Source organism: Streptomyces amritsarensis, assembly GCF_001953875.1.
Lineage (GTDB): Bacteria > Actinomycetota > Actinomycetes > Streptomycetales > Streptomycetaceae > Streptomyces > Streptomyces amritsarensis.
Window position 1 is genome coordinate 1 of the sequence record NZ_MQUR01000029.1, and the last position, 56639, is coordinate 56639.

The following is a 56639-nucleotide window of genomic DNA, read 5'->3' on the forward strand; positions in this document are numbered from 1 at the left end:
GCGGGCCGCCGCTTCCCGGGGGCGGCGGTCCGTACGGCGAACCGCCCGACGGAGGCGTCGGTTCCTGGGGCTTCTTGCGGAACGGGTCTTCCTCGGGCGGCTGGCCCGGCGGCGGCTGGTCGGTACTCATGGCCCGAGTCGAACCCGGGTCCGCCGTCCCCGCAACGGGACCGCGTCCATTCGGGGGGAGCGGCACCCGGGACGAACCTTGCCGGTCACCGCACTAGCGGGCCACGTACGTCTTGGCGGCCTTGTCGTGCCAGCCCTGGCGGCGGGGTCGGTTCACCAGGCACCACAGGCTGCCGGGCAGGCCCAGGAAGGCGTACACGAGCCAGCGGACCAGGGCCGCGCCGAAGGACGGCGGGCGCAGGGTGGCGGTGGCCAGCACCCGGACCCCCAGCAGCTTCTTGCCCGGGGTGCGGCCCCAGCGGGCGGTGGGCAGCACCTCGTAGAGCACGCCGAAGAGGAGGACGGCCCCGAGGACCAGGCCGAGGCTGCCGGCGATGGTCGAGTCGAACAGCCAGACGGTGGTGGTGCGGCCGCTCGCCCGGGCGGCGTCCACCTTCGCCTGGACGTGGGCGGCGGCCCCGGGCACGAGGGGCCGGGCCACGGCGGCGGCGACGGCGCCGAACACGAGGGAGTCCAGGACCCGGGCGAGCGTACGGCGCACCAGCCCGGCGGGGCGCACGGCCCGGTCGGCCATCCGCTCGAACACCGCCCGCGGCGTCGCGGCGGGGCGGCCGGTACGGGCGCCCGCGCGGGCCTCCTGCGATCCGCGGGGCTCCCAGCCCCCGGGCTTCGACTCCGGCTCCGGCTGCGCCGGGGCGGCGTCCGCGACGGGCTGCGGAACCTTCGGGCGGACCCCGGCGGGCCGGGGTTCCCACACCTCGGGGCGGGCGGGCGCGGGCGCGGCCGGACGTTCGGGGGCGGGGGCGCCGGTGGCGGCGGCGGGGGCGGGAGTGCGGGCGGGGGCGGTGGAGGGTGCGGGGGCGGGAGTACGGGAGGGTGCGGGGGCCGGGGTCGCCTCGGGCCAGGCGGAGGTGACCCCGGTGGGGCCCGGGCCACCCGTTCCGGGGGCGTCGGGCCACGCCGGGGCCGCGGGGGCCGCCTGGACCGCTCGGGCCGCCGGGGCCTGCGCGGCCGGGGAGCGGGCCGAGAGGATGCCCGCGGAGGACTGCGCCGGGAGTCTGGCGGGCTCCGGTGCGGCGGACGGCGTACGGGCCAGGGAGATGCCCGCGGACCGGCCCGACGGCCGGCCCGGCTCCGGCGCGGCCGCCGGCGCGGGGGCCGGTGCCGGTTCCGATGAAGGGGCGGGGGCCGGGGCGTGTGCGTGTGCGGGTGCCGGGGCCGGGGCGTGTACCGGATCGGCCTCGGGTTCCTGCGGGCTGCCCCACGACACCCGGCGGTCGCGCGGCCCGCCGAAGCCGGCCTGGTGCACGGGGTCGGCCTGCCACACGGGCGCCTGTGCGGCCGCGGGCTCCGCAGCCGGAGCGGGCCCGGGGGCGCGTGCGGGAGCCGGCGCGGGCGCGGGTTCCGGGAGCGCCTCGGTCATGGAGGTCTCGTCCAGGAACACCGGCCCCGTCTCGTCGGCGCGGACGGCGGGCGCGGCGACGGGAGCCGGGGCGGGGAGCGGGCGGACCGGGGCGGGAGCGGGCAGGGGCGTGGGGACGGGTGCGGGCGCCGCCGGGGCAGGGCGGCTCGTACCCGGGACCCAGGCCGCGCCGTTCCAGTACCGGATGTACCCCGGGATGGACGGATCCGGGTAGTAGCCCTCGCGGGCCGCGTGCTCGCCGTCACCAGGGGAGGCCGTCATGTCCCCAACTCCGATCGTGGCTTGAGGCTTGTGCAAGGGGAGGACCATAGCCAAGAACCGCCCCCCGACAGGTCCGGTAACGGGAGAATCCAAGCCATTGAGCGAACGTCACTCCCCACGGCGGTTTTCGGTCAGCCGACAGGATCCGGCCAATCTCGCGTTCGTCGCCGGAAGTCGCGTCATACCCGGGCACATCGGAGCTCTCTGCGGGTGTGGGGTGCCATCCGGCCCCCCGCACCGACCGAAGTGAGGCCGTCATGCACCACCCCGTCATCGAGCGCGAGCTGGAACTGAAGCTGGTCCTTTCACCGGAGCGCAGCATCCCCGTCCCGGCGCGCCTGCTCTACCTCACGGAAGACCCGTACGCCGTCCACGTCACCTTCCACACGGGCTCCAGCGCCCCGGTCTACTGGACCTTCGCCCGCGAACTGCTCGTCGAGGGGGTGTTCCGTCCCTGCGGGCACGGCGACGTCCGGATCTGGCCCACGAAGGTCGACAACGAGACGGTGCTCTGCATGGCGCTCAGCTCCCCCGACGGCGACGCCCTCCTGGAGGCTCCGGCCCTCGCCGTGTCGGCCTGGCTGGAGCGGACCCTGCGGGTCGTGCCGCCCGGCAGCGAGTCGGAGCGGCTCGGCCTGGACGCGGCGCTGGCCGAGCTGCTCACCCCGACCCCGGCGGACGACCTGTGGCTGCGCGATCCGTGGCCGTCGGACGAGTCGGCGGACGGGGACCTGTGATGACGCACGGTCCCCGGACCCCCGGCGGCGGCCGCAGACCGGGCGGCCGCCGCGGGCGGGGCGGCCACCTCCGCCTCATACGCTCAGAAGAGCTTGCCCGGGTTGAGGAGTCCCAGTGGATCGAAGGCCTGCTTGACGGCGCGCTGCATCTCCACTCCGACCGGGCCGAGTTCACGCGCCAGCCATTCCTTCTTCAGGACGCCGACCCCGTGTTCGCCGGTGATGGTGCCGCCGAGGGAGAGGCCGAGGTCCATGATTTCGCCGAAGGACCGGCGGGCCCGGCGCGTCTCGTCCTCGTCGGCCGGGTCGAAGCAGACGATCGGGTGGGTGTTGCCGTCGCCGGCGTGCGCGCAGACGCCGATGACCAGGCCCTGGGCGCGGGCGATGGCGGCGGTCCCGTCGAGCATCTCCCCGAGCCGCGAGCGCGGCACGCACACGTCGTCGATCATCGTGGCGGGCCGGAGCGCCTCCAGGGCGGGGAAGGCCATCCGGCGCGCCTGGAGCAGCAGTTCCGACTCCGCCTGGTCCTCGGCGGGCACGACGGCGGTGGCGCCGGCGGCGGCGCACAGCTCCCCCACGGCGGCGAGGTCCTCGGGGGCGTGCGGGGTGTCGAAGGCGGCGAGCAGCAGCGCCTCGGTGGCCTCGGGCAGGCCCATCTTCCCGAGGGTGTTGACGGCGTGGACGGTCGTACGGTCCATCAGTTCCAGCAGGGAGGGCGTCAGTCCGGCCTCCATGACGGCGCAGACGGCGTCGCAGGCGGCGGCCACGGAGGGGAACTCGGCGGCCAGGGCCAGCTGCCGGGGCGGCGCCGGCTTGAGGGCGAGGACGGCCTGGACGACGATGCCGAGGCTGCCTTCGGAGCCGACGAAGAGCCGGGTGAGGTCGTATCCGGCGACGCCCTTGGCGGTGCGCCGGCCGGTGCGCAGCAGCCGCCCGTCCGCCAGCACGACGTCGAGGCCGAGCACGTACTCGGCGGTGACCCCGTACTTGACGCAGCACAGGCCGCCCGAGGCGGTGCCGATGTTGCCGCCGATGGTGCACTGCTCCCAGCTGGAGGGGTCGGGCGGGTAGCACAGCCCCTGTTCGGCGACGGCCCGTGAGAGGACGGCGTTGACCACGCCCGGCTCGACGACGGCGATCCGGTCGACGGCGCTGATCTCGAGGATCCGGTCCATCTTCACCAGGGACAGCACGATGCAGCCGTCGGAGGCGTTGGCTCCGCCCGACAGGCCCGTACGGGCGCCCTGCGGGACCACGGGGACCCGCAGGGCGGTAGCGGTGCGCATGACGTGCTGCACCTGTTCGACGGTCCGGGGCAGGACGACGACCGCCGGGGTGCCGGCGGCGCAGAAGCTGGCCATGTCGGTGGCGTAGGAGGCGGTCACCTGCGGGTCGGTGAGCAGGGCGTCGGCGGGGAGCCCTTCGAGGAGGCTCGCTCGCAGGCGTGCGGAGAGGTCATCATCCATGGGGCCAGCGTGGCAGCCGGGGCCATCGGTGTGAACACGCCCGCGCACGTCTTCGGACATCTCGGCGCGCTCTTCATATTGACGCACAGTGACCCCATGGACCGTTTCGACGAGGATTCGCAGACGCCGGCGCCGCCCGTGACCTTCACCGGCCGCAAGACGCTCGTGGCCGCCGGGGTGGCGGTGGTCCTGATCGCCGGGGCCCTGTTGATCCGGCCGGCCCGGACCGGTGACGACGCCCGTCCGCCGGGGCCGAGCGAACGCGCCGCCACGGCGGTGGGCATGGGCGCGCCCGCCGCGGCCGCGGACGTGGTGGCGCTCGTGGCGGACCGGGAGAAATGGGTGGCCTCGCACGCCGACGACGACGCGTCGTGGGCGGTCCTCGGCTCCGCCTACCTGGAGCAGGCGCGGCGGACCGCGGACTCGGCCTGGTACCCGAAGGCGGAGAAGGCACTGAAGCGGTCGCTTGAGGTGCGCCCCGCGGAGAAGGGCAACTTCGACGCGATGACGGCGATGGGCTCGCTGGCCAATGCGCGGCGGGACTTCGGGACCGGCAGGAAGTGGGGCGAGCTGGTACGGGCGCAGGCGCCGCGGCGGTGGACGGCGTACCCGGTGCTGGTGGACGCGTACACGGGGCTCGGCGACTACAAGGGCGCCCAGAAGGCGATGGAGGTGCTGCTGGAGCTGCGGCCGGGGCTGGCGGCGCACGTCAGGGCCTCGCAGGTGTACCGGGACCGGGGCTGGCGCGAGGACGCGGTGGTGTCGATGGAGTCGGCGGCGGCCGCGGCGAAGGCTCCTGCGGAGAAGGCGTACGCGCTGTTCCGGCTCGGTGAGCTGTCGTGGGAGCGGGGCGACCCGGTGGAGGCGCTGCGCCAGTACGAGGGGGCGCTGCGGACGGATCCGGCGCAGGCGGAGGCGCTGGCGGGCCGGGCGCGGGCGCTGGCGGCGCTGGGGCGCGGCGGGGAGGCGGTGCGGGACTACCGGATGGCGTTGGGCCGGACGCCGGTGCCGCAGCTGGCGCGGGAGCTGGGCGAGCTGTTGGAGTCGCTGGGCCGGGAGGAGGAGGCGCGTGCGCAGTACGAGGCGGTGGAGACGATGGCGGTCCGGGACGGCGCGAACGGGGTGGACGACGACGTGGTCCTGGGCCTGTACGAGGCGGATCACGGGGATCCGGCGGCCGCGGTGCGGCGTCTGTCGCAGGAGTGGGAGCGGCACAAGAGCATGCAGGCCGCGGACGCGCTGGGGTGGGCGCTGCACCGGGCGGGTGATCACACGGCGGCGCTGGAGTACGCGAAGAAGGCGACGGAGCCGGGGCTGCGCAGTGCCGACTTCGCCTACCACCGGGCGATGATCGAGCGGGCCCTCGGCGACGAGGCGGGGGCGCGGCGGCACCTGCAGGAGGCGCTGCGGACGAACCCGTACTTCTCACCGGTGCGCGGGCCGCTGGCGAAGGAGGCGCTGGCGGCGATCGGGCAGCCGCCGCCGGGCGGCCCGGAGCACCTTCAGCCGGTCACGCCGTGGGTCGAACCGGAGCTCCCGAAGCCCAACCCCCAGCCGTCGCCGAAGCCGTCGGCGAAGCCGTCCCCGTCAGCCACTCGCTGACGCGCCGCACCCGGCGCGGTCGAGGTGCCTGCGGGGCCCGCCGGGCCGCAGGGCCGACGACGGCGCGGCCCGCGACGCGCCGCAGGCGGCCAGGGCCTGCTCCGCGGCGGGGCCTCCCCGTCACCCCGGCGCGGCCCGGCGCAGCCGTGCGGCCCGGACGCATGGCTCGGCACGGCCGGGTGGGGCGGCCCGGCGCAGCCGTGCGGCACCGGCTCGGCGCAGCCGGGTGACACGCGCGGCGCAGCCGGGTGACACCGCTCGGCGCCGCCGTAGGCACGCTCCGGCACGGCCGGGTGGCACGGCCCGGCGCAGCCGGGTGACACGCCCCGGCACGGCCGGCGTGGGCGGCGGGGGTGGGGCCGCGCGTGCGGCCCGGGGCGCGGGCGGGCGCCGCGCCGGCCCACTCCCCTCCGGAGGGCACCACGCGGCGGCGTGTCGCCACGCGCACCGGGCCGACGGCAGCCCGAGGCCCCCGGCCGGAGCCGGGGGCCTGAAGGCATGCGTGCAGCCTCAGAGGTTGCCGCGCTTCTCCTGCTCGCGCTCGATGGCCTCGAACAGCGCCTTGAAGTTGCCCTTGCCGAAGCCCATGGAGCCGTGGCGCTCGATGATCTCGAAGAAGACCGTCGGGCGGTCCTGCACCGGCTTGGTGAAGATCTGCAGCAGGTAGCCGTCCTCGTCGCGGTCGGCGAGGATCTTCAGCTCGCGCAGCTCGTCGATCGGCACCCGGGTGTCGCCGACCCACTCGCCGAGCGTGTCGTAGTAGGTGTCCGGGACGGACAGGAACTGGACGCCCGCGGCGCGCATCGAGCGGACCGTGGAGACGATGTCGTTCGAGGCCAGCGCGATGTGCTGGACACCGGGGCCGTTGTAGAACTCCAGGTACTCGTCGATCTGCGACTTCTTCTTCGCGATCGCCGGCTCGTTGATCGGGAACTTGACCTTCTTGGTGCCGTCCGCGACCACCTTGGACATCAGCGCCGAGTACTCGGTCGCGATGTCGTCGCCCACGAACTCCTTCATGTTCGTGAAGCCCATGACCTTGTTGTAGAAGGCGACCCACTCGTTCATGCGGCCGAGTTCCACGTTGCCGACGCAGTGGTCGATGGCCTGGAAGGTGCGCTTGGCGGGGCCTTCGACCATCGGCTCGACGGCCACGTAGCCCGGCAGGTAGGGGCCGGTGTAGTCGCCGCGCTCCACCAGCGTGTGGCGGGTCTGGCCGTACGTCGCGATCGCGGCCAGCACGACCGTGCCGTGCTCGTCCTTGACCTCGTACGGCTCGTCCAGGCCGCGGGCGCCCTGCTCGACGGCGTAGGCGTAGGCGGCGCGGACGTCGGGGACCTCGATGGCGAGGTCGATGACGCCGTCGCCGTGCTCGGCGACGTGCTCGGCGAGGAAGCGGCCGTGGTCGGTCGTCGCCTTGATGACCGAGGTCAGCACGAAGCGGGCGGAGCCGTTCGTCAGGACGTAGCTGGCCGTCTCGCGGCTGCCGTTCTCCGGACCGGAGTAGGCGACGAGCTTCATGCCGAACGCGGTCGAGTAGTAGTGCGCGGCCTGCTTGGCGTTGCCGACGGCGAAGACGACCGCGTCCATGCCCTTCACCGGGAACGGGTCCGCCTCACGCGCGGTGTGCGGGGTGGTTTCGAGGTTCGCCAGAGACTCAGTCATGAGCGCAGATTCCCGCCGATCCACAAGCTGCGCAATAGTTCCCTGAATGACTGTACAAAGTGCACAGCCTGGCCGGAGGATGGCTGAAACATCTGTGCACTATGACCACCCACGGGCACGTGTGGGGCACCCGGAGGCATCCATGGGCATCGACGATCTCGACGGCCGGCTCATCGTCCTGCTGGCCCGTGAGCCCCGGATCGGGGTGCTGGAGGCCTCGCGCCGGCTGGGCGTGGCCCGCGGGACGGTGCAGGCGCGCCTGGACCGGCTCCAGTCCACCGGGGTGATCCGCGGGTTCGGCCCGCAGGTCGACCCGACGGCCCTCGGCTATCCGGTGACCGCCTTCGCGACGCTGGAGATCAAGCAGGGGCAGGGGGCCGACGTACGGGCACACCTGGACGGCGTCCCGGAGGTACTGGAGCTGCACACCACCACCGGGCACGGGGACATGCTGTGCCGGCTGGTGGCGCGCTCGAACGCCGATCTCCAGCGCGTGATCGACCGCGTCGTGGGCTTCGACGGGATCGTCCGGGCCTCGACGGCGATCGTGATGGAGAACCCGGTGCCCTTCCGGATCATCCCGCTGGTGCAGCAGGCCGCGGAGGACGACGCCCGGCCCCAGTGACGCGACGGGGCGCGAAGGCCTCCGCACAACAGCCCCATGCGGATGCGGCTGCTGGCCGCGCTGCGCCGGGAAGGCCCGGCCACCGCCTCGCAACTCGCCGAGCGCTTCGGGGAGTCCAGCGGATCCACCAGCTACCACCTGCGCCAGCTCGCCGCACACGGCTTCGTCGAGGACGCGCCCGGGCACGGCAAGGGCCGGGAGCGCTGGTGGCAGGCCGTGCACGAGGGCACCGGCTTCGACGGGTCGCTGATCCACGACGCCGACCCGGCCACGAGCGGCGCGGCAGCGGTCTTCCTCCAGACCGTCGCCGCGAACCACGCCCAGGAGGTCTCCGCCTGGATCTCCGAGGCCCAGGAGCGGCTGGGCCGCTGGGAACGGGGCGCCGATCTCAGCGACTTCACCCTGCGGCTGACGCCCGGGCAGAGCGAGGAGCTGGTCGGCCGCCTGCACGACCTGGTCAACACCTACAGGGGCTTTCCCGAGACCGAGGGCACCCGGACCGTCCGTATCCACACGCACGTCCTCCCGGGCCCCGCGTCCGAGTAGCGGCCCCCCGTCCGGCTCCGCCCGCCCCACCCGCTGCCGCACCGCGCAACCAGCCGCCGCACCGAAGGAGTTCGCCGTGCCCGCCGTCGCCCCTGCCCGCAGCCGGCCGTTACGCTCCGCGAGCCGGCGTCCGCTGGCCGCCGTACTGGCCGCCAACGCCGTGTCCACAGCCGGCAGTTCACTCACCCTCATCGGCGTCCCGTGGTTCGTCCTCCAGACCACCGGCAGCGCCGGCCGGGCCGGGGTCGTCGCCTTCTGCGCCACCCTGCCGGTCATCGTGGCAGCCCTGGTCGGCGGACCGGTCATCGACCGGATCGGCCGCCGCCGGGTCTCCGCCGCCTCCGACCTGGTCTGCGGCCTGTCGGTCGGCACGATCCCGCTGCTGCACCACCTGGGCCTGCTGGAGTTCTGGATGCTGTGCGCGCTGATGGCCGTCGGCGGCCTCGTGCACACCCCCGGACTGACCGCCCGGGGCGTGCTCCTGCCGAACCTCGCCGAGCACGCCGGCACCCCCCTCGCCCGGGCCGCGGGCCTCTACGACGCGGTCTCGCGCGGTGCGCGGATGGTCGGGGCCGCGGTGGCCGGCGTACTGATCGCGGCGTTCGGCGCCGAGACCGTGCTGCTGCTGGACGCGGTCACCTTCGGGGTGTCGGCGCTGCTCGTGTGCGCCTTCCTGCGCGGCGTCCCGGCCGCCGAGCCGCAACGGGCCGCGGGCAAGGTCTCGTTCGCCGCCTATCGGGCCGAACTCGCCGAGGGCTGGGCGTTCCTGACCCGCTCCCGGCTGCTGCTGGGCATCACGGTGATGGTCATGATGACCAACGGCCTCGACCAGGGCTGGTCCTCGGTCCTGCTGCCCGTGCACGGCCGGGACGTCCTCGGCGGCGCCACCACGATCGGCCTGATGATCTCCCTCTTCGGCGGCTTCGCCCTGCTGGGCGCCCTGCTCTACGGGGCGTGGGGCGAGCGGTTCCCGCGCCGGGCGGTGTTCGCGGCGGCCTTTCTGGTGTCCGGCGCGACCCGGTACGCGGTCGCCGCGCTCACCGACACAGCACTGCCGCTCGCCGTGACGATGGCGCTGGCCGGGCTGGGCGTGGGCATGCTGAACCCGATCCTGTCCACGGTCATGTACGAGCGGGTCCCGGAGGAGCTGCGCAGCCGTGTCGCGGGGGTGACCACGGCGGGCTGCGAGCTGACCATGCCGGTGGGCGGACTGGCCGCGGGCCTGCTCGTCGACGGCTTCGGGGTGGGCACCGCGCTGCTGCTGTTCGGCGGCACGTACCTGCTCACGACGCTCGCGCCGCTGGTCTTCCCGGCCTGGCGCGGGATGGAGTGGCCGCAGGTCAGCAGGACGGGGCCGGCTCTCCCCGGTTCAGTGCGCGAAGAGCGTTCACCGCATCCGTCAGCGAAGTGACGGGCACCAGCTGCAGCCCCTCGGGCAGCTCCGCCTGCGCGTCCGCGCACTCGTCCCTCGGTACGAGGAACACGCTGGCCCCGTCGCGCCGTGCGGCCTGGGTCTTCAGGGCCACACCGCCGACGGCGCCGACCTTGCCGTCGGCGGTGATGGTGCCCGTGCCGGCGATGTTGCGGCCGCCGGTGAGGTCGCCGCCGCTGCCGTCGCCGTCGAGCTTGTCGATGATGCCGAGGGAGAAGAGGAGCCCGGCGCTCGGGCCGCCGACGTCGGCGAGGTTGAGCTCGACCTTCACGTCCTGGGGGTCCTTGTGGAGGAAGCCGAGGGCAGCGGCGGCGGCGGCCGACTGCGACGTGGCCATTTCCTCCAGATTGTGCTTCTCGATCTCCTCGTCGCTGCCGCCGGAGGAGTACACGGCCTCCCGGGGCAGGACCGCCTGGTCGGTCTTGAACCAGTGGCCGGCGAGCTCGGGCAGCGTCATCGTCGAGGACGGCCCGGTGGCGCGGATGGTGGTCATCCGCAGCTGGCCCTTGGTGTCCCGGACGGGTGCCCCGGAGACGGTGATGACGGGCTTGCCCTGGTCGGACCCCAGTACGTCGGCCGTCAGCCCGGGCACGGCGACCACGAAGGGCAGCGGCGCGAAGGCCGCTGCGGCGAACAGCCCGAGCACGGGCACGGCGCAGACGGCCAGGGCGGCGGGACGCGGCAGACGTGTGAGGCGAGAGAGCACCCGCCCAATCTATCCGCCCCACCAGCCCCGCAGACGCCCGCAGCCCCCGCCGCGCGTTCCGGCCCGGCCGCACTGTTCGGCGCCGCCGGCGTGTGAGGCGCCGGGCCCGGGGCGGGCAGAGCCCCCGCGACGGCGCCGCACCCGGCACCACACAGGAACCCGGGGAATCCGCCGGGCCCTCGGCCTAGCGAAGGGCGTCGGCGACCTCACGCGCCGCGTCGACCACCCGCGGCCCGACCCGCTCCGGCACGGCGTCGGCCAGCATGACGACGCCGACGCTGCCTTCCAGCCCGCTGATGCCCACCAGCGGCGCCGCGGCCCCGCTGGCGCCCGCTTCGAGCTCGCCGTGGGTCAGCGTGTACCCCGGCTCGATGAGGGAGCCCTGACGGGCGGCCAGGATGGCCCGCCCGGCGGCGCCCCGGTCCAGCGGGTGGCGGAAACCGGCCCGGTAGGCCACGTGGTAGTCCGTCCAGGTCGGCTCCACGACGGCGACGGCGAGCGCCTCGGTGCCGTCGACGAGGGTCAGGTGCGCGGTCGCGCCTATGTCCTCGGCGAGGGACCGCAGCGCGGGCAGGGCCGCCTCGCGCACGAGCGGGTGCACCTGCCGGCCCAGTCTCAGGACCCCGAGTCCGACCCTGGCCCGGCCGCCGAGGTCGCGGCGGACCAGGGCGTGCTGTTCGAGGGTGGCGAGGAGCCGGTAGACGACCGTGCGGTTGACGCCGAGGCGGTTGGAGAGCTCGGTGACGGTCAGACCGTGGTCGGTGTCGGCGAGCAGTTTGAGGACTCTGAGCCCTCTGTCGAGAGTCTGGGAGGTTTCCGCGGTCACGACGCCTCTCCCTCTTTCGGTGAGCGGCGGTGACTCTCGGGGTGGCACGCCGCCGGTCCCACGGCGGCGCACAGGAGAGGCCGCCGGTAGCGGCCATTGCACCGGCTGCGCTCCCGCGGCGGCGCTGCCACGGTGCGTTCGATGCGGGGAATGTAGCGAGCAGGTCCGCTCAGCGGAAGGGCTCGTCCAGAATCCGGGCGCGAGCTACCTGTTTGTGCCGTTTCCTGATCGCCTCAAGTGTCGTTTCGTGACAACGATTCGTACAGGCGCGCAGATGACGGGACGAGCACGGGGTCCGTGCGAACCTCCGCACGGACCCCGTCCCACGTTCTGGGCGAACCCACCGAATCCACTGAACCCACCGAATCCGCCGAACTCACCGCGCTCCCCGCAACTCACCGCATACGGGTCGCCCACTCCTGCACCTTCTTGATGCGCTCGCGGATCTGCCCCGCCGTCGCCTCCGCGCTCGGCGGTCCGCCGCAGACCCGGCGCAGCTCCGTGTGGATCACTCCGTGCGGCTTCCCGCTCTGGTGGACGTACGCGCCCACCATCGTGTTGAGCGACTTGCGCAGCTCCAGCAGTTCCTTGTGGGAAACGACCGGCCGCCGGTCGGCCGGCAGCTCCAGGAGGTCCGCCTCGGAGTCGGGCCTGCGCCGGCTGTGCGCGATCTGCCGGGACTGGCGCTTCTGCAGCAGCATCTGGACCTGGTCCGGCTCCAGCAGCCCGGGGATGCCGAGGTAGTCCTGCTCCTCCTCGCTGCCCGGGTGGGCCTGCATGCCGAACTCGGCCCCGTCGTAGAGGACCCGGTCGAAGACGGCGTCGGACTCCAACGCCTCGAAGGACATCTGCTCGTCCTCGCCGGTGTCCTCGTCCTCCTGCCGGTTCGCCTCGTCCATCTCCTTCTCGGACTCGGCGTACGGGTCTTCCTCGCCCTGCTTCTTCGGCCTGTCGAGCACGTGGTCGCGCTCGACCTCCATCTCGTTGGCGAAGCCGAGGAGGTAGGGGATGGTCGGAAGGAACACGGACGCCGTCTCGCCGCGCCTGCGCGAGCGCACGAAGCGTCCGACGGCCTGGGCGAAGAACAGCGGGGTGGAGATCGTGGTCGCGTACACGCCGACCGCGAGGCGCGGTACGTCGACGCCCTCGGACACCATGCGGACCGCGACCATCCAGCGGTCGTCGTTCGCGCTGAAGGTGTCGATGTTCTTCGACGCCCCGGTGTCGTCGGAGAGCACCAGCGTCGGCTTCGTCCCGGTGATCTCCCGGATGAGCTTGGCGTACGCGCGCGCCGAGTCCTGGTCGGAGGCGATGACGAGGCCGCCCGCGTCCGGGATGCCCTTGCGGACCTCGGTGAGCCGCTGGTCGGCGGCCCGCAGCACGTTGGGCATCCAGTCGCCGCGCGGGTCCAGGGCCGTGCGCCAGGCCTGCGAGATGGCGTCCTTGGTCATCGGCTCGCCGAGCCGGGCGGCGATCTCGTCGCCGGCCTTGGTGCGCCAGCGCATGTTGCCGCTGTAGGAGAGGAAGATGACCGGCCGGACGACGCCGTCGCCGAGCGCGTTTCCGTAGCCGTAGGTGTAGTCGGCGGAGGACCGCCGGATCCCGTCGTTGCCCTCCTCGTAGGTGACGAACGGGATGGGGTTGGTGTCGGACCGGAAGGGCGTGCCGGTCAGCGCGAGCCGCCGGGTCGCCGGGTCGAAGGCCTCCAGGCAGGCCTCGCCCCAGGACTTCGAGTCGCCGGCGTGGTGGATCTCGTCGAGGATCACCAGGGTCTTGCGCTGCTCGCAGCGGTTGCGGTGGAGCATGGGGCGCACGCCGACACCGGCGTAGGTGACGGCGACCCCGTGGTAGTCCTTGCTGAGCGGACCCGCCGAGTACTCGGGGTCCAGCCGGATGCCTATCCGGGCGGCGGCCTCCGCCCACTGCTTCTTCAGGTGCTCGGTGGGCGCGACGACGGTCACCTGCTGCACCACGTGGTGGTGGAGCAGCCAGGAGGCGAGGGTCAGGGCGAAGGTGGTCTTACCTGCGCCGGGCGTGGCGACGGCGAGGAAGTCGCGGGGCTGGTTCTGAATATAGCGGTCCAGCGCTCCCTGCTGCCAGGCGCGCAGCTTGCTGGCGGTGCCCCACGGGGCACGGCCGGGGAAGGCGGGTGAGAGGTGGTGGGAGGCGGTAGTAGTCACGGTCTCCGGTTCGTGCTCTCGGCGTACTCGGTACGGGGCAGGCGGTCGTACGTAGGACAACCGGGCCACCTTACCGGGGCGGGCCCGCCCCTCGCGGAGGGACAGGCCCGTGACCTCGGGCGGTGCGGCGAGCGTCACATGGAGCGCAGCCGGTCGGCGATCCGGGCGGTCTGCGTCTCGTGCCCGGCCGCCACGTCGATGACCAGGTCGTAGGCGAGTTCCTGGTCCGCGTCGGCGAGGTCGACCCCGTTGACCGCCAGGAAGGTCGCGGCCGCAAGCCATGCGGTGCGCTTGTTCCCGTCGACGAGGGGGTGGTTGGTGGCGATGCCGTGGAGCAGGGCGGCGGCCTGCTCGTAGACGTCCTCGTAGGCCGCCGTCCCCAACATGCGGGCCCGCGGCCGGTGCACCGCGGACTCCAGCAGGCCGGGGGCGCGCAGCTCGACGGGCTGGTCCTGGGCCAGGCAGGCGTGGCGGGCGAGGTCCAGGACTTCGGCGAGCGTGAGGTGGCGGCGGGGCCCCGTGGTGTTCACCGGCCGAGCCTGCGCAGGAGGGGGGCATGCTGTTCGGCGAGCCGTCCGGCCGCTTCCGCGATCTTCTCCCGCTCGGCCCGCAGGTGGGCCCGTACGGCCTCCTGTACGACGTCTTCGGGCGTGCGCCCGGTGGCGTCGGCGAGGTCGCCGAGCTCCGCCCGGTCGGCGCCCGGCAGCCTGATGGTGATCTCGTTCATGGACGGAAACGTAGCCGCCGGGCCGTGCCGGGGCACCGGGGTTTTCGGGGGCTCAGTCCTTGGCGGGCTCCAGCCGGGTCGCGACCCACGCCCCGACCAGTGCCACGCACGCCATCGGCAGGAACACGACCGTGAACGCGGCGGGGTGCGAGGCCCCCGCCCCGCCCGCGGTCACCGCGTGCGCGGCCCCGACCGCTCCCCCGCCGAGCGCGGCGAAGGCGGCGCCGCCGGCGGCGAGCAGCACGACGTTCGCGAGGGCGTCGGAGATCTGCAGGGCGGCGGAGTTGGCGCCGACCTCCTGCGGCGCGGACAGCTTCAGCAGGAGCACGCTCGTGGAGCCGATCACCAGGCCCATCCCGAGGCATCCCACCGCCCAGGCCAGCGCCAGCGTCCACACGGGGACGGACTCGACGAGCACGGCGGGCGCGGCGGCGATGGCCAGTGCCACCAGCACCATGCCGATCACCATCAGCCGCTGCCGGTAGGGGGCCGTCCGCCCCTGCGACTGCACCCACGAACCGCCCGCCCAGGTCACCCCGCCGAGCGCGAGGGAGAAGCCGGCCATCGTCGGGCTGAGCCCCCGCTGGGTGACGAGCATCAGCGGTACGAAGCTCTCGGCGGCGATGAACGCCCCCGCCGCGACCCCGCGCAGCAGCACCACGGACGGCAGCCCGCGCCGGGCCAGGTACGTCCCGCGCGGCAGCAGCCCGAGCACGGCCGGGACGAGCAGGGCCGCGCCGGCGATGCCCGGCAGCAGCGAGAGCCACCGCAGGTCCTGGGCGGCGTACTGCAGCAGACCCGCCCCGACGGAGATCCCGAGCGCGAGCCGGATCCGCCGCCGGTCGAAGACCGCGGGCCCGCCGCCGACGGGACCGGAGGCGGAGCGCCGTATCGCGGGCAGCGCGACGACGAGGGGGACGGCCACGAGGGCGGGGATGCCGAGGAACACCCACCGCCAGCCGAGGTGCTCGGTGACCGTGCCGGAGGCGAGCGGCCCGACGATGGAGGGGACGACCCAGCTGGCGGCGAAGGCGGCCATGATCGCGGGCCGCAGCCGCTCCTCGTAGGCCCGGCTGACGACGACGTACAGCGCGACGATGACCAGCCCGCCGCCGAAGCCCTGCACGGCGCGGCCGAGGACGAACACCCACATGGCGCCGGCGGTCCCCGAGACCACCAGCCCCGAGGCGAACGCGGCGATCCCGACGGTCAGCGGCCTGAGCGGCCCCTGCCGGTCGGCCCACTGCCCGGACAGGACCATGCCGAAGAGGCTGGTGGTGAAGTAGGCGGAGAAGGCGAAGGCGTACAGCCCGATCCCGTCGAGCTCGCGGGCGGCGACGGGCATGGCCGTACCGACGGCGGTCGCCTCGAAGGCGATGAGGAAGACGACCGAGATGATCCCGATGCTGAGCGTCCGGTACGCGGGCCCCATGACCCCGCCCTGCGGTGGGGTGGGGAGGGGTGCGGTTCTCGGGGGCACGCGGGGTTCGAGGGCGCTCATCGCCCCAGAGTAAGGTGCACAGCCCCGTTTCGACCCTGTCCGTTCGACCGATCCCGGCCTCGGCCCCGGGTCCTAGGACCACGCCCCGTCCGTGAACGCGGCATGGCAGCCCTGTTGCAGCCCGGGCCGTCTCCTTCCCCGGCCGGCGGCCGCCCGCGTACGGTCGAGGACATCACCACAGCCGTGCGCGCCGGCCCTCCGGACCACGGCACGGGCGGAGCCCGCCCGGGGCCAGGCGCACCCCCGGGCGGGCTCGGTCTCTTTTCCGGCTCACACCCCGCACTGGGTCTGCTGCTTGGCGGACTCGAGGTACTTGGTCATGAGCGAGGTGAACAGGGCACGGGACGTACCCGGCTTCATGTGCTCCACGGAGCCGCTCAGCGACAATTCCAGCTCGAAGGAGTCCTCGGCCCCCTTGCAGGTGAGGGCGACGCGGGCACCCGTGTCCCACAGGAGCCCCTTGTCGCCGAGAGCGAGCGGCTCGGGCGCGGGTTCACTCTGGTCGGTCGGGGGCCAGAAGAAGCTCTGCCCCTGAGGCTGGCGAGTCGCCGCGACCAGGACACGGCCCCTGCCGTCCACATCGACGGTGCAGGTGGCCGCGCGGCGCTGCGGGGTCAGCCGGGCGTCGGCGGGACCGGACACGGTCACCGTCTCCCCATCGCCCATCAGAGGTTCCAGGTCGGAGCGGGTGAAGACGCCGAAGCAGGTGCGCTCCGGCAGCTGCGGCGCCGCCGCCTTCTTCTCCTCGGCGCACCCCGCCAGCGCGGTCGTCACAGCCAGCGTCCCGGCGAGCAGGAGTGCGGTACGGGCGCGGGGGGCGCGGCCCATCAGGAGCCGCCGTTCGACGTGACGACCTGACCGCGGCCGACCGCGTGCGCGTTGGCCGTCTGCGCCGCGGCCGTGCCGGCGAGGGCGTCGATGCTCCGCTGGTTCATGCCCGTCCCCTCCGCGGCCTTGCGGACCGATTGCGCGGCGGATTCGCCGGCTTCCACCTGGGCCTGCGTGTAACTGAGTACGGCTTCGTGGTCGGCATCGCCCGCCTTGCTCGCCTGGTCCTTCTTGGCCCGTTCGACCACACTCTCCGCGATGTCCTCCTGGAGCCATTCCACGACGTCTCCGGCGAGCGGCACCATCTCCAGGTACTTGCCGCCCGCGGCGCTGATGACGCGGTTGACCCACTTGGCGTTGTCCTCGACGCCCTTGACGTACTCCTCCGCCGTGTGGCCGTTCTGGGCGAACGTCCCCTCGGCCCTGGCCTCGGAGAGGATGCCCGCGATCTGGCCGCCCGGGTGGACGGCGACCGTGATCGCCGCGTCGATCTCCTCGTACTCGGCACGGTGCGCGATGACGTCGTTGATGAGCGTCGTGGTGAACGCCCGCTGGGCGTTGGTGATGGCTCCGTACGCGTCCGGGTCCTGCGCCACCGCGCCGACGAACGCCGCCATGTCGGCCTTGTTGAACTCGGCCATCACACCGTTGGCCTTGATCAGCCGACTGGTGTTGTCCGCCGCGGCCTGGATGTCCGGCATGTACTCCGCGGCCATCTGCCCGAAGTGCCCGGACAGGCCGTTCAGCGGGCCCGCAGGGTCTCCCGGCTTCGCGTCGACCAGATCCGGATCGTCGCCGATCTTCTCGACGATCCGCTCCATGACGGCCGTCATCGCCCCGGTGTGCGGTACGGGCTTCGCCGTCTCGTCGTCCGGTACGCGCCCCGAAACGGCTGCCATCAGGGCGTCGCCGAGGGCCTGCTGGGCCGGGCGCAGGTCGCCGCGTGGGGTGATGTCGAAGCCGTCCATGTACGGCTTCTTGTCGAGCATGTAGTCGACCATGCCCCGGTCCTTGCCGTGCTGGCCACCCACCGGCTTGTCGTCCTTCGTGACGATGCCGTCCTTGTTGCTGTCCTCGCGGACCGGCTCGTTGAAGAAGGCCGTCGCCGCGTCCGGGTTGTTGCCCAGCGCCTCCATGAGCCCGGTCAGGGGGTAGAAGCCGCGGCCGCCCTCCGGCCCCTGGTTGAGTACGGTCTCCAGCCCGATCGGCGTGTGGAACTCCCAGGCCTGCGGGTCCTTGCGGTCCATCGCGACCATGTCGCGGCCGACCGAGGTCAGGAACTCCGTGTCGTACTTCCCCTCACGCAGCAGCGCACCGAGGGCCTGGTAGCCGTAGATCTGCCGGACGCCGCCGAAGACGTCCATCTCCTTGCGCCCGGCCTTCATCAGCTGGGTCGTCCAGGCCGCGTCGAGGTGGCCCGGCACGTCCTTGTGCGTGGCGAGGCCGAGCATCGCGCCCAGGTCGCTCTGGATGTTCGAGACCATGAGCGCCCGGTCCTTGCCGGCGGCGCCCAGGCTGGTCGCGTCCAGGGACATCGCGGAGTACATCTGCAGGGTGCCTTCGGCGCCGATGGTCCGGAACAGGCCCGTCGAGAACTCGGGGTCGTCGCGGTTGTCGTCGAGGAGCTCCTCCAGCTCGCGCAGCGCCTCGACGTTGCGGGCCGTGCCGCCGGGGCCGGTGACCTTCTTCATCAGGTCGGCTGCGCGGGACGCTTGTTCGGCGTCGAGGGTGGTGAACTTCGGTCCGCCGAAGTCGTGTTCGCCGGTCGTATTCGCCTGGAGAACGCGGACCAGGGAGTCGTCGGCGTCCTGCGCGTTCTCGACGGCCCGGTTGACCTGGGACTGCCAGGCGTTGCGGTTGGCGTTGAGGGTCTGCTGGTAGTCGGGGTCGTGGCGGGCCGCGTTCCGCTCGGCCTCGGTGGGCAGCGGGATGGCGCTGACCCGTCCGCTGTCATCGATCCGGAAGCCGGCCGCCGGGGCCTCCGCGGCGAGCCTCTTCAGTTCGTCCTGGGCGGCCTTGAAGGTGGCGTGCGCGTCGGCGAGGACCTGGTGCATCCCCTTGGCCGCCTTGGCGGCGTCCTCGAACTCCTTGGCGGTCTTGTCGACGAACCCGCGTGCCACCCCGGCGGTGATCCCACTCCACTCGGCCTTGTCGGACTTCGCCTTCATGCCGTTGCGGGCGGCCTCGGCCATCTCGTCCAGCTTGCCGGCCATGGCCGTCCAGTCGGTGACCGCGGTCCGGAGCTTGTCCAGGGGGGCGTTCATCACGTTCTCGTACGTCAGCATGCGGGCCGCCTACGTGAGGTACTTGTCGATCGCGGACGCCGTGAAGTCGGCGTGGAGCTGCTGCTCGTCCTTGGCGTGGGAGGAGAGCGAGTAGTTCAGGCCGTTGGAGATGTTGGCGCAGGCGGCCACGAGGGTCTTCACCTGGGTCTCCCAGAGGTTGCCGGCCTTGAGCAGGGCGGCCCCGCTCGCGAACCCTTCCCTGGTGAGGGCCCCGGCGGCCTCGGTGGTGGCGGTGGCGGCGTGCTTGCCGTCGGTCTGCAGGCGGGTGTGCAGCTTGTACGCCTCCGAGCCGACGGCTCCGATCTGGTCCTGGTGGAACGCGAGGTCGGCGCCGCCGGTTCCGCCCCCGGGGTCGGCGGGGGCCTGGTTGAGCCGCATGGCGGCGTTGGAGGAGGCCGTGGCGCGGGCCGCCGACCACTCTTCGTCGAACGACATCGCGTGAACCTCCGGGTCGGGACGGGTCGGATCAGGTCAGCGGTTGCGGCGCACGACGACCGCGGTCACGGCCCCGCCGATGAGCACACACGCCCCGAGCCCGAGCCCCACCCAGAGCAGGGAGCTGCCGCTCTTCTTCTCGGCGGCGGCCTGGGGGGCGGGCGAGGAGGGCGTGGCTGCACCGTCGGGGGACGCAGAAGGCTTACTTCCGCCGGCCGCCGCGGCCAGGTCGGGCAGCGGATAGACATCGGCAGGACCGGGGTCCCCGGGCGTCTGCACCGCGATCCGGGGCCGGACGATGCCGTAGCCGACGTAGTCGTTGCGCTGAGACCCGTCGACGGGCTTCCCCGCGGTGTTCAGGAGCACGCGCAGGACCTGGTTGTTGGTCCACTCGGGATGGGTGGACCACAGGAGCGCGGCGGAGGCGGAGGCGAGGGCGGAGGCATCACTGGTTCCGTGCGTCTTACAGAGCCCCGTCTTGCCCTTGCAAGCCGAGACAATATCGATGCCGGGTGCCGCCAGATCGATCTGTGGTCCGTGCTGCGATTCCTTGGTCGGCTCGCCGTTGCGGTCCACTGCAGCAACCCCAACCACGCCGGGCGTCGCAGCCGGGTATTCGATCAAATTGGTGGCGTCACCCGTGTTACCAGCAGCTGCAAAAATCAGCTTTCCTTTGGAAAGGGCATACTCCACCGCGTCGGCACGAGCCCGATCATCCTCCGGCTTTCCGGCTAGCCCTTGGGAGATATTAATGACCTTGGCTTCCGAGTCAGCAGCGAATCTGATCGCGGCAACCAGATTGGGAGTCGTCGCTTCCTCGAACTGGTCCGGCACTCGGATAGGCAAAATCTTGACGCCAGGGGCCAGGCCATATGAGCCATCTCCACTTGGGTGCTTCCCGGTAGCCCCAATCATCGCGGCCATGCTGGTTCCGTGACCCAAATAGTCGTTGTCTCGACCAACCTCCGCGTCCGCAACAGGGAACGCTTTACCTGGGAGTACTTGACCTTCGAGCTCGGGGATCTGGTTGACACCGGTGTCGATCACCGCAACGGTGACCCCCTTGCCATTTGTCATCTTCCAGATTTCGTCAGCCTTCATGGCGTCGAGATGCCACTGCTGCGATCGGATGGTCTCCGCGTGGGCCGGGGTCGTGGCGACCCCGGCCAGCAGAAGGCCCAACAGGGCCGCGGTCGCCTTGCGCATGTGCATCCCGTACAACGTCCGTTCTGCTCAGTCGATCACGGGCGGGGCGACACGACGGGTGCCCTGCCAGGTCTCTTCGTCCTCGGTCAGGTAGTCGGGACGTGCGCTCCCCTGGTTGTCCCGAGGCCTGCCGGAAGGCTGCGCGCCTGCGTGGCCCATGGCTGCGGCGCCGTTACGCACAAGACCGGAGCCGCCTTGGGTGAACGGCTGGCCTGTTGTAATCGGGCGGCCGACCGTCCCGGCCTGACGCCCCCCGACGACACCACCCTGCTCCGACGCCAGTCGGCGGCCGGCCGTGACGCCACCCTGGCCCCCGCCGTAGGGGCCGCCAGCGCCGTATCCCATGCCGCCGCCCATGGGACGGCCCGCCTGAGTGCCTTCGCCGATGACTGTGCCGCGAGGAATGCCGGAGGTCGGTCCGGTGGACGTCACCGGACGACCGCCCGTGATACCGGCGTCACGCGGGGGCAACCCCGGGGTGCCGATGACCTTGCCGCCCGGAAGGCCCGGACCACCGGTACCCGGGTAGGGGCCGAGGCCCGGCGGAGTCCCGAGGGGACCGGACCCCTTCAGGCCAGCGACCGGCGGAACGGCCACAGGGGGGACGAAAAGGCCGGGCGTGGGCGTGACAGGACCAGTGGTCGGCGGGAGACCAGGCGTGGTCGCTACGGGAAGTGCAGTCGGTGGCGGAAGCGTGCCGACGGTGTCGAGGTCCACGTTCACCTCGCGATCCGGCGTCGACGGGGCCGTGGCGTCCGGCCTCGGCTGGCGTCCAGCCGAGGCGAGATCGGCTGATCCCCGCCCCGAATCACCCGACGTCCCGTAGGAGGGCCCGCCCACTCCGGCCTCACCGACGTATGCGGACTGGCTGCCCCCTGGGCGAGCCATGTCTTCCCCACCCGTGTGGTCTACGGGCACGAACAAACCCGGCGGCGGCGGGAAGGTCGGGATCTCCGCTTTGTCCATCTGCGTCGACGACTGCTCGTACGACCCGGACAGCTTGTTCATCGCGTCCACAGCCCGCGCGTGGTCGCCGCTCAGCTTCGACCAGGCCTCCTGGCCGAGCTGCACCGCATCCGGGTCGTTGCGGTACTCGCGGGACGTGGCGAGGTCCTCCTTGAGGCTCGCCTCAGCCGACGCGCTGTACTTCGGCATGTCCCCGGTGCCGTTCTTCGGCTTGACCTCGCGCATGACCTGGGCCGTCTGCGTCAGGTACTTGCCGCCCGCCTCGCTGTAATCGGCCAGGACCAGCGTGGCACTTCCCGCCTGGTTCACCCAGTTCTGGAATGCCTCGGCCGCTTCGCCCTCCCAGCCCTTGACCTTGTGCTTCTTGAGGTTTTCGCCGATCTCCTTGATCGTCTTGGCGGCCTCGGTGAGCTGCGTTCCCCGGGCGCTGACGGCCTCGTCATCGAGGGCGGCGATCATCGCGTAGAGCTGTGCGTGCGTGTAGCTCTCAAATCCGCTCATCAGAGGACGCCGCCCTTCTTCGTGCCGTTGGGCTGCGGGGTGCTGGGTGCGGGCTGGACGCCTTCGACTGTCTTCTCCGCGTACGGGTCACGCTTCGGGTCGTACTGGTCGTGTGCCTGCTTTGCGAGGAGGGCCATGCGGCGCTTCGTCTCCTCGTCCACCTCGCTGTACCCCTTGCCGGCGGACTGGACCGCGATGCCCAGGGCCTCGATCTGCACCGCCAGCGCCTTCGACAGCTTCTGTAGCTCCGAGTGGACGGTGGTGTAGGACTTGTTGAGCTTCTCGGCGGCGGGGAAACCCGTGCCGAGGACTCCCGCCGGCAGTGCGCCATCCGCCAGGGTCCCGTGGTGCGCCGGGGATTCTTGAAGCTTCGTCAGGAGTCCGTCGACCAGTTTCTGGTAGCCCTTCAGGTCGTCGTATTCGATCTGCAGAGCCGCAGCCCGCGCCTGGGCGTCCGCCTGGGCTCTGATCGACGCCGCGACGTCCCCGGACAGGTCTACCGCCAGAACTCCGCCGTTGTCCTCCGCCACGATGGCCTCCCCGACTCCGCGTCTCCCCGTGGTCGCGGCGCCCCGCGCCGCTCCCCGTCCCCGTTCGCACCCGTTCGCACGTGCGCGCGCACACTCTCGTCGATCACTCTAGCGACCGGCACCGACAGCCCCAAGTCCGGGGTTGCACGTGCAATGCGGTTCAGCCGGTCACGAGTTGGGCGCCGCCACCGCCGCAGACGGCCTGATCGGGAGTCGGTTGACCGGGCGGCCCGTGGCCGCGCGGACTGCCGAGGCGATCGCCGCCGGCGTCGTCACCACCGGGACCGCGCTCGCCGCCTTCGCGCCGAACGGGGCCACCACGTCGCGCTCCTCGACCAGTTTCACGATGCGGACCGTCGGGGAGTCCAGAGCCGTCGGCAGGGCGTAGCCCGTCAGGTCGGGGTGGCGGACCAGGCCGGCGACCGTGCGGAGGTTCTCCGTCAGGGCCGCGCCCACGCCCTGGGTGACGCCCGCTTCGATACGGGCCTCCAGCTGGCGGGGGTTGAGGATGCGGCCCACGTCCTGGGCCACCGCGAGCTCCACCACCCGTACCGAGCCCAGCTCGATGTCCACGTCCACCACCGCGCGGATCGCGCAGAAGGCGAGGCCCACGAACGCGTCGCCCTGTCCGTCCGCGTCCAGCGGTTCCGTCGGGTGGGGGCGGCACTGGGCGGTCGCCCAGAGTTCCTTGCCCGCCATCGCCTCCGCGACCGACATCGAGAACGCGCCGTCGTACGAGGTGATGCGGCCGTCCTGGATCTGCAGGAGCTCCGTCGACATGCCCAGCTTGTGGGCCATCGGCTGCAGCAGCTGGGTGCGGACCATCTTGGCGGCCCGCTCCACCGCGCCGCCCGACACCCAGGTGTGGCGGCCGTGCGCCGACGGGCCGGCCGGCGGCTGGTCGGTGTCCACCGGGGCCACCGCGACCTCGTCGACGCCCAGGACCTCCTGGACGATCTGGCGGGCCAGCGTGCCGAAGCCCTGACCGGTGTCGACCGCGGCGCAGATGACGGTGGCCGCGCCGCCGATCACCTTCACCGTGGCGGTGGAGACCTCGTCGGTCCCCTCCGCGCCGAGCATGTGGACCATGCCGACGCCGTAGCCGACGCCGCGCCGCACCGCGCCCGGCTCGCCCGCGCCCTCAGGGCCGCCGGGCAGCAGCCACTCGTCCTCGGGGGCGTCCTTGGGGAGCGCGGGCAGCTCGACGTCACGTACCGAGCGCAGGAGTTCGGCCACCGGTGCCGGGCAGGTCACCGTCTGGCCCGTGGGGAGCAGGTCTCCCGTCGCCAGGACGTTGCGCATGCGCAGTTCGGCGCCGTCGATGCCGAGGGCGGCCGCGAGCTTGTCCATCTGGCCCTCGTACGCGGCGCACACCTGCATGGCGCCCTCGCCGCGGACGTGGCCCGACGGCGGGTTGTTGGTGCGGACGACCCAGCCCTCGACGAAGGCGTGCGGGACGACGTACGGGCCGCAGGCGAAGGCCACCGCCGCCGCCAGGGATTCCGCGGAGGCGTCGGCGTACGCGCCCGCGTCCATCAGGATCTGCGCCTCGACCTTGATCAGGCGGCCTTCCGCGTCCGCGTGGTGGCGGTAGCGCAGCAGGGTCGGGTGGCGGTGGGTGTGGCCGAGGAAGGACTCCTCGCGGGTGGCGGCCAGCTTCACCGGGCAGCCGGTACGCAGGGCGAGCAGGCCGAGCGGGAGCTGGAAGGCGGCGTCCTCGCGGTCGGCCGTCGCGCCCGGCACTCCGGTGACGACGACGCGTACGCGGTCCGGTTCCAGGCCGAAGCAGGCGGCGGCCAGGTCGCGGTCGGTGTGCGGGTCGGTGGAGGCGGTGTAGAGCTCGACGCCGCCGTCGGGGCGGGGCACGGCCAGTCCGGCCTCGGCGCCGATGGGGGCGGGGTCCTGGCGGCCGATCCGGTACAGGCCCTCGACGACGACCTCTCCGGTGGCCTCCGGGTCGCCGTAGCGCAGCGGGATGTGCCGGATCAGGTTGCCGTCGGGGTGCAGGGCGGGGGCGCCGAAGGACTGCTCGGGGTCGGTGACCGGGTCGAGGAGTTCGTACTCGACGGCGATCGCGGCCGCGGCGAGGCGGGCGGTGTCGGGGTGGTCTGCGGCGACGGCGGCGATGGGCTCGCCGTGGTGGCGCACGACGTCGTGGGCGAACACGGGCCGGTCGGCGATCCGGCGGCCGTGGGTGGTGGCGCCGGGCACGTCGGCGTGCGTGACGACGGCGCGTACGCCGGGCATCTCCGCGGCGGCCTTGGTGTCGATGGACAGGATCCGGGCGTGGGCGTGCGGGGAGCGCAGCACGGCGGCCCACAGCAGGCCCTCGGCCCACAGGTCGGCGGCGTAGGGGAAGGTGCCCTCGGTCTTGGCGCGGGTGTCGGCGGCCTCGACGGAGGCTCCGATGCCGCGCGGTACCTGCGGTTCCGCGGCCTCGGCCGCTCCCGGGACCGTCATGGCCGTCACCGTGGCGTTCACGGCTGCCGTCGCCGTCGCCGTCGCCGCGTCCTGCCCGCTCACGCCGTGCCTCCGTGGTGGATGCCGCCCTCGCCGGGCGCTGCCTGGTGCGGGATGCGCGGCTCCGACGCACCCTCGCCCTGCGCCTGAACCTGTGCCTGGACCTGCCCCTGGCCGTGCCCCTGCCCGTGGCCGTGCCCCGGCGCATGGGCCTGCGCCGCGTCCGCCGAGGCGGCTGAGGCGGCCTCGCGCCCGGCCACGACCTCGCGCACGGCCTCGACGACCCCCGAGTAGCCGGAGCAGCGGCAGAGATTGCCGCAGAGCGCCTGACGGGTCTCCAGCTCGCTGGGGGCGTGGTTGCCCTCCAGCAGGTCGTGGATGGTCATGGCCATGCCGGGCACGCAGAACCCGCACTGCACCGCACCCGACCTGCACAACGCCTGCTGGACGTCCGAGAGTTCCCCGCCCGTGGCGAGGCCCTCGACGGTGCGGACCTCGCTGCCGGCCGCCGTGGCCGCCGGGACCAGGCAGGAGGCGACGAGCCGGCCGTCGACCTGTACGGCGCAGGCGCCGCACTCGCCCTGCGAGCAGCCGTCCTTGGCGCCGGCGAGGCCGAGGCGCTCGCGCAGCACGTAGAGGAGGGACTCCCCGATCCAGGCTCCGGTGACGGGGCGGTCGGCGCCGTTGACGCGCAGCACGTAGGAGGCGTGCGGATGCTCGTGGTGGACGGCGGCGGGCCGGGTGTCCTCCTCGTACGCCGGCACCTCGGCCGGGATCCCCGGGCCGGTTCCCTCGCCCGGGGGCTCCGCCGCACTGTCGGCGGTGTCCGCATCCGGTGTGGACTCGGCCGGGACCTCGGCGCGGGCCTGGGCGGTTTCGGCGGGCGCCTGCCCGTCGGCGTCGGCGCGGTCCGGTGCGGGCGCGCGGCCCGGTTCCGCGAAGCCGTGGGCGTCCGCCGGGCCGGGCTCCGCCTCGGGGGCGCCGCCGGCCGCAGCGGACTGCGGCGCGGGCTCCTGGGCCGGCTCCGGGGCCGGCTCCGGAGCCTGGCCGAAGGCCGCGAAGCCGTGCCCGTCGGTGTCCGCGGGATGCCCGGAATGCGTGGAGTGCATGGAGTGCGCGGATTGAGAGGAGTGGCCCGGCTGACCGGCATGCCCGAACAGGTTGGAATGCCCGTCGTGTTCGGAGTGACCGGCACCCCCGGCGCCCCCGCCGTCTCCACCGTGACCGTCACGCCCGGCCTGCCCGGTGTGACCCTCATGCCCGGTGTGCACCGCATGCCCAACATGCCCGGTGTGCCCGAACGGGTCGGATTCCTCGGTGTGTTCGGTGTGCCCGGCCCGGTCGGAGTGGTCGGGCTCGGCCGGCTGCGCGGCGTCCGCGGCCCGCGCCTCGACCCGCACCCCGCCGAAGAGGTCCACGCCGCCGGCCGCCTCGGCCGGCGCCTGCGCCGCTGCTCCCGGATGGGGCCGCTCCCCCGCGTGCGCCGTCGCCGCCGGGCCGTGCGCGGCCTCGATGTCGTGCGGCGCCTGGTGCGCGGGCTCGGCCTCGTGGAGCGCGGTGCCCACCCCGGGGCCGCCCAGCACCCGCGGCCCGCGGCCCGCGGCGCCCACACCGGGCCCGCCGAGGAGGCGTCCGGCGGCCTGCGCCGTGGCGGCGGCAGCGGCCGAAGCGGCCGCGGCCTCGTCCGTGCCCGGCAGGACGCCCGCGTCCTGGCCGTGCGCCGTGCCGGGGCCCGGGTCCGGGTCGGCGGCCGGCTGCTGCGTCAGGTACGCCCAGGGGGCCGGGGCGCCGCCCGGCAGGGTGGCCGGGGCCTGGCTCCAGTCCGCGTCCAGGCCGCCGCCCGGGCGGAAGTCGCCCTGCTGCCCGGCGAAGTCCGGCACGGCCCACTGGCCGGTCGTCGAGGGCGCTTCCTCGGGCTCGTGCACACCCTCGGGGAACCGCCACTCCGCGGTCGCACCGGGGTCGTGCGCCGGGTCGGACTCCGGCTCGGACTCGGCGAACGCGGCCGCCACCGACGCCGGGATGGGGATCGAAGCGGGGATCGGGCCGCCCACGGACCCGGACACCGCACCGGCGCCGGACACCGCACCGGCGCCCGCGGCGGGCGCCGACGTGTCCGCGCCCGCCTCCGGCCACTGCGCGGGGAGCGTCCAGGTGCCCGTGGCCGCCGGGTCCGTGCTGGCCGAGCCGAGCGGCACGATCATCGGCGGCGGCACGTAGCCGTGCCCGGGCGCCGCGAGCGGCTCGCCGGTGCCGAGTGCGTCGAGCATGTCCTGCGGCAGTTTCACGAAGGCCGTGGCGTCCGAGTCGTACTCGCCGCCCTGCGGGACCGGTTCCCAGCCCCAGCCCGCCGTGCCGTTCCCCTGGGTCACGTTCTCGTTCTCGTTCTCGCTCATGAGGTCAGCGCCCTTCCGAGGGCCCTCCGTGCCAGTACGGCCACCGTCCGCCGCAGGTGCAGTACGCCGGGAGCCACCGGTTCCCCCTGGTCGGGGACGCAGGCGGCCGCGACGTACTCGCCGAAGGCCTCCAGCGCCTCGGGGGCCAGGATCCGGCCGCCGTCCCAGTCGATCAGCGAGGCCACCCACTGCTCGGCCTCCAGCGGCCGCAGCGGCATCGGGGCCACCGCGCCGATCGCACAGCGCACGCCGCGGCGCGCCGGGTCCAGCACGAGCCCCACGGACGCCACCGCGCGCCCGGGGCCCGTACGCCCGGTGGCCTTGAGGAACACCTGCGGGGCGTGCAGCAGGGGCACCCGCACGAAGCCGATGAGCTCGCCGGGGCGCAGCATCTCCCGCCCGGCCAGCAGGTGCGAGACCGGGATCTCGCGCTGCCCGCCGGGGCCGACGATGACCAGTACGGCCTCCAGCGCGGCCAGCACGGGCAGCGCGTCCCCGGTGGGCGCGGCGCTGGCGATGTTCCCGCCGAGGGTGCCGGCATTGCGGATCTGCGGGGGTCCGGCGGCGCGCGCGGCGGCCGCGAGGGCGGGGATCAGGGCGGCGAAGTCGGGCCGCCCCATCCGGGCGTGGGTGAGGCCCGCGCCGAGCAGCGCGTGGCCGTCCTGGTACTGCCAGCCGCGGATCTCGTTGATCCGGCCCAGGCCGACCAGCGCGGCGGGCCGCAGCAGTCCGGCGTTGACCGCGGCCATCAGGTCGGTGCCGCCCGCGACGGGAACGGCGGCGGGCATGGCGGTGAGCGCCGCGACGGCCTCGTCGAGCGAGGCCGGCAGCGTCACGGACTGCGCCGCCTGCTGCCCCTGAGCCCCCTGAGGTGAATCAGGTGCGTGCGGTGCGTGCGGTGCGTGCGTGGTCAACCCAGCTGCCCCTTCCCGATGTCCCGGTCCTGGCGCTCACGCCTGTCCGCCGTACGGTACGTGCTCACCGCCGGGACGTGGCAACTCTGGCACATCTTCCGGGCCGCCCGGCGCGAGGGTCCTCCCGGTGCCCCCGAGGTCGCGGGCGGTGTCCCGTACGGGGTGGAGGGCCCCGTCGCACCGCCTTCGACAACCCTCCTCCCCGATTGCCCGATTTTCCCCGTATTGCTGGAAATCGAGGGAGAGTTCCGGACCCGTTCGGTTTCCGTTCAGGCCGGCTCCGGGCCGGTCCGCGTGCCCCCGTGTCACACGTTCGGGGGCGCTCCCTCGATGGGGCGCCCGCGCACTCCGGGCCTGCGCTGCCAGGGCAACGGGCCGCCCGGCGGCCGGTAGCCGACGCCCAGGGCGTCCAACCGCGGGTAGTGCGCGGCCATCCGCTGCTCGAAGTCCGCGTAGTCGCGCTCCTCGGGCGCCGGCTGCCACGACCACACCGCCTCGGCGAAGGCCGCCAGCCGCGGGAACACCTGGTAGTCGACCCGGTCCTGGTCCTGCGTCACCTCGGTCCACATGTTGGCCTGGGCGCCCAGCACATGGGCGGCGGCCTCAGGCGACAGCTTCGGCGGCACCGGCTCGAAGCGGTAGACGTCCTCCAGAGAGCGCACGTACCCGATGGGCATCGGCTCGTCCCCGCCGCCCGCCTGACGGTGGTCCAGGTACACGTGCTGCTCGGGGCACATCACGACGTCGTGCCCGGCTGCTGCGGCGGCGGTCCCGCCCGCGTAGCCGCGCCACGAGGAGACGGCGGCACCCGGCGCGAGCCCGCCCTCCAGGATCTCGTCCCACCCGATGAGGCGCCGGCCCCGTTCGGCGAGCCAGCCGTCGAAGTGCCGGACGAACCAGGACTGCAGCCCGTCCTCCCCGTCGACGCCCAGCTCGCGGATCCGCTCCTGCGCGGCCGGGGAGGCCTTCCACTGGGCCTTTGGGCACTCGTCGCCGCCCACGTGCACGAAGGGCGAGACCTCCGCCGGGAACAGCTCCAGCAGCTCCTCGAAGACCCCCTCGTAGAAGCGCAGCACGGCCTCGGTCGGCGCGAGGACGTTCTCGCAGATCCCCCAGTCGTCCCAGACGCCGAGCGCCGCCGTGTCGACCACGTCGGTGTTGCCCAGCTCCGGGTACGCGGCGATCGCGGCCTGCGAGTGGCCCGGCAGGTCGATCTCCGGGACCACCCGGACGTGCCGCTCGGCGGCGTACGCGACGATCTCGCGGATGTCGTCCTGCGTGTAGAAGCCGCCGTGCGGGGTGTCGTTCCACAGCGGCGAGGCCCGGTGGCCCCACCGGCTGCGCGGCCGCCAGGCCCCGACCTCGGTCAGCCGCGGGTACCGCCTGATCTCGATGCGCCAGCCCTGGTCGTCCGTCAGGTGCAGGTGGAGCACGTTGAGCTTGTGGGCGGCGAGCAGGTCGATGTAGCGCAGCACGCCGTCCTTGGGCATGAAGTGCCGGGCGACGTCGAGCATCATCCCGCGCCAGCCGAAGCGGGGACCGTCCGCGACGCGGGTGTACGGCAGGCTCCACGTGCGGCCGGGCAGCGGCGCCTTGCGGTACGCGTCGGGCCCGAGCAGCTGGCGCAGGGTCTGGGCGCCCCAGAACAGTCCGGCGGGCGTCGCTCCCGTCAGCTCCGCACCGCCCTCGCCGACGTCGATGAGGTACGACTCCGGGCCGCGGTCCCCCGCGGCGTCCGGGTTGATGCGCAGCCGCAGCTCCGCGGCCGCGCCGGCCCCGGCTCCCGGCCCGGCGGCGGGCAGCGACCAGCCGGTGGCCGCCCCCAGCTCCCGCCGCAGCCAGCGGGCGACGGATCCGGTGCCGGGTCCGGAGTCGAGCAGCGGCTCGGGCCCGAACGCGAAGCGGCGCCCGTCCCCGTCGAGGAGTGCGACCCGGGGTGCGGGGATCAGGCCCGTGCGGATCAGGCCCGTGCGGATCAGGTCCATGCGTCAGCCCTTCGCGGCAGCCGGTTGCGCCCTGCGCAACGCACGTTCCGCCGGGTGCTCGTCGCGCCGACCCTAACGCTCCCTGCGGGCACGGCAAAGGCCCCCGGACGCACCGTGGTGCACCGGGGGCCTCGGTCCCGCGGAAGAGAGGGGGGAAGGGGTCGGAACTACTTGTCCTTGCCGCCCTTGTCCTTGTCCCCGCCGGGGCCCATGGACTCGTAGATCTCCTTGCACATGGGGCAGACCGGGTACTTCTTGGGATCCCGGCCCGGTACCCAGACCTTGCCGCAGAGCGCGACGACGGGGGTCCCGTCGAGCGCGCTCGCCATGATCTTGTCCTTCTGGACGTAGTGGGCGAAGCGCTCGTGGTCGCCGTCACCGTGCGACACCTGCGGCGTCGGCTCTACGAGGGTCCCCGTGCCAGTCCCGCGCTCGGGCTCAAGAGTGCTCATGGAACCCAGGGTACTTAACCGCGCGCCCGTCAGTTGAGCGACGGGTCGTCCGGATAGGTGGCGACCATCGCGAGTTCGCTGCGCTGGCGGCGCAGCACCGAGCGCCACAGCCGCTCCGGATCCGGCGAGGACACGTCTCCGGGCTCCGACTCGACCACGTACCACGCGCCCTCGCCGAGCTCCTCCTCCAGCTGGCCGGGCCCCCAGCCGGAGTAGCCGGCGAAGATGCGCAGGCCCCCCAGGGCCGGGGCCAGCAGCTCCGGCGGCGCCTCCAGGTCGACCAGCCCGATCGCCCCGTGCACCCGGCGCCAGCCGAGCGGCCCCTCCTCACCGGGGATGACGGCGAGCCCCAGGGCCGAGTCCAGTGCCACCGGCCCGCCCTGGAACACCACGCCGGGGGCCCCGGCCAGCGGCGCCCAGGGCAGCAGGACGTCGCCGACGCCCACCGGGGTCGGCCGGTTGAGGACCACGCCGAGGGAGCCCTGCTCGTCGTGGTCGAGCAGCAGCACCACCGCGCGGTCGAAGTTCGGATCCGCGAGGGCGGGGGTGGCCACGAGCAGCCGCCCTGTGAGGGAGGACACCTCGGTCATGCCGCCATGATCCCCCACATCGCCCCTTCGCGGGGAGCGGGCGGGCGGATCCGACCGCATGCAGCTCAGGGCGCACGGCGGCAGCGCGGAGCGCGCACGGACGGACGGACCGGAACGCGACGCTCCGCCATGTGGTGGATACGGAGGGTGTTGTACCGAATTCATGACAGTCCTACGGCCACGTCGCCCTTACGAACAAGGGGGTGATGGCCCTTACCCTTTTCCCTGGTCCCCCTGCCCACCCTCTCCGGAACGCGAGATTCATGACCGGCATCAGTGACGATGTACTGCTTGTCCACGGCGGTACCCCGCTCGAGGGCGAGATCCGTGTCCGCGGTGCGAAGAACCTCGTGCCCAAGGCCATGGTCGCCGCTCTGCTCGGCAGCGAACCCAGCCGGCTGCGCAACGTTCCCGACATCCGTGACGTGCGTGTCGTGCGCGGTCTGCTCCAGCTGCACGGGGTGACGGTCCGCCCCGGCGAGGAGCCGGGCGAGCTCGTGCTCGACCCCACCCACGTCGAGAGCGCGAACGTCGCCGACATCGACGCCCACGCGGGCTCTTCGCGCATCCCGATCCTCTTCTGCGGCCCCCTGCTGCACCGTCTCGGCCACGCCTTCATCCCGGGCCTCGGCGGCTGCGACATCGGCGGCCGGCCGATCGACTTCCACTTCGACGTGCTGCGCCAGTTCGGCGCCACCATCGAGAAGCGCGAGGGCGGCCAGTACCTGGAGGCCCCGCAGCGCCTGCGCGGCTGCAAGATCCGCCTGCCCTACCCGTCCGTCGGCTCGACCGAGCAGGTGCTGCTGACGGCCGTCCTGGCCGAGGGCGTCACCGAGCTCAGCAACGCCGCCGTGGAGCCGGAGATCGAGGACCTCATCTGCGTGCTGCAGAAGATGGGCGCCATCATCTCCATGGACACCGACCGCACCATCCGGATCACCGGTGTGGAGCGGCTCGGCGGCTACAACCACAAGGCCCTCCCGGACCGCCTGGAGGCCGCCTCCTGGGCTTCCGCGGCCCTCGCCACCGGCGGCAACATCTACGTGCGCGGCGCCCAGCAGCGTTCGATGATGACCTTCCTGAACACCTACCGGAAGGTCGGCGGCGCCTTCGAGATCGACGACGACGGCATCCGCTTCTGGCACCCGGGCGGCCCGCTCAACGCCATCGCGCTGGAGACGGACGTGCACCCCGGCTTCCAGACCGACTGGCAGCAGCCGCTCGTCGTGGCCCTGACGCAGGCCTCCGGCCTCTCGATCGTCCACGAGACGGTCTACGAGTCCCGGCTCGGCTTCACCTCGGCGCTCAACCAGATGGGTGCTCACATCCAGCTGTACCGCGAGTGCCTGGGCGGCTCGGCCTGCCGCTTCGGCCAGCGCAACTTCCTGCACTCGGCGGTCGTCTCCGGCCCGACCAAGCTGCAGGGCGCCGACCTGGTCATCCCCGACCTGCGCGGCGGCTTCTCGTACCTGATCGCGGCGCTGGCCGCCGAGGGCACCTCGCGCGTCCACGGCATCGACCTGATCAACCGCGGCTACGAGAACTTCATGGAGAAGCTCGTGGAGCTCGGTGCGAAGGTCGAGCTGCCGGGCGGCGACCTCGTCTGACCCGCTCCGCCGTGCACCCCGCACGGACGCCGAAGCCCCCCGGGCCCGCAAAGGGCCCGGGGGGCTTTCGCATGCCCCGCCGCGCCCCTCGCGCCCCCTGCGCGCCGCCACGCCGCCGCCCGCGCCCCGGCGGGCCCTGACGAGGCGTGACGGGGCCTGACGAGGCCTGACGGGGCCTCACAGGCCCGCAGGGGCCCCTCCCGCGGGGCCGCACGGCGTTCGGTCGGCCCGGGCCGGGGCCCCGGGCAGGCAGAAGGGCGGCCGCCCCGCCCGGGGTGGCCGCCCTTCACCGTTCTACGTACTGCTGCGTCTCTGCTGTGCTCGACGTTGCGAAGGCCTGTGCGGCCGTCGGCGCCGGGGCAGGACTTACTTGCCCTTGGCGGCTTCCTTGAGCTTGGAGCCCGCGGAGACCTTCACGCTGTAGCCGGCCGGGATCTGGATGGGGTCGCCGGTCTGCGGGTTGCGCGCGGTGCGAGCGGCACGGTGGGTGCGCTCGAAGGTCAGGAAGCCGGGGATGGTGACCTTCTCGTCGCCCTTGGCGACAATCTCGCCGACGGTCTCGGCGAGCGCGGCCAGAACGGCGTCGGCGTCCTTGCGGGTCACCTCGGCGCGCTCGGACAGAGCGGCCACCAGCTCACTGCGGTTCATGTTGTACTCCCGTGTTCAACTTGCCTTAGAGGCGTGAGATCGAAGCCGATGCTGCCAGGGCCCTAGGACAGTCCCCGGACCCGGGTCTGAACGTCAGACCCTCTCGCCCGGTTACGCATCCTGCCCCCACCAGCGGCGGGAAAGCCAATCCGGCACCCGCCGGGGTCACACGAAAAGCGCCACAGTCACGCCCCGGTGACGCTCCGTCCGCACCCGTGGGATGCGAACAGCGGAGCTCGTTGGCATCCCCGCAACCCTAGAGGCGGCCCGGTGGGCCCGCATCCCGCGACGCGCCGGGGATCAGGGAGCCGTGAGGCCCGTCACAGGCCCGTTCTGCGCGGCCGAGGCGGCCTTGCGGACGGCCCCGGCCACCGCGCCGGCGACCTTGTCGTTGAACACCGACGGGATGATGTAGTTCGCGTTCAGCTCGTCCTCACCGACGACGTCCGCCAGCGCGGTCGCGGCGGCCAGCATCATGCTGGTGTTCACGGTGCGGGACTGCGCGTCCAGCAGACCGCGGAAGACACCCGGGAAGACGAGCACGTTGTTGATCTGGTTCGGGAAGTCGGAACGGCCGGTGGCGACGACGGCGGCCGTCTGGCGGGCCACGGCCGGGTCCACCTCGGGGTCCGGGTTCGCGAGCGCGAACACGATGGCGCCTTCCGCCATGGCGGCGACGTCCTCGCCGGACAGCACGTTCGGGGCCGAGACGCCGATGAAGACGTCGGCGCCGACCACGGCCTCCTTCAGAGTGCCCGTGTAGCCCTCGGGGTTGGTGTTGTCGGCGATCCACCGCAGCGGGGAGTCCGCGGCCGCGTCGACGAGGTCGGGGCGGCCCGCGTGCACGACGCCGTGGATGTCGGCGCTGACGGCGTTCTTCACACCCGCCGCGAGGAGCAGCTTGAGGATGGCGGTACCGGCCGCGCCGGCACCCGACATGACGACCTTGACGTCCTCAACTGCCTTGCCCACCACGCGCAGTGCGTTGGTGAGGGCCGCGAGCACGACGATCGCGGTGCCGTGCTGGTCGTCGTGGAAGACGGGGATGTCGAGGGCCTCGCGCAGCCGGGCCTCGATCTCGAAGCAGCGCGGCGCGGAGATGTCCTCGAGGTTGATGCCGGCGAAGCCCGGGGCGATGGCCTTGACGATGGCGACGATCTCGTCGGAATCCTGGGTGTCGAGGCAGATCGGCCAGGCGTCGATGCCGGCGAAGCGCTTGAAGAGGGCGGCCTTGCCCTCCATGACGGGCAGCGCGGCCATCGGACCGATGTTGCCCAGGCCCAGCACGGCGGAACCGTCCGTCACGACTGCGACGGAGTTGCGCTTGATGGTGAGGCGGCGTGCGTCCTCGGGGTTCTCGGCGATCGCGGTGCACACGCGGGCGACGCCCGGGGTGTAGATCATCGAGAGGTCGTCACGGTTGCGGATGGGGTGCTTCGACGACATCTCGATCTTGCCGCCGAGATGCATCAGGAACGTACGGTCGGAGACCTTGCCGAGGCTGACGCCCTCGATGCCGCGCAGCTTCTCCACGATCTCGTCGGCGTGCGCGGTGGAGGTCGCGGCGATGGTGACGTCGATCCGCAGCTTCTCGTGGCCCGAGGCGGTCACGTCGAGGCCGGTGACCGAGCCGCCGGAGGACTCCACGGCGGTGGTGAGCTGGGAGACCGCGGTTCCGCTCGCGGGCACTTCCAGGCGGACCGTCATCGAATACGAGACGCTGGGCGCCGTTGCCATGGCCGTGTTTCCTCTTCTGTCCCTGGTTCGCTTAACACACAGGGCCCGCGTTCCGCAGCAGGTGGCGGCAGGGCCTGTTGTCCGATCGTCCCACCTACCAGCCGGTACAAGGTAACCAGCTACAAAATTCGGAAAGACTCTTCCACCATACGAGATATGAAGGGGGTTCGGAATGGCGGGGTCATACAAAACAGGTCCGCGCCCCCCACAGGTGGAGGGCGCGGACCTGGTTGTGCATACGTTCATGACACCGACCCGCCATGCTCGCCTCGCGGCAAGTGGTCGCTCTGAGCGACGAAGGTTGGGCCCGGGGGCTTGGATCGAGTCGGTGCCGTACCCAGGCTAACAAAGGATCGCCGAATGTGATCCCCCTGCTCGGGCACGGCTTCCGGGGACCACGCGCCTGGCCGCGGCCCATACGGCCGTACGCGGCTCCCAGCCCCCCGGACGGCCCGTCCGGGACGTGGGAGCCGTGCGGGACGTGGGAGCCGTCCGAGCGGCGGCTACGGCAGGAGCAGCTCGGGGACACCCGCGGCGTCCGGCTTGTCCTCTTCGGCGGAGACCACCGTCAGCTGCTGCGTGGCACGGGTCAGTGCCACGTACAGCACCCGCAGGCCCGCCGGGGACTCCTGCGCGATCTCCGCCGGGGAGACGACCACCGTGGCGTCGTACTCCAGGCCCTTGGCCTCCAGGCTGCCCAGGGCCACGGCCCGTTCGCCCAGGTCGGCGAGCCAGCCTGCGGCCTCGGCACGCCGGTCCATGGCCACGACCACGCCCACCGTGCCGTCGACCTGCTCCAGCAGCCGCCGGGTCTCCTCCCGCACCACGGCGCCCAGGTCGCCGTCGGCGGCGGTGAACCGCGGCTGGAGGCCCGTGGAGCGCACCGCCGACGGCGGCTCCATCCCGGGCATCGCCAGGCGCAGCACCCGTGAGGCGACCTCGGCGACCTCGGCCGGGTTGCGGTAGTTGACCGTGAGGGTGAAGCGCCGGCGCGGCCGGGACCCCAGGGCCTCGTCGCGGGCGGCGGCCGCCTCCTCCGGATCCGTCCAGGAGGACTGCGCCGGGTCGCCGACGACCGTCCAGGTGCCGTGCCGGCCCCGGCGGCCCACCATCCGCCACTGCATCGGCGTCAGGTCCTGCGCCTCGTCCACGATGACGTGCGCGTACTCGGTGCGCTCCGCCGCGAGCCGCTCGGCCCGCTCCCACTGGGTCTCCTCGCGGGTCGGCATCAGCTCCTCCAGCCCGCTGAGCTGGTCCAGCGGGTCCATCTCCCGCTTCCGCCTCGGCCGGGCGGCGGCGCCGAGGAGCTGCTGGAGCTCGTCGAGCAGCGCCACGTCGTGCACCGAGAGGGGGCCCTTGCCGTCCGGGCCCACCCGGCGCAGCGAGCGGGCCAGCCGACGGGTCTCGCGCGGGTTGAGGTCGCGGCGCGACCAGCGGCCGAGCAGCCGCTCGTCGGCCATCGCGGCGAGCACCCGGCGCGGGGTCAGCTCGGGCCACCAGGCGTCGAGGAAGTCGATGAACGCGTCCTCGGTGGAGATGTCCTCGTCGAACGCGGAGCGCAGCTCGGCGGCGAGTTCCGGGTCGCTGTGCCGGCCGGCGGCGCCGGTCTTCGCGTACAGGGCGTCGAGCAGCAGCTTGCGGGCGCGCGGGCGCAGCAGGTTCACGGGGGCGGTGCCGCCGAGCACGTTCTGCCGGATCCGGTTCAGCTCGGCGGCCTCCAGCTCCTGGCGGCGGCCGAAGGCCACCACGCGCAGCCGGTCGGGCGCGGGGCCCCGGTCGCCGCCGAGCTCCAGGGTGCCGCGCACGGCCTTGCGCAGGACCGACCGCATCCGGGAGGAGCCCTTGATCCGGGCCACGGCCGGGTCGTCGTAGGTGGTCGCCTCGGCGCCGTCGACCAGCGAGCCGAGCGCCCGGATGGCGACCTGGCCCTCCTCGCCGAGGGAGGGCAGCACGCCCTCGGTGTAGGCGACGAGCAGCGGGGTCGGGGAGACGATGAGGATGCCGCCGGAGTAGCGGCGCCGGTTCTGGTAGAGGAGGTAGGCGGCGCGGTGCAGGGCGACGGCGGTCTTGCCGGTGCCGGGGCCGCCCGCGACCTCGGCGACGGAGGCGGCGGGGGCCCGGATGACCAGGTCCTGCTCGGCCTGGATGGAGGAGACGATGTCGCGCATGGAGTGCGTGCGGGCCCGCCCGAGCGCGGCCATGAGGGCGCCGTCGCCGATGGCGGGGAGCTCGCGGCCGTCGAGGAACGCGGTGACCTCGGGGCGCATCAGGTCGTCCTCGACGCCCAGTACCCTGCGGCCCTTGGAGCGGATGACGCGGCGGCGCACGACACGGCCGGGCTCCTTGGGCGTGGACCGGTAGAAGGGTGCGGCGGCCGGTGCGCGCCAGTCGATGACCAGCGGCGCGTAGTCGGAGTCCAGGACTCCGATGCGGCCGATGTGCAGCGTCTCGGCGATGTCGGCCGTGAGGTCCTCGCGGATGGCCTCGTCGGCGGGCTCGACGGAGGTGTACGCGCCGTCCGGGCCGCGCTCGCCGTCCTTGCCGAGCACCAGGTCGATGCGGCCGAAGAGGAAGTCCTCGAACTCGTTGTTCAGCCGGTTCAGGTGGATGCCGGCCCGGAAGACCTGCGCGTCGCGCTCGGCGAGGGCTCCGGGGGTGCCGACCTGGCCGCGCTGGGCGGCGTCGTTCATGAGGAACTCGGCCTCGTGGATCTTCTCCTCGAGGCGTCGGTACACCTGGTCGAGATGCGTCTGCTCGACCGCGATCTCCCGATCGCGGACGGAATCCGCCGTGCTGTCGACAGCGGCATCCTGCGCGGCCACCAAGGCCCCCTTCTGACGTGCATGGGCGACCGTCAACCGTACGCGAAGCGGCCCCCTGTGCGCACGCCCGTTCCGGAACGGGTCTCGCCCGGTGATACGCCGGCTACCGGGATCCGGACGCCAGGAGCCGTCGGCGGTGGCGGGCGACGCGTTCGCGGTTGCCGCACAGCTCGCTGGAACACCACCGGCGGCGGTGGCCCCGGGAGGTGTCCAGGTAGACGCGGGTGCAGCCGTCGCCCGCGCAGGCACGCAGCAGGGCCCGGTCGCCGGGGTCGGTCAGCAGCTCGACGGCGTCCCGGGCGACGGCCGCGAGCAGCGCGCCGCATTCCACGCCGCCGCACAGCTCCCGCACGAGGTGCCCTTCCTGGTCCCGTACGGCGCACAGGCCCGGGGGTGGTCCGGCGGCCAGCGCGTTGACCCGGGCCAGGGCGCCCTCGTCGGGCTCGCTCCCGGACAGCTCCGCCCGTACGAGGGTCTCCACGTCGGCGCGCAGGGCGCGGAAGGATGCGGCCCAGTCGGCGCCCACCCGGGCCAGCGGCGTCCGGTCGGGCACGAGCCCGGCCCCGGCGAGCCACAGCCGCAGCTCGTCGCCGTCCGGGATCCCCTCGTGCGGGGCGAAGGTGGCCACCAGGTCCAGGCAGACCCGCCCGGAGTCGAACCGCATGTCCGTCACCGCCTCGCGTCGTCGGGCGCCTGTCCAGAGTGCCCGTACGCTGCCCGCTGGGGAAGCCCCCGAACCGGTGCCTCCGCGCCGTTGCCGGGTCTGCGCCCCGGCCCCTCCCCCCGGCCCCCTCCCCCGGTCCACCGCGGGGAGGAGCTGCCCTCTGCTCGGACGCCGGCGGGGCGGGAACGGCCGATCGGCTACCGGTCCGCCGGCGGGTGGTCGTGCAGGATGCGCTGGAAGAGGCGGTGGTCGCGCCAGGCGCCGTTGATGTGCAGGTAGCGCGGTGCGAGTCCGTACTGCTCGAAGCCCGCCTTGGCCAGCACCCGCTGCGAGGCCAGGTTGTCGACCAGGGTCCCGGCCTCGACCCGGTGCAGCCCCAGCTCGTCGCGGGCGATCCGGCAGACCTCTTGGGCGGCGGCCGTGGCGAGCCCCTTGCCGCGGCAGGCCTCGTCCACCCAGTAGCCGAGCCCGCCGCTGCTCAGCGGCCCGTGCTGGATGTTGCCGAGGTTGATGGTGCCCAGCGCCGCGCCGCTCGTCAGGTCCACGAACACGTACGGCAGCAGCAGCCCGGCGTCCCGGGACTGAAGCTGCTGCTCGATGCGCTCCCGCTGGCCGGCCTCCGTGTAGAAGGCCTCGTGCCGGACCGGCTCGGTCGGCGCCATGTTCGCCCGGTTCCGCACGAACGCCTCGGCCAGTCCCGCGGCGTCGTCCGGTGCGACGCCCCTCATCTCCACCCCGTCAAAGATCATCCCGGCACGCTAGCCCAGGACTCCCCTGGCCGTCACCGCCGCGTCCTGCGGGAACTCCCCGTACTTGTCGTCGCCGCCGGCGTCCAGCGACAGCCGGTAGCCGCGCTTGACCACCGTCTGGATGAGGTTCGGCGCCCCCAGCGCCGCCCGCAGCCGGGCCATCGCCGTCTCCACGGCGTGTTCGTCGCGGCCGGCCCCCGGCAGTGCCCGCAGCAGTTCCGCGCGGGCCACCACCCAGCCGGGCCGCCGCGCCAGGGCGTGCAGCAGGGCCATCCCGGCGGGCGGCACCGGCCGCAGTTCCGCGTCGAGGAGGACCGCGTGCCCCCGGATCTCCATCCGGTGCCCGGCGACCGGCAGTACCCGGGCCCGGCCGGGCAGCTCCTGGCAGAGCAGTTGCACCAGCGGGCCCAGCCGGAAGCGCTCCGGCTGGACCGTGTCCACGCCGAGTGCCTGGAGCGGCAGCGCGGTCACCGGTCCGACGCACGCGGACAGCGGCCCGCCGCGCAGCGCGCCGAGCACGGCCTCCCGCATCCCCCGCTCTGCGGCGCGGGACAGCAGTGAGGCGGCCGCCGGGGCCGAGGTGAAGCTGACGGCGTCCACCGCGCCGCCGACGATCGCCTCCAGCAGCCGGTCCAGCGGGGCGAGGTCCTGCGGCGGCATCCACCGGTACACCGGGACCACGACCACCTCGGCCCCGCCGGCCTTGAGCGCCTCGACGAAGCCGGGCAGCGGCTCCCCGTGCAGCTGGAGCGCGATCCGCCGGCCGGCGACCCCGGCCGACAGCAGCCGGTCCAGTACCTCGGCGAGCGATTCCGACCGGGGGGACCACTCCTCCACGAGCCCGGCGGCCCGGATGGCGCCCTTCACCTTCGGGCCGCGGGCCAGCAGTTCGGTGGAGCGCAGCGTCCGAAGGAGTTCCTCGCCGATCCCCCAGCCGTCGGCGGCCTCGACCCAGCCGCGGAAGCCGATGGCGGTGGTGGCGACGACCGCGTCGGGCGGGCAGCCGATCAGCTCCTTGGTGGCGGCCAGCAGTTCGCTGTCGTCGGCGAGCGGGACGATCCGCAGCGCCGGCGCGTGCAGCACCGACGCGCCGCGCCGCCGCAGCAGCGCGATGAGTTCGTCCGCGCGCCGGGCGGCGGTGACCCCGACGGTGAAGCCCGCGAGCGGGCGGGGGTTGCTGTCTTCCATCGTGACCTGCCTACTGACGCATGGGGGCGGTACGGGTGGACCGAGCCTGTCAACTCGGCGTGTCGGACTCGGTTCACCCGTATTTCGCCCCGGTTACACCGACGTGAGCTGGGGTTTCGCGGGGGCCTCGGCGGTGTGGATCACGGGGGCCGCCGGTCGGCGAAGGTATACCGCCCACGTCACCGCGCAGCACAGGGCGTAGAAGCCGAGGAAGGTGACGAAGGCCGTCGTGCCGGATCCGGAGGTGCGAAACGCCTCCCGGAAGACCAGGTTGATGCCCAGGCCGCCGAGCGCGCCGACCGCGCCGATCAGGCCCATGGAGGCTCCGGAGAGCCGCCGGCCGTACGCCGCCGCGCTCTCGCCGCTCATGCCGCGCGCCAATGCCTTGGCCTGGAAGATGCCCGGGATCATCTTGTACGTCGAGCCGTTGCCGAGCCCGCTCAGCACGAACAGGGCGACGAAGCCGACGAGGAAGACCGGCAGCGAGGACCGCTGCGAGGCGAACACGACCACCCCGGTCGCCGCGGCCATCGCGACGAACGTGGCCAGGGTGATGCGCGCCCCGCCGAAGCGGTCCGCCAGCGCCCCGCCCACCGGCCGGATCAGCGAGCCGAGCAGGGGCCCGATGAAGGTCAGCGATGCGGCCTGGAGCGGGGTGCGCCCGAACTGGGTCTGCAGGACCAGTCCGAAGGCGAAGCTGTAGCCGATGAAGGACCCGAACGTCCCGATGTAGAGGAACGACATGATCCAGGTGTGGGCGTCCTTCAGGGCCTCGCGCACCGCGCCGGTGTCGTTGCGGACGGGCACCAGGTTGTCCATCCGTACGGCGGCCAGCACCGCGGCGATCACGATCAGCGGGATGTAGGCGCCCAGCAGCAGCCGGGGGTGGCCGGCTCCGGCGGTGGCGATGACGAGCAGGCCGGCCAGTTGGACGACGGGCACGCCGATGTTGCCGCCGCCGGCGTTCAGGCCGAGCGCCCAGCCCTTCTTGCGCAGCGGGAAGAAGGCGTTGATGTTGGTCATGGACGAGGCGAAGTTGCCGCCGCCGACGCCGGTGAGGGCGGCGACGAGCAGGAAGGTCCCGTACGAGGTCCCGGGCTCCATCACGACGATCGCGGCGACCGTCGGGGCGAGCAGCAGCAGCGCGCTGAAGACCGTCCAGTTCCGGCCGCCGAAGCGGGCGACGGCGAAGGTGTAGGGCACGCGCACCAGGGCGCCCACGAAGGTGGCGGTCGCGATCAGGAAGAACTTCCCGGCCGGGTCGATGCCGTACTGGGGGCCCATGAAGAGGACCATCACGGACCAGAGGGACCAGATGGAGAATCCGATGTGCTCGGAGAGCACGGAGTACAGCAGGTTGCGGCGGGCGACCCGCTCCCCGGTCTCCTTCCAGAAGGTCTCGTCCTCGGGATCCCACTGCTCGATCCAGCGGCCCCCCTTGCGCGGTGCGGTACCGGTCATCACACGCCTCCACAGCTGTCGCGTCCGTGGGACCGACAGTAGGAAGGGCGCGTTTCGGCCCCGGTCCCCGCCGGATGACCGCCGGGAAACCTTGCTCTCACCCGCCGCCCGGGCCGTGTGTGAGCGGGGCGGGCAGCCAGCTCCCGGCCGGCGGCACGAGCCAGCCCCGCTCGGCCGCCAGTCCGGCGGCCGCGGTCCGCAGGGCGTCCAGCCCGGGGTGGCCGAAACCCTTGCGCCACACCATCGACAGCGGTGACAGCGGCACCGGATCGGTCAGCGGCAGCTTCACGCACCCCGGCATCTGGAGGAAGCCCACGGTCGCCAGCACCGGATTGCCGGTCTTGACCATGACCCGGCGGAATTCGTCCATGCCCATCGCGACCGGTGCGGGCGGCGCCATCAGGATCCCCCGCCCGGCGAACAGCTCGCGCGCCAGGCCCGTCCACTCCAGCGTGCGCGGGTTCCCGGCGCCCGCGTAGACGGTCTCCCCCGCCAGCGCGTCCAGCGGTACGGACTCCCCCGCGGCCAGGGGGTGCCCCTCGGGCAGCAGCACGGCGAGCGGCTCGTACCGGACGGGCCGCTGCGCGAGCGGCGCCCGCAGTACGGGGTCGAGCCCGTCGGCGTATCCGAAGGCGACGTCGAGCCGGCCGGCCGCGACCTCGGCGGCGGCGTGGGTGAGCCCGCTCTCGAAGCGGGCCATCAGTTCGCAGTCAGGGGCGAGTTCGCGGGCCCGTTCCAGCACGGTGCGCGCGGTGCCGGGGCCGTCGGTGTTCAGGTCGACGAGGAGCGGCCGGGGCGCCGCACCGGCCGCGGCCACGGCTGCGAAGGCGCCGGCCAGCTCCTCGTGCGCGCGCAGCACGCGCCGGGCCAGGGGCAGCAGCCGGTGTCCGTCAGGGGTCAGCTCGACGGCGCGGGTGGTGCGGACGAACAGCGTGGCCGCCAGGGTCTGTTCGAGGCGCCGCACGTCCCTGCTCAGCGCCTGCTGGGCGACGTACAGGCGGGCGGCGGCACGGGTGAAGTGCAGTTCCTCGGCGACGGCGACGAAGCCGCGCAGCAGCCGGGGTTCCACGTCACGGGGATTCACCCCCGGAGACTAACAACAGGAGCGGGTGAATGGCCTCGGAACAGGTGTTGGACGGCGCAGCCCGCCCCGGCCGAGGGTGGACCCATGCCCCTCATGACCGTCACCGGCAGCACCCTCGTCATCACCGCCCCCTCCCCCGCCGTCGCCCCCGCCGCCCCCCGCCGTGCCGTCGGGCGGGCGCCCGGCCCCTACCGCCGGCTGTTCGCCCTGCCCGGCACCCGGGGGTTCACCGCCGGGAACCTCATCGCCCGCCTCCCGATGGGCATGTTCGGGATCAGCGCGGTCATGATGATCGCCGGCCAGCGGGGCTCGTACGCGCTCGCCGGTGCGGTCACGGCGACCGGCCTGGCGGCCACGGCGGTGGTGGCGCCCTGGACGGCCCGCCTGATCGACCGCCACGGCCAGGCCCGGATCGCCGTGCCGGCCACCCTGATCGCGGTCCTCGGCTCGCTGGCCCTGATCGCCTGCGTCCGCAGCGGCGCTCCCGCCTGGACGCTCTTCGCCTCGTACGCCGCGACCGCCACCACCCCCAACATCGGCGGCATGTCCCGCGCCCGCTGGACGCACCTGCTGCGCGACTCCCCCGCCGCCCACCACACGGCGATGTCCTTCGAACAGGCCGCGGACGAGCTGTGCTTCATGCTCGGGCCGGTCCTGGCGGCCTTCCTCTGCAGCGCCGTCTTCCCCGAGGCGGGCACCCTCGTCGGCGCGGCCCTGCTGCTCACCGGGATGCTGGTGTTCACCTCCTGCCGCGCCACGCAGCCCCCGGTGGCCGCGGCGCCCCGGAAGGGCTCACCGCTGCGCACCCTCGGCCCGCTGCTGCCGCTCTTCCTCGCCACGGGTGTGGTCTTCGGCTCGATGGAGGTCGCCTCGATCGCCTACCTCGACCTCCACGGCCTGGGCGCCGCCTCCGGTCTGGTCCTGGCCCTCCAGGCGGCGGGTTCCTGCGCGGCCGGCCTGCTCTACGGCACCGTGCGCGCCCGCTCGTTGACGGCCTGCGTGTGCGCCCTGGCCGCCTCGATGGCCCTGCCGTGGGCCGCGGCGGCCACCGGCTCGGTGACCGCCCTGGCGGGCGCCCTGCTGCTGGCCGGCATGGCCACGGCCCCGACGATGGTCACGGCGATGTCGCAGGTCCACGCCCGCACCCCGGAGGGCCGGCTGAACGAGGGCATGACCTTGGCGGTGACCGCCATCTTCACGGGCATCGCGGTGGGCGCGGCGAGCTCGGGCCGGGTGGTGGAGGACGCGGGTCCGGCCGCCGCGTACGCGGTGCCGGCGGCGGCCGCGCTGATCGCCCTGGCGATCGCCCTGACAGGCCGATCGATCCGGCGGCCGAGTGATCGTCTCCGCGTGGTACGCACGACCGCCGGTCGGAATCCGCAATAACTGGGGGTGCTTTCCCCCAGCGCCCTTCCCTTTGCGGAGGAACTACCCGTGCCTGCTTCCCGTTCCGTGCCCGCGGCCCTGTTCGTCGCAGCCGTCACCGCCGCCTGCCTGGCACCGGCCGTACCGGCCGCCGCCGACTCGTCGAACATCCGGTTCTTCCAGCCGTACGTACCCTCGATCGCTCCCGGCGGGACGGGCCGCGTCGTCATCGCGGCCGCCAACGGCGCCGACCAGGCCGTCAGCAGCACCTTCCGGATCACCGCGCCGGACCGTACGACCTTCCCCGAGGCCCGCTTCTACTGGGACGGGCAGCGCTCCTCGGTCCCGTGCACGCGCTCGGCCGACGCCCGCCGGCTGACGTGCGATGCCGCAAGCCGCTCCGGGTTCGTCTTCCGCTCGAACGAGCAGACCCGGCTGGGTGTCGACCTGCGGGTGGACGCGGACGCGCCGCAGGGCAGCACCCTGCACGGCGGCGAGTGGTCGACGGACGAGGCGGCGCCCGCCCTGTTCGCCGTCACCACCCCGGTGACCGGGCCCAAGGGAGACAAGGGCGACGACGGCAAGCCGGGCCACCACGGCAAGCCCGGGCGCCCCGGCCCCAAGGGAGACAAGGGGGACAAGGGCGAGAAGGGAGACAAGGGCGACAAGGGGGACAGGGGAGACACCGGCAAGCGCGGGCCGAGGGGCCACGACGGCAAGCCGGGACCCGCCGGCCCCCGCGGCCCGCAGGGCGAGCCGGGCCCAGCGGGCGGCCCGAAGGGCGACACCGGCCCCGCCGGCCCGCGCGGACCGGAAGGCCCCCGCGGTCCGCAGGGCCACAAGGGCGAGACCGGCAAGCCGGGCCCCAAGGGCCACGACGGCAAGCCCGGACCGCAGGGCCCCCAGGGACCGAAGGGCCACACCGGCAAGCCCGGCCCCGCAGGCCCGCAGGGGCCGAAGGGCCACACCGGCAAGCCGGGCCCGGCCGGCCCGCAGGGCCCCAAGGGACCGAAGGGTGACACGGGCAAGCCCGGCAAGCCCGGTGACTGCAAGTGCGGTGGCGGCAAGGGCAAGGACCACCACCAGCACCCCAAGGCCAAGATCGTCTCCCCCGGCAAGGGCCTCGGCGTCCGCTCCGGCCCCGGCACGAAGTACGCGCAGAAGGGCAAGCTCAAGTCCGGCTCGGTCGTCGCCCTCCAGTGCAAGGTCAACGGCCAGAAGGTCGACGGCAACTCGATCTGGTACAAGCTCGCCGACGGCAGCGGCTGGATCGCCGCCCGCTACGCCCTGAACCTCAACAAGGTCCCGTTCTGCTGATCCCCACCCGCGCCTGATACGGGCCCCCGGCCGCACGGCCGGGGGCCCGGCCCGCGCACAGGCCCGTACCCTCGCGGAGGGAGGCCTCACATGCCGGCCGACACCGACGTCACTCGCACCAGGTGACCCGGCAGACGTAGATGCACTCGTGCCGGGGCACGGCCAGGAAGCTGATGAAGCCGCGGCCACCGAGAATGTCGAATTCGCGGAGGCCGCCCGACCTTCCCGTGGGACGGCCGACGGTTTCCGCATCGCGCCCCAGCGCTGCCAGTTCGGTGGCGATGCGCTCGACCTCCGCGATCACACCGGGCGGGAGGCCGCCGGTCACGTGGGCGTGGTCGTCGGTGTTGTAGTCCCAGGTCCAGTCGCTCACAGGCCGGTCTCGGCCTCGGCCTTGTCGAGGATCTGCTGGATCTCCGCCAGCGCGGACGCCGGATCGTCCGCCCCCTCCTGGACCAACCGTTCCAGGGCGTGGAGGCGTGCCGCCCGGCGGGGATGGCGTTCGATCTCCACGAAGACGGCCCAGGAGTGGATGAAGGCGCGCAACGGGGCCAGGGACTGCGCCTGCTGGGCACTCGTCGTGGCCTCGAAGAGGTGCTGCGTCAAGTCGGGCACACGGCTGGGAGCGATCTTGGCGACAGCCTCGCGCAGAGCGGCAGGCGTGAGTTCCGGCATGGGGATCAGCGGCCCGCCTTCGGCGGGGCTCGGCGTACTCACGTGTCCTCCTCGGTCGGGCTCCGCTCAGGAGTGGGTCCCACGCTACCGCCGCACCCACCGTCACGCGGGACGCTTCGTCCACGACGAAGGCCCCGCAGTCCAGGAGACCAGGAGACCAGGACCGGATTGACTGCAAAGTGACTGCATCGACGATAAAATGCAGTCATGACTGCGTTCACGATCCGGGAAGTCCCCGATGAGATCGCCCGCCGCATAAAGGTCCGGGCCGCCGAGGCCGGACAGTCACTCCAGAGCTACCTGCTCAGCCTCGTCACCCGAGACGCCACCCAGCCCACGCTCGCCGAAATGGCCGACCGGGCCGAGCGCTACGCCACGGAGGACATCGACATCCAGGACGTCCTCGACGCCATCGACGCGGGCAGGGCGGGCCGTTGATCGTCGTGGACTCCTCCGCCCTGGTCCTGTTCCTCACGGACAGGGGCTCCCGGGGTGCCGCTGCCCGCCGGCGCATCGGCGAGGAAGACCTGCTCGGCGCTCCCTACCTGCTGGACACTGAGATCGCCTCCGCCCTTCTGGGTCTGGCACGCGGCTCCAAGATCGCCCCCGCGAGCCTCGACGAGCACTTCAAGACCTACCAGGGGCTGCGCGTACAGCGGCACGAGACGGGCCCCCTGCTCCCCCGGATCCGAAAGCTGTACGCCAACCTCTCCGCCTACGACGCCGCGTACGTCGCCCTCGCCGAGGCACTGGACGTCCCCCTGCTGACGGCGGACGTGCGCATCGAACGAGGCGTTCAGAAGCCGCGTTGCCACATCGAGGTCATCACCGCCAACAGCGAAGGGCGGTGCTCCCGTCGTGCTCCCGCATGACGAAGGCCCCCTGACCTGGCGAGATTTTTCGCAGGTCAGGGGGCCTTCGCCCACATGGGATGAGTGGAGATGGCGGGAATCGAACCCGCGTCCAACGGTGCAGAAGCAGGGCTTCTCCGAGCGCAGTCCGCTGCGCTTTTCTCGGCCCCGGAGATCACACGGACAAGTCTCCGACGGGCTCAGTCACTGTTTGATTTCCCTCCAACCCCCGTGACCGGGGCTAGAGGTTTAGATCCCTTGTTGACGCCAGGATCCGGACCGGGACCACTTCCGGGCTGACGCTCCTCACAGAGGCTTCAGCTCACTGTTATTAGGCAGCGAGGGTGAAGCGGGAGTTATCGCTCTTGGAGTTGGCGATTATTTTTTGCGACATGTGGTTAGCGAGATCATTGCCGCTTCCTCGGCTCGCTTCCCCTGCATCGACATCCGCTGTCGAAACCGATCATCCCCATGTTTTTTTAACAATGTGCTCCACCCCGGGGGGCGGTGCTGACGCCATGGTACGCGAAGTGGACCACCGCGTGCCAGGTGATTAAACCGTGCCGCGCTGCTTGCGACGGATGGCCGAGATCACCCGGTTCGTCTCGCGGGTGTCCTGCTTCTCCCGCATCGTCTGCCGCTTGTCGTACTCCTTCTTGCCCTTCGCCAGCGCGATCTCGACCTTCGCGCGGCCGTCCTTGAAGTACAGCGAGAGGGGCACGATCGTGTGGCCCGACTCCTCCGCCTTGCGCTCCAGCTTGTCGATCTCCTCCCGGTGCATGAGGAGCTTGCGCTTGCGCCGGGCGCTGTGGTTCGTCCAGGTGCCCTGGCTGTACTCCGGCACGTGGACGTTGTAGAGCCAGGCCTCCCGGCTCTCCACCGACACGAAGCCGTCCACCAGGGAGGCCCGGCCCTGGCGCAGGGACTTGACCTCGGTACCGGTGAGCACGAGACCGCACTCGTAGGTGTCGAGGATCGTGTAGTCGTGCCGCGCCTTCTTGTTCTGGGCGATCAGCTTGCGCCCTTTTTCCTTAGCCATAGTGCGGTCATTTTCGCACTACGGACCCACCCCGAGGCCACCCAATACCGTGACGGCCCGCTCTTCGGCCCGCTCGCCCGCCGGCACGTCCGGGGTGATGCCGCCGCCGTCCAGGCTGCGACCCGCCGGTGTGCGGTAGGTGCCCACGGTCAGCTCGGCCACCGAGCCGTCCGGCAGCTCGGTCGGCATCTGCACCGATCCCTTGCCGAAGGTCCTGCTGCCCACCGCCACCGCCCGGCCGCGGTCCTGGAGCGCGCCCGTGACCAGCTCGGCGGCGCTCATCGTGCCGCCGTCGACGAGGGCCACCAGCGGCCGGGTCGTGTCCCCGCCCGGGTCCGCGTTCAGGACGCGCTGCTCACCCCGTACGTCGTACGTCGCCACGAGCCCGCCGTCCAGGAAGGCCGAGGCGGCCGTGACGGCCTCGGCGACCAGCCCGCCGCGGTTGCCGCGCAGGTCGAGCAGGACCCCGCCGCCGGCCGGGGCGGCCCGGACGGCCGCCCTGACCCGCTCGCCCGACCCGCGGGTGAAGGAGGTGACCTTGATGACGGTGACGTCGCCGGCGAGCTGCCGTACGGTCACCGGCTCGGCGCTCAGCCGCTCGCGCAGGACGGTCTCGGTGAGGTCGGCGCCGTCACGGCTCAGGTTCAGCACGACGGGGGTGCCGGCGGTGCCGCGCAGCAGCGCGACCACGTCGGCCACGGCCAGCCCGGTCACGGCGTGCCCGTCCACGCTCAGCAGCCGGTCCCCGGCGCGCAGGCCGGCCCGGGCGGCCGGGCCGCCGGGCTGGACCCCGTCGACGGTGATCATGCCGTCCTGGGCGCGCACGGCCCAGACCCCGACACCGGTCCAGTGCCCGTCGAGGCCCTCGGCGAAGGCGGCGTACTCGCCCCGGTCGTAGACGGTGCCCCAGCGGTCGCCGCTGCGGCTGACGACCTCCTGCGCGGCCTTCTTGCCGGACTTGCCCTCGGCGACGGCCTCGGCTGCGGCGCGGGCGACCGCCTCGCGGTCCGCGGTGCCCTCGGCGCGCGGGGCCCCGGGGGCGGGGGCGTCGCTACGGGCGGCGGCCGCCGCGCCGTCCTCACGGTCCCAGCAGCCGGTGAACGCGCCCACGGCGACGACGGCGACGAAGGTTAACGTCAAAACGGCCCCGCGACGTGGGTCGCGGGGCCGGAGACAGAAGGCGGGGACACTCGGCAAGCCCAGCATGGCGCCGAGTCTAGGACAAGGCCCGCGCCGGTACGGATGGTTGGCCGGACCGCTGGCGGGGCGCTTGTCACACCTTCAGGTACTTGCGCAGAGCGATGAAGGCGGCCATGGAGGGCATCAGGAGGCCGATGAAGAGCACGTAGGGGAGCTTGGCCAGCACCGATCCCCAGCCCATGAAGTCGATGAGCTGGATCTTGTCCCGCAGGCCGACGCCGTGGTCGATCACGAAGTACTGGCCGGAGACGAGCATGGCGCAGGCGAAGAGCGCGCCGATGAGCCCGGCGACGGCGGCCTCCATGATGAAGGGGACCTGGATGTAGAAGCTGGAGGCACCGACGAGCCGCATGATCCCGGTCTCCCGCCTGCGGCTGAACGCCGAGACGCGCACGGTGTTGACGATCAGCAGCAGCGCCACGATCAGCATGATCGCCATGATGCCCACGGCCGCCATGTTGAGGTAGTTGAGGATCCGGAAGAGGTCGTCGATCGCCTGGCGCTGGTCGTCGACGGTGTGGATGCCGTCGCGGCCCGCGAAGGCGGAGGTGACCACCTTGTACTTCTCCGGGTTCTTGAGCTTGACCCGGAAGGACTCCTGCATCTGGTCGGGGGTGATGGAGGAGGCCAGGGCGGTGTGGCCGTACTGCTCCTGGTAGTGCTTGTACGCCTCGTCGGCCGACTCGTACGTCACCGACTTGACCAGGGACATCGCCTTGAGCTCGGACTCGATCTGCTTCTTCTGCTCTTCGGTCACGGCGCCCTTGCGGCAGGTGGCCACGCCTCCCGCGCCGCCTCCCGCACTGCTGGCGGCGGCCTCGCCGGCCTCCTGGGCGTCCTGCTTGTTGCAGAGGTAGATCGAGACGTTGGCCTTGTCGTACCAGTAGCCCTTCATCCTGCCCACCTGCTCGCTCATGAGCAGGGAACCGCCGAACAGGGCCAGTGACAGGGCCACCGAGATGATGACCGCGAAGGTCATGGTGAGATTGCGGCGGAGGCCGACGCCGATCTCGGACATGACGAACTGGGCGCGCATGACTCTGGGGGGCCTTTCAGTGCTGGTAGCCGTAGACGCCGCGCGACTGGTCGCGCACGAGTCGGCCCTGTTCGAGTTCGATGACGCGCTTGCGCATCTGGTCGACGATCTGCTGGTCGTGCGTCGCCATGATCACGGTGGTGCCGGTCCGGTTGATCCGGTCCAGCAGCTTCATGATCCCGACGGAGGTCTGGGGGTCGAGGTTGCCGGTGGGCTCGTCCGCGATCAGCAGCGCCGGGCGGTTGACGAAGGCGCGGGCGATTGCCACGCGCTGCTGCTCACCGCCGGAGAGCTCGCCGGGCATGCGCTCTTCCTTGCCGCCCAGGCCGACCAGTTCCAGGACCTGCGGGACGGCCTTGCGGATCTCGCCCCTGGGCTTGCCGATGACCTCCTGGGCGAAGGCCACGTTCTCGGCCACCGTCTTGTTGGGCAGCAGGCGGAAGTCCTGGAAGACGGTCCCCAGCTGGCGCCGCATCTGCGGGACCTTCCAGTTGGAGAGCTTGGCGAGGTCCTTGCCCAGGACGTGCACCTGGCCGTGGCTGGCCCGCTCCTCGCGCAGGATGAGGCGCAGGAACGTGGACTTGCCGGAGCCGGACGAGCCGACCAGGAAGACGAACTCGCCCTTGGCGATGTCGAGGGAGACTTCTCTGAGTGCGGGACGGCTCTGCTTCGGGTAGGACTTGGAGACGCTGTCGAATCGGATCACGGGTGCACCACGGTCGCCGGGAGTAGGTGTGCGTGACCATACGCGAACGGGCGCGAGGTGTGGACCCGGCATCCGGAGTTGTCCGCTTTATCCCACGGTCCCGGAGGGTCCGGACCGCGATTGCCCGGACGGGCCGCGCCGAATGTCGGCGAAGCTGGCACAGTGGTAGGGGGAACGCTCCGGTTCCCCGTGCCGTTATAGGCACGAAGGATGACCGAGGGGACGAGAGGAGGAGCGCATGACATATGACCGGCTCGTGTGCGCGAACTGCGCCGCACCCGTCAGCCAGGGCCGCTGCCCGGTGTGCCGGGCGAACCGGGAGCGCCTCCAGCAGGAGGGCCCCTTCTCCGGCCTGAACCCCGTGGCTCTCATCGTGCTCATGGTGGTCCTCGTGGCAGCTCTGGTGCTGGTGGCCCAGCAGACCGCCTAGGAGGCACTGTCCTGGCGGGAGCGGCGCCGGTGCTCGTCGGTGCCCGCGCCGCGTACCGATCACGAACCATGCGGAAGGGCCCGGACACCTGTCGAGGTGTCCGGGCCCTTCCGGTGTTCCGTGCGTGCGCGCAGCGCCTTACGCGGTCTGCTCCTGCTGCTTGCGCCAGCGGATGCCGGCCTCCAGGAAGCCGTCGATCTCGCCGTCGAGGACCGCCTGCGGGTTGCCGACCTCGAACTCCGTGCGCAGGTCCTTGACCATCTGGTACGGGTGCAGGACGTAGGAGCGCATCTGGTTGCCCCAGGAGCTGCCGCCGTCCTTGAGGGCGTCCATCCTGGCCTGCTCCTCCTGGCGGCGCCGCTCCAGCAGCTTGGCCTGGAGGACGTTCATGGCGCTGGCCTTGTTCTGGATCTGCGAGCGCTCGTTCTGGCAGGAGACGACGATGCCGGTCGGGATGTGCGTGATGCGCACGGCCGAGTCGGTGGTGTTGACGCCCTGGCCGCCGGGGCCGGAGGCGCGGTAGACGTCGACGCGCAGCTCGGACTCGTCGATCTCGACGTGGTCGCTGGTCTCGACGACCGGGAGCACCTCGACGCCCGCGAAGGAGGTCTGGCGGCGGCCCTGGTTGTCGAAGGGCGAGATGCGCACCAGGCGGTGGGTGCCCTGCTCGACGGAGAGCGTGCCGTAGGCGTACGGGGCCTTGACGACGAAGGTGGTCGACTTGATGCCGGCCTCTTCCGCGTAGGAGGTCTCGTAGATCTCCGTGGAGTAGCCGTGGCGCTCGGCCCAGCGCAGGTACATGCGCTGGAGGCGCTCGGCGAAGTCGGAGGCGTCGACGCCGCCGGCCTCGGCACGGATGTTGACCAGGGCCTCGCGCTCGGCGTACTCGCCGGAGAGCAGGGTGCGGACCTCCATCTCGTCCAGCGCCTTGCGCACGGACGCGAGCTCCGTCTCGGCCTCGGCGAGGGTGTCCGCGTCGTCCATCTCCTGGGCGAGCTCGAAGAGCACCGCGAGGTCGTCGATGCGCCCGCGCAGGGTCTCGGCCTTGCGGACCTCGGCCTGGAGGTGCGAAAGCTTGCTCGTGATCTTCTGGGCGGCTTCCGGGTCGTCCCACAGGGACGGCGCGGCGGCCTGCTCCTCGAGCACGGCGATATCTGCCCTCAGCTTGTCGAGGTCCAGGACGGCCTCGATCGACCCCATGGTCGAGGAGAGGGACTTCAGCTCTTCGGAAACATCGACGACTGCCACGGGTCCAGCGTAGCCGGTCCGCGGGCAAGCCCGTCCGGGCAGGCCGGATCACCCGTTCTGATGATGGGTCGCACGGGCGTACGCTCACCGTATGACCGTTCTCCTCGTCAAGCGCCGCCATGTGGACTACATGCGCGTCACGACGACGAGCTGTCAGCCGCCGGACCGAACCCAAGCCTGATCCACCCCGATCCGACTTGGTCCTGTACGCGGCCCGAGCGGCCGTCGGCACCACCCCTGCCGGCGGCCCCGCCCCACCCGCCGACCCCGCCACCTCTGGGGAACAGGACCCCGTGACATCCGAAACGGAGCCGTCATGCCGTCCGCGCACTCCCTCCCCGTCCTGGACCTCTCCCAGGCCGACGACCCGGCCCAGCGGGCCGAATTCCTGAAGAAGCTGCACGCGGCAGCCAGGGACACCGGTTTCCTGCACCTGACCGGGCACGGCGTGACCGCCGCCGAGAGCGCCCGCATCCTGGAGGTCACCCGGGCCTTCTTCGCCCTCCCGGAGGCCGACCGGCTCGCCGTGAGCAACCTGAACTCGCCCCACTTCCGCGGCTACACCCGGATCGGGCACGAGCTGACCGGCGGGGCCTCGGACTGGCGCGACCAGCTGGACGTGGGCGCGGAGCGGCCGGCTCCGGTGGTGGGCCCGGACGACCCGCCGTACCTGTGGCTGGAGGGCCCGAACCAGTGGCCGGCGGCCCTGCCCGAGCTGCGCACGGTGGTCCTGGAGTGGCAGACCCGCCTGGCGGCGGTGGCGCACCGCCTGCTCCAGGAGCTCCTGGTCTCGATCGGCGCACCGGCAGACTTCTTCGACGAGGCCTTCGCCGACCGCCCCCACCTGCACACCAAGCTGATCCGCTACCCGGGGTCGGCCCCGTCCGGCGCCGACCAGGGCGTCGGGGCGCACAAGGACTACGGCTTCCTCACGCTCCTGCTGCAGGACTCGGTGGGCGGCCTCCAGGTGGTCCGCGACGGCGGCTACGTGGACGTGCCGCCGATGCCGGGGGCCTTCGTGGTGAACCTGGGCGAGCTGCTGGAGATCGCGACCGAGGGATACCTGACGGCGACCGACCACCGGGTGGTCAGCCCGCCCGGGGCGGTGGAGCGGTTCTCGGTGCCGTTCTTCTACAACCCGCGGCTGGACGCGGTGGTGGAGACCGTGCCGGGCGACTACCTGCGCTCGGCGCCCGGGGTCGCGCACGACGCGTCGAACCCGCTGCACGCCGAGTACGGCCGCAACGAGCTCAAGGGCTGGGTCCGCGCCCACCCGGCCGTGGCGCGGCGCTGGCATCCGGAGCTGGCCCCGGTGTAGTCCCCTCCCGGGCTGGGCGGCTCGGACGGGACGCGCCCGCCGCGCGGGAGTTCGGAGGCAGGGTCCCGACCGCGGCAGCGCGGCGACGGTTACGGGGCGCGCCGACGGTTACGGGTGGCGGGGGCCCGACTGCTTGTTGTCCTGCCGGGGCTTCGGCTCGTCGCCCCCGGACAGGGCCAGCCAGCTGCCCAGGCCGACCGCGGCGGCCAGGGCCACCGCGACCGCGGACAGGGTCAGGCGCCGCTTGCGCGCGGCCTCGGCCCGGTGCCGGGCCGAGCCGGGCCGGTGCCCGCCGGCCGGGCGCGGCACGCGGGCCGTGCCCAGCGCCCCGCCCGCCAGCTCGTCCGGGCCGGGCACCCGCATCGAGGTGTGGGTGTCCCGGTTGGAGTCGGTCGCCGAGCCCGGTACCAGCGGGACCACGCCGCGCCGCCGCACCGGATCGGCGGAGGGTTCCTCGGAAACCACGGGCTCCGGTTCCGCGTCGTCCGGCTCGTCCACGTCCAGCGGCGGCATACCGGCCAGCATCGGCAGCAGGTCCCGCAGCCGGACCGACAGCTCCGAGGCCCGCAGTCGCGAGGCCGGGGCCTTGGCGAGACACTGCACGATCAGCTGCCACAGCTCGTCGGGGATGCCCGGCAGCGGGACGACCGTCTCCGTCACATGCCGCCGCAGGACCGCGCCCGGGTGGCCGCCGCCGAAGGGCGTGAACCCGGCCAGGAGCTCGTACAGGACGGTGGCCAGGGCGTATATGTCCACGGCCGCGCGCGGGGGCAGGCCCTCGACGATCTCGGGCGCCAGGTAGTCCGGGGTGCCGATGATGCGGGTCGTCGGGGCGGTGGCCCGGCCGGCCTGGGCCCGCCGGGGGGAGTCGATCAGCTTGGCGACGCCGAAGTCGGTCAGCAGGGCGGGGTGCGAGCCGCCCGGGCCGAGCGGGCCCTGCATGTCCAGCAGGACGTTCTCCGGCTTGACGTCCCGGTGGACGACCCCCGCCGCGTGCGCCGCGGCCAGTGCGTCGGCCACGTCCGCGACGATCGCCACGGCCGCCTCGGGGGCCAGCCTGCGCTCGCGGTCGAGCCGCGTGCGCAGGTCCGTACCGCGCACGAGGTCCATGACGAGGGCGAGGTCGTTGCCGTCCACGACGAGGTCGCGGACGGACACGACGTGCGGATGCTCCAGGCCGAGCAGGGCGCTGCGCTCCTGGACGAAGCGTCCGACCAGCTCCTGGTCCGACGCGAGGTCCTCGCGCAGGAGTTTGACGGCGACGGGCCCGTCAGGCCCCTCGCCCAGCCACACCGTGCCCGCGCTGCCGCGCCCCAGGATCTGGTGCGCCGTGTACCGGCTGCCGATTTTCCGTGCCACGACTGCTCCCTCAGTGGCTGGCGTACGCCCCAAAGCTACGCGGCCCGGTGGGCTTCGGAGGCCGGCAGGGGGCCCGATTCGCGACGACCTTCACTTCTGCGGGCGAAATCACGCCCTGGATGTCGACAAATCCATGTAGTCGTCGCTACGGGCCCGGTCTCAGGGGGTGCCGGAGCCCGGGGAACCCGACGAACCCGCCGCGTCCCCGATGCCGGTGACCCAGTCGACGACGCCGGAGCCCCACGACCACACCTGGTCCCACCAGCCCTTGCCGGTGCCGACCCACTCCTGGAGCGGGGTCAGCTCCCAGATCAGCCAGCCCGCCACGAAGAACACCAGGATCAGCACGAGGCAGCCCTTGAGGCAGCCGAGGCCGGGGATCCGCACCGGGTTGGCGCTGCGGCGGCGCGGCTCGCGCGGCTCCCGGGGAGCCGGGGGCTGCGGCGGGGCCTGCTGGGGCTGCTGCGGCTGGCGGTACTGCGGCTGCTGCTGCGGCTGCTGGTACTGCTGAGGCTGGGGCTGGCGCTGCTGCGGCTGGTAGTGCTGCGGCGGCGGGGGCGGCGGCGCGTACTGCTGCTGGGGCTGCTGCGGCGGGCGGTACTGCGGCTGCTGCGGCTGCTGCGGCTGCTGCTGCGGCGGGCCCTGCCGGTACTGCTGCGGCTGCTGGGGCCGGTGCTGCGGCGGCGGCGGCGCCTGGCGCCGGGGCCGGCGGCGCAGCGGGTCGTCCTCGGGGTCGAGGTACTGGATCTGCGTCTGCTCGT

Annotated in this window: 50 protein-coding genes and 1 other RNA gene (1 of these 51 running past the window's edge); 12 read left to right on the forward strand and 39 right to left on the reverse strand. The window is 72.9% G+C overall.

Going from position 1 to position 56639, the window contains the following annotated elements:
* Window positions 1-223 precede the first annotated feature (223 nt).
* Window positions 224-1813 carry an RDD family protein gene (locus AVW11_RS14925; protein WP_076044223.1) on the reverse strand — a complete coding sequence of 530 codons (1590 nt, stop codon included), beginning with the start codon at window positions 1811-1813 and terminating at the stop codon, window positions 224-226.
* Window positions 1814-2070: 257 nt separating this feature from the next.
* On the opposite strand from AVW11_RS14925, the gene AVW11_RS14930 reads away from it, so the two are divergent.
* Complete coding sequence (locus tag AVW11_RS14930; RefSeq protein ID WP_030856131.1) at window positions 2071-2550, forward strand: SsgA family sporulation/cell division regulator; 480 nt, start codon at window positions 2071-2073, stop codon at window positions 2548-2550.
* A gap of 83 nt (window positions 2551-2633) precedes the next feature.
* Here AVW11_RS14930 and AVW11_RS14935 read toward each other — a convergent pair whose 3' ends face one another.
* Complete coding sequence (locus AVW11_RS14935; RefSeq protein ID WP_076044224.1) at window positions 2634-4016, reverse strand: FAD-binding oxidoreductase; 1383 nt, start codon at window positions 4014-4016, stop codon at window positions 2634-2636.
* 96 nt (window positions 4017-4112) lie between these two features.
* Here AVW11_RS14935 and AVW11_RS14940 point away from each other — a divergent pair, with 96 nt between their 5' ends.
* A complete protein-coding gene (locus AVW11_RS14940; protein ID WP_234362366.1) occupies window positions 4113-5618 on the forward strand; it encodes a tetratricopeptide repeat protein in 1506 nt (501 codons plus the stop codon).
* Window positions 5619-6128: 510 nt separating this feature from the next.
* On the opposite strand, the gene hppD is transcribed toward AVW11_RS14940, so the two are convergent.
* Window positions 6129-7283, reverse strand: a complete 1155-nt coding sequence (gene hppD, locus AVW11_RS14945) for a 4-hydroxyphenylpyruvate dioxygenase (protein ID WP_030847375.1) — start codon at window positions 7281-7283, stop codon at window positions 6129-6131.
* A gap of 142 nt (window positions 7284-7425) precedes the next feature.
* Between hppD and AVW11_RS14950 the strand changes: the two genes are divergently transcribed.
* The 3 genes from AVW11_RS14950 to AVW11_RS14960 all read left to right on the forward strand — a co-directional run bounded on the left by AVW11_RS14950 (window position 7426) and on the right by AVW11_RS14960 (window position 9865).
* Window positions 7426-7908 (forward strand): Lrp/AsnC family transcriptional regulator, encoded by a 483-nt coding sequence (locus AVW11_RS14950; protein ID WP_030847378.1) that lies wholly within the window; start codon window positions 7426-7428, stop codon window positions 7906-7908.
* 36 nt (window positions 7909-7944) lie between these two features.
* Window positions 7945-8454, forward strand: coding sequence for a winged helix-turn-helix domain-containing protein (locus AVW11_RS14955; RefSeq protein WP_076044225.1), 510 nt, complete (start codon window positions 7945-7947; stop codon window positions 8452-8454).
* Window positions 8455-8530: 76 nt separating this feature from the next.
* A complete protein-coding gene (locus AVW11_RS14960; protein WP_107423278.1) occupies window positions 8531-9865 on the forward strand; it encodes an MFS transporter in 1335 nt (444 codons plus the stop codon).
* On the opposite strand, the gene AVW11_RS14965 is transcribed toward AVW11_RS14960, so the two are convergent.
* The 18 genes from AVW11_RS14965 to AVW11_RS15050 form a co-directional block, all read right to left on the reverse strand.
* Window positions 9795-10592, reverse strand: a complete 798-nt coding sequence (locus AVW11_RS14965; RefSeq protein ID WP_107277742.1) for a S16 family serine protease — start codon at window positions 10590-10592, stop codon at window positions 9795-9797. The two genes, AVW11_RS14960 and AVW11_RS14965, sit on opposite strands and share 71 nt — an antisense overlap.
* 184 nt (window positions 10593-10776) lie before the next feature.
* Window positions 10777-11418, reverse strand: coding sequence for an IclR family transcriptional regulator (locus tag AVW11_RS14970; RefSeq protein ID WP_030662724.1), 642 nt, complete (start codon window positions 11416-11418; stop codon window positions 10777-10779).
* Window positions 11419-11813: 395 nt separating this feature from the next.
* Entirely contained in the window at window positions 11814-13598 is a 1785-nt protein-coding gene (locus AVW11_RS14975; RefSeq protein ID WP_076044226.1) for a DEAD/DEAH box helicase, read from the reverse strand.
* Window positions 13599-13732: 134 nt separating this feature from the next.
* Complete coding sequence (locus tag AVW11_RS14980; RefSeq protein ID WP_076044227.1) at window positions 13733-14128, reverse strand: type II toxin-antitoxin system death-on-curing family toxin; 396 nt, start codon at window positions 14126-14128, stop codon at window positions 13733-13735.
* Entirely contained in the window at window positions 14125-14325 is a 201-nt protein-coding gene (locus tag AVW11_RS14985) for a ribbon-helix-helix domain-containing protein (protein ID WP_060180412.1), read from the reverse strand. Before AVW11_RS14985 ends, AVW11_RS14980 begins: the two co-directional genes overlap by 4 nt.
* A gap of 52 nt (window positions 14326-14377) precedes the next feature.
* The gene (locus AVW11_RS14990; RefSeq protein ID WP_076044228.1) at window positions 14378-15826 is read right to left on the reverse strand and encodes an MFS transporter; all 1449 of its coding nucleotides are present in this window, start codon (window positions 15824-15826) and stop codon (window positions 14378-14380) included.
* Between the two features lie 270 nt (window positions 15827-16096).
* Entirely contained in the window at window positions 16097-16654 is a 558-nt protein-coding gene (locus AVW11_RS14995) for a hypothetical protein (RefSeq protein ID WP_076044229.1), read from the reverse strand.
* Entirely contained in the window at window positions 16654-18939 is a 2286-nt protein-coding gene (locus AVW11_RS15000) for a hypothetical protein (RefSeq protein WP_076044230.1), read from the reverse strand. Before AVW11_RS15000 ends, AVW11_RS14995 begins: the two co-directional genes overlap by 1 nt.
* 9 nt (window positions 18940-18948) lie before the next feature.
* Window positions 18949-19374 (reverse strand): hypothetical protein, encoded by a 426-nt coding sequence (locus tag AVW11_RS15005; RefSeq protein ID WP_060180417.1) that lies wholly within the window; start codon window positions 19372-19374, stop codon window positions 18949-18951.
* Between the two features lie 36 nt (window positions 19375-19410).
* On the reverse strand, window positions 19411-20586 hold the full coding sequence (mycP, locus tag AVW11_RS15010) for a type VII secretion-associated serine protease mycosin (RefSeq protein ID WP_076044231.1): 1176 nt from the start codon (window positions 20584-20586) through the stop codon (window positions 19411-19413).
* A gap of 21 nt (window positions 20587-20607) precedes the next feature.
* The gene (locus AVW11_RS15015) at window positions 20608-22047 is read right to left on the reverse strand and encodes a WXG100 family type VII secretion target (protein ID WP_076044232.1); all 1440 of its coding nucleotides are present in this window, start codon (window positions 22045-22047) and stop codon (window positions 20608-20610) included.
* The gene (locus AVW11_RS15020) at window positions 22047-22577 is read right to left on the reverse strand and encodes a hypothetical protein (protein WP_206281903.1); all 531 of its coding nucleotides are present in this window, start codon (window positions 22575-22577) and stop codon (window positions 22047-22049) included. The genes AVW11_RS15015 and AVW11_RS15020 overlap by 1 nt, the downstream gene beginning before the upstream one ends.
* Window positions 22578-22745: 168 nt before the next feature.
* On the reverse strand, window positions 22746-25037 hold the full coding sequence (locus AVW11_RS15025; protein ID WP_060180453.1) for a xanthine dehydrogenase family protein molybdopterin-binding subunit: 2292 nt from the start codon (window positions 25035-25037) through the stop codon (window positions 22746-22748).
* Between the two features lie 59 nt (window positions 25038-25096).
* Entirely contained in the window at window positions 25097-27433 is a 2337-nt protein-coding gene (locus tag AVW11_RS38350; RefSeq protein ID WP_076044233.1) for a 2Fe-2S iron-sulfur cluster-binding protein, read from the reverse strand.
* Window positions 27430-28347, reverse strand: coding sequence for an FAD binding domain-containing protein (locus AVW11_RS15035; RefSeq protein WP_076044234.1), 918 nt, complete (start codon window positions 28345-28347; stop codon window positions 27430-27432). The genes AVW11_RS38350 and AVW11_RS15035 overlap by 4 nt, the downstream gene beginning before the upstream one ends.
* Window positions 28348-28652: 305 nt before the next feature.
* Window positions 28653-30332, reverse strand: coding sequence for a beta-N-acetylhexosaminidase (locus AVW11_RS15040; protein WP_076044235.1), 1680 nt, complete (start codon window positions 30330-30332; stop codon window positions 28653-28655).
* A gap of 167 nt (window positions 30333-30499) precedes the next feature.
* The gene (locus AVW11_RS15045; RefSeq protein WP_030010729.1) at window positions 30500-30784 is read right to left on the reverse strand and encodes a DUF3039 domain-containing protein; all 285 of its coding nucleotides are present in this window, start codon (window positions 30782-30784) and stop codon (window positions 30500-30502) included.
* 29 nt (window positions 30785-30813) lie between these two features.
* Window positions 30814-31374 carry a YqgE/AlgH family protein gene (locus tag AVW11_RS15050; protein WP_030847446.1) on the reverse strand — a complete coding sequence of 187 codons (561 nt, stop codon included), beginning with the start codon at window positions 31372-31374 and terminating at the stop codon, window positions 30814-30816.
* Between the two features lie 263 nt (window positions 31375-31637).
* Here AVW11_RS15050 and murA point away from each other — a divergent pair, with 263 nt between their 5' ends.
* Window positions 31638-32981 carry a UDP-N-acetylglucosamine 1-carboxyvinyltransferase gene (gene murA, locus AVW11_RS15055; protein ID WP_030771691.1) on the forward strand — a complete coding sequence of 448 codons (1344 nt, stop codon included), beginning with the start codon at window positions 31638-31640 and terminating at the stop codon, window positions 32979-32981.
* 366 nt (window positions 32982-33347) lie between these two features.
* Here murA and AVW11_RS15060 read toward each other — a convergent pair whose 3' ends face one another.
* The 8 genes from AVW11_RS15060 to AVW11_RS15095 form a co-directional block, all read right to left on the reverse strand.
* Window positions 33348-33629 (reverse strand): HU family DNA-binding protein, encoded by a 282-nt coding sequence (locus tag AVW11_RS15060; protein ID WP_007264399.1) that lies wholly within the window; start codon window positions 33627-33629, stop codon window positions 33348-33350.
* A 300-nt stretch (window positions 33630-33929) separates the two neighbouring features.
* Window positions 33930-35366 (reverse strand): NAD-dependent malic enzyme, encoded by a 1437-nt coding sequence (locus AVW11_RS15065; RefSeq protein WP_030847449.1) that lies wholly within the window; start codon window positions 35364-35366, stop codon window positions 33930-33932.
* A gap of 503 nt (window positions 35367-35869) precedes the next feature.
* Entirely contained in the window at window positions 35870-38188 is a 2319-nt protein-coding gene (locus AVW11_RS15070; RefSeq protein WP_076044236.1) for a HelD family protein, read from the reverse strand.
* A gap of 103 nt (window positions 38189-38291) precedes the next feature.
* A complete protein-coding gene (locus AVW11_RS15075) occupies window positions 38292-38852 on the reverse strand; it encodes a CGNR zinc finger domain-containing protein (protein WP_030847453.1) in 561 nt (186 codons plus the stop codon).
* A gap of 197 nt (window positions 38853-39049) precedes the next feature.
* Window positions 39050-39601: a GNAT family N-acetyltransferase gene (locus tag AVW11_RS15080; protein WP_076044237.1), complete on the reverse strand. Its 552-nt coding sequence runs from the start codon at window positions 39599-39601 to the stop codon at window positions 39050-39052.
* A gap of 9 nt (window positions 39602-39610) precedes the next feature.
* The gene (locus AVW11_RS15085) at window positions 39611-40789 is read right to left on the reverse strand and encodes a uroporphyrinogen-III synthase (protein WP_076044238.1); all 1179 of its coding nucleotides are present in this window, start codon (window positions 40787-40789) and stop codon (window positions 39611-39613) included.
* A 93-nt stretch (window positions 40790-40882) separates the two neighbouring features.
* A complete protein-coding gene (locus AVW11_RS15090; protein WP_030847461.1) occupies window positions 40883-42250 on the reverse strand; it encodes a nitrate/nitrite transporter in 1368 nt (455 codons plus the stop codon).
* A gap of 97 nt (window positions 42251-42347) precedes the next feature.
* The gene (locus tag AVW11_RS15095; RefSeq protein ID WP_076044239.1) at window positions 42348-43334 is read right to left on the reverse strand and encodes a LysR family transcriptional regulator; all 987 of its coding nucleotides are present in this window, start codon (window positions 43332-43334) and stop codon (window positions 42348-42350) included.
* 93 nt (window positions 43335-43427) lie between these two features.
* On the opposite strand from AVW11_RS15095, the gene AVW11_RS15100 reads away from it, so the two are divergent.
* Window positions 43428-44720: an MFS transporter gene (locus tag AVW11_RS15100; protein ID WP_076044250.1), complete on the forward strand. Its 1293-nt coding sequence runs from the start codon at window positions 43428-43430 to the stop codon at window positions 44718-44720.
* A gap of 48 nt (window positions 44721-44768) precedes the next feature.
* Complete coding sequence (locus AVW11_RS38975) at window positions 44769-46016, forward strand: SH3 domain-containing protein (protein WP_143568844.1); 1248 nt, start codon at window positions 44769-44771, stop codon at window positions 46014-46016.
* A 109-nt stretch (window positions 46017-46125) separates the two neighbouring features.
* Here AVW11_RS38975 and AVW11_RS15110 read toward each other — a convergent pair whose 3' ends face one another.
* The gene (locus AVW11_RS15110) at window positions 46126-46389 is read right to left on the reverse strand and encodes a hypothetical protein (protein ID WP_060180427.1); all 264 of its coding nucleotides are present in this window, start codon (window positions 46387-46389) and stop codon (window positions 46126-46128) included.
* Entirely contained in the window at window positions 46386-46691 is a 306-nt protein-coding gene (locus tag AVW11_RS15115; RefSeq protein WP_051700325.1) for a hypothetical protein, read from the reverse strand. Before AVW11_RS15115 ends, AVW11_RS15110 begins: the two co-directional genes overlap by 4 nt.
* Window positions 46692-46898: 207 nt before the next feature.
* Here AVW11_RS15115 and AVW11_RS15120 point away from each other — a divergent pair, with 207 nt between their 5' ends.
* A complete protein-coding gene (locus AVW11_RS15120) occupies window positions 46899-47129 on the forward strand; it encodes a FitA-like ribbon-helix-helix domain-containing protein (RefSeq protein WP_076044240.1) in 231 nt (76 codons plus the stop codon).
* A 5-nt stretch (window positions 47130-47134) separates the two neighbouring features.
* On the forward strand, window positions 47135-47563 hold the full coding sequence (locus AVW11_RS15125) for a type II toxin-antitoxin system VapC family toxin (protein WP_234362370.1): 429 nt from the start codon (window positions 47135-47137) through the stop codon (window positions 47561-47563).
* 61 nt (window positions 47564-47624) lie between these two features.
* Here the strand turns inward: AVW11_RS15125 and ssrA are convergent.
* The 5 genes from ssrA to ftsE form a co-directional block, all read right to left on the reverse strand.
* Window positions 47625-48013: a transfer-messenger RNA gene (gene ssrA, locus AVW11_RS15130) on the reverse strand.
* Window positions 48014-48095: 82 nt separating this feature from the next.
* A complete protein-coding gene (gene smpB / locus AVW11_RS15135; RefSeq protein WP_030847479.1) occupies window positions 48096-48581 on the reverse strand; it encodes an SsrA-binding protein SmpB in 486 nt (161 codons plus the stop codon).
* A gap of 18 nt (window positions 48582-48599) precedes the next feature.
* Window positions 48600-49787, reverse strand: a complete 1188-nt coding sequence (locus AVW11_RS15140) for a S41 family peptidase (protein WP_051700318.1) — start codon at window positions 49785-49787, stop codon at window positions 48600-48602.
* Between the two features lie 67 nt (window positions 49788-49854).
* Window positions 49855-50817: a permease-like cell division protein FtsX gene (gene ftsX, locus AVW11_RS15145; protein WP_030847486.1), complete on the reverse strand. Its 963-nt coding sequence runs from the start codon at window positions 50815-50817 to the stop codon at window positions 49855-49857.
* A 16-nt stretch (window positions 50818-50833) separates the two neighbouring features.
* The gene (gene ftsE, locus AVW11_RS15150) at window positions 50834-51523 is read right to left on the reverse strand and encodes a cell division ATP-binding protein FtsE (protein ID WP_030011324.1); all 690 of its coding nucleotides are present in this window, start codon (window positions 51521-51523) and stop codon (window positions 50834-50836) included.
* Window positions 51524-51761: 238 nt separating this feature from the next.
* Here ftsE and AVW11_RS15155 point away from each other — a divergent pair, with 238 nt between their 5' ends.
* Entirely contained in the window at window positions 51762-51953 is a 192-nt protein-coding gene (locus AVW11_RS15155; RefSeq protein ID WP_030662818.1) for a hypothetical protein, read from the forward strand.
* 138 nt (window positions 51954-52091) lie between these two features.
* Here AVW11_RS15155 and prfB read toward each other — a convergent pair whose 3' ends face one another.
* Complete coding sequence (prfB, locus tag AVW11_RS15160) at window positions 52092-53201, reverse strand: peptide chain release factor 2 (protein WP_030847488.1); 1110 nt, start codon at window positions 53199-53201, stop codon at window positions 52092-52094.
* Between the two features lie 316 nt (window positions 53202-53517).
* Between prfB and AVW11_RS15165 the strand changes: the two genes are divergently transcribed.
* The gene (locus AVW11_RS15165; RefSeq protein WP_060180430.1) at window positions 53518-54519 is read left to right on the forward strand and encodes an isopenicillin N synthase family dioxygenase; all 1002 of its coding nucleotides are present in this window, start codon (window positions 53518-53520) and stop codon (window positions 54517-54519) included.
* Between the two features lie 108 nt (window positions 54520-54627).
* Here AVW11_RS15165 and AVW11_RS15170 read toward each other — a convergent pair whose 3' ends face one another.
* Complete coding sequence (locus AVW11_RS15170) at window positions 54628-55878, reverse strand: serine/threonine-protein kinase (RefSeq protein WP_076044241.1); 1251 nt, start codon at window positions 55876-55878, stop codon at window positions 54628-54630.
* Between the two features lie 159 nt (window positions 55879-56037).
* Window positions 56038-56639, reverse strand: the final stretch of a protein-coding gene (locus AVW11_RS15175; RefSeq protein WP_076044242.1) for a serine/threonine-protein kinase. 1198 nt of this gene lie beyond the right edge of the window; 602 of the gene's 1800 nt are visible here — the last part of the coding sequence; its start codon lies beyond the right edge, outside the window — the gene reads right to left on this strand; it ends in the stop codon at window positions 56038-56040.

What these genes read in the sequence shown, in the direction of transcription:
- AVW11_RS15005 (WP_060180417.1), bottom strand. Translation starts at nt 19,374, where the DNA reads ATGTCGTTCGACGAAGAGTGGTCGGCGGCCCGCGCCACGGCCTCCTCC.
- AVW11_RS15155 (WP_030662818.1), top strand. Translation starts at nt 51,762, where the DNA reads ATGACATATGACCGGCTCGTGTGCGCGAACTGCGCCGCACCCGTCAGC.
- hppD (WP_030847375.1), bottom strand. Translation starts at nt 7,283, where the DNA reads ATGACTGAGTCTCTGGCGAACCTCGAAACCACCCCGCACACCGCGCGT.
- AVW11_RS14985 (WP_060180412.1), bottom strand. Translation starts at nt 14,325, where the DNA reads ATGAACGAGATCACCATCAGGCTGCCGGGCGCCGACCGGGCGGAGCTC.
- AVW11_RS14930 (WP_030856131.1), top strand. Translation starts at nt 2,071, where the DNA reads ATGCACCACCCCGTCATCGAGCGCGAGCTGGAACTGAAGCTGGTCCTT.
- AVW11_RS38350 (WP_076044233.1), bottom strand. Translation starts at nt 27,433, where the DNA reads ATGAGCGAGAACGAGAACGAGAACGTGACCCAGGGGAACGGCACGGCG.
- AVW11_RS14995 (WP_076044229.1), bottom strand. Translation starts at nt 16,654, where the DNA reads ATGGGCCGCGCCCCCCGCGCCCGTACCGCACTCCTGCTCGCCGGGACG.
- AVW11_RS14925 (WP_076044223.1), bottom strand. Translation starts at nt 1,813, where the DNA reads ATGACGGCCTCCCCTGGTGACGGCGAGCACGCGGCCCGCGAGGGCTAC.
- AVW11_RS15025 (WP_060180453.1), bottom strand. Translation starts at nt 25,037, where the DNA reads ATGACGGTCCCGGGAGCGGCCGAGGCCGCGGAACCGCAGGTACCGCGC.
- AVW11_RS14955 (WP_076044225.1), top strand. Translation starts at nt 7,945, where the DNA reads ATGCGGATGCGGCTGCTGGCCGCGCTGCGCCGGGAAGGCCCGGCCACC.
- AVW11_RS15040 (WP_076044235.1), bottom strand. Translation starts at nt 30,332, where the DNA reads ATGGACCTGATCCGCACGGGCCTGATCCGCACGGGCCTGATCCCCGCA.
- AVW11_RS15165 (WP_060180430.1), top strand. Translation starts at nt 53,518, where the DNA reads ATGCCGTCCGCGCACTCCCTCCCCGTCCTGGACCTCTCCCAGGCCGAC.
- mycP (WP_076044231.1), bottom strand. Translation starts at nt 20,586, where the DNA reads ATGCACATGCGCAAGGCGACCGCGGCCCTGTTGGGCCTTCTGCTGGCC.
- AVW11_RS15090 (WP_030847461.1), bottom strand. Translation starts at nt 42,250, where the DNA reads ATGACCGGTACCGCACCGCGCAAGGGGGGCCGCTGGATCGAGCAGTGG.
- AVW11_RS14990 (WP_076044228.1), bottom strand. Translation starts at nt 15,826, where the DNA reads ATGAGCGCCCTCGAACCCCGCGTGCCCCCGAGAACCGCACCCCTCCCC.
- AVW11_RS14940 (WP_234362366.1), top strand. Translation starts at nt 4,113, where the DNA reads ATGGACCGTTTCGACGAGGATTCGCAGACGCCGGCGCCGCCCGTGACC.
- smpB (WP_030847479.1), bottom strand. Translation starts at nt 48,581, where the DNA reads ATGGCTAAGGAAAAAGGGCGCAAGCTGATCGCCCAGAACAAGAAGGCG.
- ftsX (WP_030847486.1), bottom strand. Translation starts at nt 50,817, where the DNA reads ATGCGCGCCCAGTTCGTCATGTCCGAGATCGGCGTCGGCCTCCGCCGC.
- AVW11_RS15085 (WP_076044238.1), bottom strand. Translation starts at nt 40,789, where the DNA reads ATGGAAGACAGCAACCCCCGCCCGCTCGCGGGCTTCACCGTCGGGGTC.
- AVW11_RS15045 (WP_030010729.1), bottom strand. Translation starts at nt 30,784, where the DNA reads ATGAGCACTCTTGAGCCCGAGCGCGGGACTGGCACGGGGACCCTCGTA.
- AVW11_RS15115 (WP_051700325.1), bottom strand. Translation starts at nt 46,691, where the DNA reads ATGCCGGAACTCACGCCTGCCGCTCTGCGCGAGGCTGTCGCCAAGATC.
- AVW11_RS15075 (WP_030847453.1), bottom strand. Translation starts at nt 38,852, where the DNA reads ATGCGGTTCGACTCCGGGCGGGTCTGCCTGGACCTGGTGGCCACCTTC.
- AVW11_RS15015 (WP_076044232.1), bottom strand. Translation starts at nt 22,047, where the DNA reads ATGAGCGGATTTGAGAGCTACACGCACGCACAGCTCTACGCGATGATC.
- AVW11_RS15050 (WP_030847446.1), bottom strand. Translation starts at nt 31,374, where the DNA reads ATGACCGAGGTGTCCTCCCTCACAGGGCGGCTGCTCGTGGCCACCCCC.
- AVW11_RS15080 (WP_076044237.1), bottom strand. Translation starts at nt 39,601, where the DNA reads ATGATCTTTGACGGGGTGGAGATGAGGGGCGTCGCACCGGACGACGCC.
- AVW11_RS15060 (WP_007264399.1), bottom strand. Translation starts at nt 33,629, where the DNA reads ATGAACCGCAGTGAGCTGGTGGCCGCTCTGTCCGAGCGCGCCGAGGTG.
- murA (WP_030771691.1), top strand. Translation starts at nt 31,638, where the DNA reads ATGACCGGCATCAGTGACGATGTACTGCTTGTCCACGGCGGTACCCCG.
- AVW11_RS14950 (WP_030847378.1), top strand. Translation starts at nt 7,426, where the DNA reads ATGGGCATCGACGATCTCGACGGCCGGCTCATCGTCCTGCTGGCCCGT.
- AVW11_RS15140 (WP_051700318.1), bottom strand. Translation starts at nt 49,787, where the DNA reads ATGCTGGGCTTGCCGAGTGTCCCCGCCTTCTGTCTCCGGCCCCGCGAC.
- AVW11_RS15000 (WP_076044230.1), bottom strand. Translation starts at nt 18,939, where the DNA reads ATGCTGACGTACGAGAACGTGATGAACGCCCCCCTGGACAAGCTCCGG.
- AVW11_RS15120 (WP_076044240.1), top strand. Translation starts at nt 46,899, where the DNA reads ATGACTGCGTTCACGATCCGGGAAGTCCCCGATGAGATCGCCCGCCGC.
- AVW11_RS15065 (WP_030847449.1), bottom strand. Translation starts at nt 35,366, where the DNA reads ATGGCAACGGCGCCCAGCGTCTCGTATTCGATGACGGTCCGCCTGGAA.
- AVW11_RS14935 (WP_076044224.1), bottom strand. Translation starts at nt 4,016, where the DNA reads ATGGATGATGACCTCTCCGCACGCCTGCGAGCGAGCCTCCTCGAAGGG.
- AVW11_RS15100 (WP_076044250.1), top strand. Translation starts at nt 43,428, where the DNA reads ATGACCGTCACCGGCAGCACCCTCGTCATCACCGCCCCCTCCCCCGCC.